Annotated in this window: 55 protein-coding genes and 2 pseudogenes (1 of these 57 running past the window's edge); 32 read left to right on the forward strand and 25 right to left on the reverse strand. The window is 61.5% G+C overall.

The window, feature by feature from the left end; all coding sequences use genetic code 11:
- Positions 1-77 (reverse strand): annotated as a pseudogene (locus Q7T10_RS08660) (RNA pyrophosphohydrolase); the annotation flags it as partial.
- 92 nt (positions 78-169) lie between these two features.
- On the opposite strand from Q7T10_RS08660, the gene Q7T10_RS08665 reads away from it, so the two are divergent.
- Positions 170-1,915 carry a proline--tRNA ligase gene (locus Q7T10_RS08665; RefSeq protein ID WP_304747496.1) on the forward strand — a complete coding sequence of 582 codons (1,746 nt, stop codon included), beginning with the start codon at positions 170-172 and terminating at the stop codon, positions 1,913-1,915.
- Positions 1,912-2,556, forward strand: a complete 645-nt coding sequence (locus Q7T10_RS08670; RefSeq protein ID WP_304747497.1) for a lytic transglycosylase domain-containing protein — start codon at positions 1,912-1,914, stop codon at positions 2,554-2,556. Before Q7T10_RS08665 ends, Q7T10_RS08670 begins: the two co-directional genes overlap by 4 nt.
- A gap of 30 nt (positions 2,557-2,586) precedes the next feature.
- Here the strand turns inward: Q7T10_RS08670 and Q7T10_RS08675 are convergent.
- A pseudogene (locus Q7T10_RS08675) lies at positions 2,587-3,582 on the reverse strand (AAA family ATPase).
- Between the two features lie 196 nt (positions 3,583-3,778).
- Positions 3,779-4,102, reverse strand: a complete 324-nt coding sequence (grxD, locus tag Q7T10_RS08680) for a Grx4 family monothiol glutaredoxin (RefSeq protein WP_304747498.1) — start codon at positions 4,100-4,102, stop codon at positions 3,779-3,781.
- 255 nt (positions 4,103-4,357) lie between these two features.
- Here grxD and Q7T10_RS08685 point away from each other — a divergent pair, with 255 nt between their 5' ends.
- Positions 4,358-4,834 carry a peptidylprolyl isomerase gene (locus Q7T10_RS08685; protein ID WP_304747499.1) on the forward strand — a complete coding sequence of 159 codons (477 nt, stop codon included), beginning with the start codon at positions 4,358-4,360 and terminating at the stop codon, positions 4,832-4,834.
- A gap of 114 nt (positions 4,835-4,948) precedes the next feature.
- Positions 4,949-5,368 carry a DUF2267 domain-containing protein gene (locus tag Q7T10_RS08690; protein WP_304747500.1) on the forward strand — a complete coding sequence of 140 codons (420 nt, stop codon included), beginning with the start codon at positions 4,949-4,951 and terminating at the stop codon, positions 5,366-5,368.
- 437 nt (positions 5,369-5,805) lie between these two features.
- Here the strand turns inward: Q7T10_RS08690 and Q7T10_RS08695 are convergent, their stop codons facing one another.
- The 6 genes from Q7T10_RS08695 to hemA all read right to left on the reverse strand — a co-directional run bounded on the left by Q7T10_RS08695 (position 5,806) and on the right by hemA (position 13,893).
- A complete protein-coding gene (locus tag Q7T10_RS08695; RefSeq protein ID WP_304747501.1) occupies positions 5,806-8,340 on the reverse strand; it encodes a hypothetical protein in 2,535 nt (844 codons plus the stop codon).
- A gap of 925 nt (positions 8,341-9,265) precedes the next feature.
- A complete protein-coding gene (gene map, locus Q7T10_RS08700) occupies positions 9,266-10,057 on the reverse strand; it encodes a type I methionyl aminopeptidase (RefSeq protein ID WP_304747502.1) in 792 nt (263 codons plus the stop codon).
- Positions 10,057-10,311 carry a ParD-like family protein gene (locus Q7T10_RS08705; RefSeq protein ID WP_304747503.1) on the reverse strand — a complete coding sequence of 85 codons (255 nt, stop codon included), beginning with the start codon at positions 10,309-10,311 and terminating at the stop codon, positions 10,057-10,059. The genes map and Q7T10_RS08705 overlap by 1 nt, the downstream gene beginning before the upstream one ends.
- A gap of 243 nt (positions 10,312-10,554) precedes the next feature.
- Entirely contained in the window at positions 10,555-11,433 is an 879-nt protein-coding gene (gene prmC / locus Q7T10_RS08710) for a peptide chain release factor N(5)-glutamine methyltransferase (protein WP_304747504.1), read from the reverse strand.
- The gene (gene prfA / locus Q7T10_RS08715) at positions 11,384-12,484 is read right to left on the reverse strand and encodes a peptide chain release factor 1 (RefSeq protein ID WP_304747505.1); all 1,101 of its coding nucleotides are present in this window, start codon (positions 12,482-12,484) and stop codon (positions 11,384-11,386) included. Before prfA ends, prmC begins: the two co-directional genes overlap by 50 nt.
- A 149-nt stretch (positions 12,485-12,633) precedes the next feature.
- A complete protein-coding gene (gene hemA / locus Q7T10_RS08720) occupies positions 12,634-13,893 on the reverse strand; it encodes a glutamyl-tRNA reductase (RefSeq protein ID WP_304747506.1) in 1,260 nt (419 codons plus the stop codon).
- 71 nt (positions 13,894-13,964) lie between these two features.
- Here hemA and Q7T10_RS08725 point away from each other — a divergent pair, with 71 nt between their 5' ends.
- Positions 13,965-14,243, forward strand: coding sequence for a hypothetical protein (locus Q7T10_RS08725; RefSeq protein WP_304747507.1), 279 nt, complete (start codon positions 13,965-13,967; stop codon positions 14,241-14,243).
- A gap of 50 nt (positions 14,244-14,293) precedes the next feature.
- Here Q7T10_RS08725 and Q7T10_RS08730 read toward each other — a convergent pair whose 3' ends face one another.
- Genes Q7T10_RS08730 through ugpB form a run of 6 tightly spaced genes read right to left on the reverse strand, consistent with a single transcriptional unit; the run spans position 14,294 to position 20,312 of the window.
- Complete coding sequence (locus tag Q7T10_RS08730) at positions 14,294-15,403, reverse strand: polyamine ABC transporter substrate-binding protein (protein ID WP_304747508.1); 1,110 nt, start codon at positions 15,401-15,403, stop codon at positions 14,294-14,296.
- 54 nt (positions 15,404-15,457) lie between these two features.
- The gene (ugpQ, locus tag Q7T10_RS08735; protein WP_304747509.1) at positions 15,458-16,231 is read right to left on the reverse strand and encodes a glycerophosphodiester phosphodiesterase; all 774 of its coding nucleotides are present in this window, start codon (positions 16,229-16,231) and stop codon (positions 15,458-15,460) included.
- Complete coding sequence (locus tag Q7T10_RS08740) at positions 16,212-17,255, reverse strand: sn-glycerol-3-phosphate import ATP-binding protein UgpC (protein ID WP_304747510.1); 1,044 nt, start codon at positions 17,253-17,255, stop codon at positions 16,212-16,214. The genes ugpQ and Q7T10_RS08740 overlap by 20 nt, the downstream gene beginning before the upstream one ends.
- Positions 17,255-18,106: a sn-glycerol-3-phosphate ABC transporter permease UgpE gene (gene ugpE, locus Q7T10_RS08745; protein ID WP_304747511.1), complete on the reverse strand. Its 852-nt coding sequence runs from the start codon at positions 18,104-18,106 to the stop codon at positions 17,255-17,257. Before ugpE ends, Q7T10_RS08740 begins: the two co-directional genes overlap by 1 nt.
- Position 18,107: 1 nt before the next feature.
- Complete coding sequence (gene ugpA / locus Q7T10_RS08750; protein WP_304747512.1) at positions 18,108-18,989, reverse strand: sn-glycerol-3-phosphate ABC transporter permease UgpA; 882 nt, start codon at positions 18,987-18,989, stop codon at positions 18,108-18,110.
- Positions 18,990-19,004: 15 nt separating this feature from the next.
- Entirely contained in the window at positions 19,005-20,312 is a 1,308-nt protein-coding gene (ugpB, locus tag Q7T10_RS08755; protein ID WP_304747513.1) for a sn-glycerol-3-phosphate ABC transporter substrate-binding protein UgpB, read from the reverse strand.
- Positions 20,313-20,552: 240 nt separating this feature from the next.
- Between ugpB and Q7T10_RS08760 the strand changes: the two genes are divergently transcribed.
- The 16 genes from Q7T10_RS08760 to Q7T10_RS08835 all read left to right on the forward strand — a co-directional run bounded on the left by Q7T10_RS08760 (position 20,553) and on the right by Q7T10_RS08835 (position 37,067).
- The gene (locus Q7T10_RS08760; protein WP_304747514.1) at positions 20,553-24,443 is read left to right on the forward strand and encodes an FAD/FMN-binding oxidoreductase; all 3,891 of its coding nucleotides are present in this window, start codon (positions 20,553-20,555) and stop codon (positions 24,441-24,443) included.
- Positions 24,444-24,446: 3 nt separating this feature from the next.
- On the forward strand, positions 24,447-24,890 hold the full coding sequence (locus Q7T10_RS08765; protein WP_304747515.1) for an HIT family protein: 444 nt from the start codon (positions 24,447-24,449) through the stop codon (positions 24,888-24,890).
- A 42-nt stretch (positions 24,891-24,932) separates the two neighbouring features.
- Positions 24,933-25,346, forward strand: coding sequence for a DUF971 domain-containing protein (locus tag Q7T10_RS08770; protein ID WP_304747516.1), 414 nt, complete (start codon positions 24,933-24,935; stop codon positions 25,344-25,346).
- Positions 25,347-25,491: 145 nt separating this feature from the next.
- Positions 25,492-26,223: a bifunctional demethylmenaquinone methyltransferase/2-methoxy-6-polyprenyl-1,4-benzoquinol methylase UbiE gene (ubiE, locus tag Q7T10_RS08775; RefSeq protein ID WP_304747517.1), complete on the forward strand. Its 732-nt coding sequence runs from the start codon at positions 25,492-25,494 to the stop codon at positions 26,221-26,223.
- A gap of 64 nt (positions 26,224-26,287) precedes the next feature.
- A complete protein-coding gene (locus Q7T10_RS08780; RefSeq protein WP_304747518.1) occupies positions 26,288-27,256 on the forward strand; it encodes a Tim44 domain-containing protein in 969 nt (322 codons plus the stop codon).
- A 78-nt stretch (positions 27,257-27,334) separates the two neighbouring features.
- Positions 27,335-27,886, forward strand: coding sequence for a hypothetical protein (locus tag Q7T10_RS08785; RefSeq protein WP_304747519.1), 552 nt, complete (start codon positions 27,335-27,337; stop codon positions 27,884-27,886).
- Positions 27,883-29,448 carry a ubiquinone biosynthesis regulatory protein kinase UbiB gene (gene ubiB, locus Q7T10_RS08790; protein ID WP_304747520.1) on the forward strand — a complete coding sequence of 522 codons (1,566 nt, stop codon included), beginning with the start codon at positions 27,883-27,885 and terminating at the stop codon, positions 29,446-29,448. The genes Q7T10_RS08785 and ubiB overlap by 4 nt, the downstream gene beginning before the upstream one ends.
- A gap of 83 nt (positions 29,449-29,531) precedes the next feature.
- Complete coding sequence (locus tag Q7T10_RS08795; protein ID WP_304747521.1) at positions 29,532-29,864, forward strand: FmdB family zinc ribbon protein; 333 nt, start codon at positions 29,532-29,534, stop codon at positions 29,862-29,864.
- A 35-nt stretch (positions 29,865-29,899) separates the two neighbouring features.
- A complete protein-coding gene (locus Q7T10_RS08800) occupies positions 29,900-30,535 on the forward strand; it encodes a DUF502 domain-containing protein (RefSeq protein WP_304747554.1) in 636 nt (211 codons plus the stop codon).
- A gap of 65 nt (positions 30,536-30,600) precedes the next feature.
- The gene (gene aspS, locus Q7T10_RS08805; RefSeq protein ID WP_304747522.1) at positions 30,601-32,415 is read left to right on the forward strand and encodes an aspartate--tRNA ligase; all 1,815 of its coding nucleotides are present in this window, start codon (positions 30,601-30,603) and stop codon (positions 32,413-32,415) included.
- 59 nt (positions 32,416-32,474) lie between these two features.
- Complete coding sequence (gene nudB / locus Q7T10_RS08810; RefSeq protein ID WP_304747523.1) at positions 32,475-32,954, forward strand: dihydroneopterin triphosphate diphosphatase; 480 nt, start codon at positions 32,475-32,477, stop codon at positions 32,952-32,954.
- Positions 32,951-33,685: an endonuclease/exonuclease/phosphatase family protein gene (locus Q7T10_RS08815; RefSeq protein ID WP_304747524.1), complete on the forward strand. Its 735-nt coding sequence runs from the start codon at positions 32,951-32,953 to the stop codon at positions 33,683-33,685. Before nudB ends, Q7T10_RS08815 begins: the two co-directional genes overlap by 4 nt.
- Before the next feature lie 10 nt (positions 33,686-33,695).
- The gene (gene clsB / locus Q7T10_RS08820) at positions 33,696-34,931 is read left to right on the forward strand and encodes a cardiolipin synthase ClsB (RefSeq protein ID WP_304747525.1); all 1,236 of its coding nucleotides are present in this window, start codon (positions 33,696-33,698) and stop codon (positions 34,929-34,931) included.
- 102 nt (positions 34,932-35,033) lie between these two features.
- Entirely contained in the window at positions 35,034-35,735 is a 702-nt protein-coding gene (folE, locus tag Q7T10_RS08825) for a GTP cyclohydrolase I (RefSeq protein ID WP_304747526.1), read from the forward strand.
- 2 nt (positions 35,736-35,737) lie between these two features.
- On the forward strand, positions 35,738-36,160 hold the full coding sequence (locus Q7T10_RS08830) for a BLUF domain-containing protein (protein WP_304747527.1): 423 nt from the start codon (positions 35,738-35,740) through the stop codon (positions 36,158-36,160).
- Positions 36,161-36,164: 4 nt separating this feature from the next.
- Positions 36,165-37,067, forward strand: coding sequence for a DUF429 domain-containing protein (locus Q7T10_RS08835; protein ID WP_304747528.1), 903 nt, complete (start codon positions 36,165-36,167; stop codon positions 37,065-37,067).
- Between the two features lie 11 nt (positions 37,068-37,078).
- Here the strand turns inward: Q7T10_RS08835 and Q7T10_RS08840 are convergent, their stop codons facing one another.
- Together Q7T10_RS08840 and Q7T10_RS08845 are read right to left on the reverse strand one after the other, a co-directional pair.
- Complete coding sequence (locus Q7T10_RS08840; RefSeq protein WP_304747529.1) at positions 37,079-37,915, reverse strand: MinD/ParA family protein; 837 nt, start codon at positions 37,913-37,915, stop codon at positions 37,079-37,081.
- 2 nt (positions 37,916-37,917) lie between these two features.
- Positions 37,918-38,688, reverse strand: coding sequence for a GGDEF domain-containing protein (locus Q7T10_RS08845; RefSeq protein ID WP_304747555.1), 771 nt, complete (start codon positions 38,686-38,688; stop codon positions 37,918-37,920).
- Positions 38,689-38,902: 214 nt separating this feature from the next.
- On the opposite strand from Q7T10_RS08845, the gene Q7T10_RS08850 reads away from it, so the two are divergent.
- Positions 38,903-39,397 carry a thermonuclease family protein gene (locus tag Q7T10_RS08850; RefSeq protein WP_304747530.1) on the forward strand — a complete coding sequence of 165 codons (495 nt, stop codon included), beginning with the start codon at positions 38,903-38,905 and terminating at the stop codon, positions 39,395-39,397.
- A gap of 13 nt (positions 39,398-39,410) precedes the next feature.
- Here the strand turns inward: Q7T10_RS08850 and Q7T10_RS08855 are convergent, their stop codons facing one another.
- The 3 genes from Q7T10_RS08855 to gpmA form a co-directional block, all read right to left on the reverse strand.
- Complete coding sequence (locus Q7T10_RS08855; RefSeq protein WP_304747531.1) at positions 39,411-40,163, reverse strand: HesA/MoeB/ThiF family protein; 753 nt, start codon at positions 40,161-40,163, stop codon at positions 39,411-39,413.
- Positions 40,164-40,171: 8 nt separating this feature from the next.
- Entirely contained in the window at positions 40,172-41,644 is a 1,473-nt protein-coding gene (locus Q7T10_RS08860) for a S41 family peptidase (protein ID WP_304747532.1), read from the reverse strand.
- A 67-nt stretch (positions 41,645-41,711) separates the two neighbouring features.
- Positions 41,712-42,455, reverse strand: a complete 744-nt coding sequence (gene gpmA, locus Q7T10_RS08865; RefSeq protein WP_304747533.1) for a 2,3-diphosphoglycerate-dependent phosphoglycerate mutase — start codon at positions 42,453-42,455, stop codon at positions 41,712-41,714.
- Between the two features lie 137 nt (positions 42,456-42,592).
- Here gpmA and Q7T10_RS08870 point away from each other — a divergent pair, with 137 nt between their 5' ends.
- From Q7T10_RS08870 to nadA, 6 genes are all read left to right on the forward strand, one after another.
- Positions 42,593-43,000: a rhodanese-like domain-containing protein gene (locus tag Q7T10_RS08870; RefSeq protein ID WP_304747534.1), complete on the forward strand. Its 408-nt coding sequence runs from the start codon at positions 42,593-42,595 to the stop codon at positions 42,998-43,000.
- A gap of 19 nt (positions 43,001-43,019) precedes the next feature.
- A complete protein-coding gene (grxC, locus tag Q7T10_RS08875) occupies positions 43,020-43,280 on the forward strand; it encodes a glutaredoxin 3 (protein ID WP_304747535.1) in 261 nt (86 codons plus the stop codon).
- Positions 43,281-43,411: 131 nt separating this feature from the next.
- Positions 43,412-43,885, forward strand: a complete 474-nt coding sequence (gene secB / locus Q7T10_RS08880; RefSeq protein ID WP_304747536.1) for a protein-export chaperone SecB — start codon at positions 43,412-43,414, stop codon at positions 43,883-43,885.
- A gap of 52 nt (positions 43,886-43,937) precedes the next feature.
- Positions 43,938-44,957, forward strand: coding sequence for an NAD(P)H-dependent glycerol-3-phosphate dehydrogenase (locus tag Q7T10_RS08885; protein WP_304747537.1), 1,020 nt, complete (start codon positions 43,938-43,940; stop codon positions 44,955-44,957).
- Positions 44,958-44,991: 34 nt separating this feature from the next.
- Entirely contained in the window at positions 44,992-45,882 is an 891-nt protein-coding gene (gene nadC / locus Q7T10_RS08890) for a carboxylating nicotinate-nucleotide diphosphorylase (protein ID WP_304747538.1), read from the forward strand.
- Positions 45,882-47,018, forward strand: coding sequence for a quinolinate synthase NadA (gene nadA, locus Q7T10_RS08895; RefSeq protein WP_304747539.1), 1,137 nt, complete (start codon positions 45,882-45,884; stop codon positions 47,016-47,018). Before nadC ends, nadA begins: the two co-directional genes overlap by 1 nt.
- Positions 47,019-47,174: 156 nt before the next feature.
- Here the strand turns inward: nadA and panC are convergent, their stop codons facing one another.
- The 5 genes from panC to Q7T10_RS08920 all read right to left on the reverse strand — a co-directional run bounded on the left by panC (position 47,175) and on the right by Q7T10_RS08920 (position 51,702).
- Complete coding sequence (gene panC, locus Q7T10_RS08900) at positions 47,175-47,999, reverse strand: pantoate--beta-alanine ligase (RefSeq protein WP_304747540.1); 825 nt, start codon at positions 47,997-47,999, stop codon at positions 47,175-47,177.
- Positions 48,000-48,009: 10 nt separating this feature from the next.
- Positions 48,010-48,894: a 3-methyl-2-oxobutanoate hydroxymethyltransferase gene (panB, locus tag Q7T10_RS08905; RefSeq protein ID WP_304747541.1), complete on the reverse strand. Its 885-nt coding sequence runs from the start codon at positions 48,892-48,894 to the stop codon at positions 48,010-48,012.
- Positions 48,895-48,952: 58 nt separating this feature from the next.
- Positions 48,953-50,542 (reverse strand): L-aspartate oxidase, encoded by a 1,590-nt coding sequence (gene nadB, locus Q7T10_RS08910; RefSeq protein WP_304747556.1) that lies wholly within the window; start codon positions 50,540-50,542, stop codon positions 48,953-48,955.
- Between the two features lie 30 nt (positions 50,543-50,572).
- Positions 50,573-51,430: a ScpA family protein gene (locus tag Q7T10_RS08915; RefSeq protein ID WP_304747542.1), complete on the reverse strand. Its 858-nt coding sequence runs from the start codon at positions 51,428-51,430 to the stop codon at positions 50,573-50,575.
- A 65-nt stretch (positions 51,431-51,495) separates the two neighbouring features.
- A complete protein-coding gene (locus Q7T10_RS08920; RefSeq protein ID WP_304747543.1) occupies positions 51,496-51,702 on the reverse strand; it encodes a DUF3460 family protein in 207 nt (68 codons plus the stop codon).
- A 113-nt stretch (positions 51,703-51,815) separates the two neighbouring features.
- On the opposite strand from Q7T10_RS08920, the gene hyfB reads away from it, so the two are divergent.
- The 4 genes in view from hyfB to Q7T10_RS08940 are tightly spaced (at most 2 nt apart) and all read left to right on the forward strand, a layout consistent with a single transcriptional unit that may run on beyond the window.
- Positions 51,816-53,840: a hydrogenase 4 subunit B gene (gene hyfB / locus Q7T10_RS08925; protein WP_304747544.1), complete on the forward strand. Its 2,025-nt coding sequence runs from the start codon at positions 51,816-51,818 to the stop codon at positions 53,838-53,840.
- Positions 53,837-54,787 carry a respiratory chain complex I subunit 1 family protein gene (locus Q7T10_RS08930; protein WP_304747545.1) on the forward strand — a complete coding sequence of 317 codons (951 nt, stop codon included), beginning with the start codon at positions 53,837-53,839 and terminating at the stop codon, positions 54,785-54,787. Before hyfB ends, Q7T10_RS08930 begins: the two co-directional genes overlap by 4 nt.
- Entirely contained in the window at positions 54,784-55,443 is a 660-nt protein-coding gene (locus tag Q7T10_RS08935) for a formate hydrogenlyase (protein ID WP_304747546.1), read from the forward strand. The genes Q7T10_RS08930 and Q7T10_RS08935 overlap by 4 nt, the downstream gene beginning before the upstream one ends.
- A gap of 2 nt (positions 55,444-55,445) precedes the next feature.
- Positions 55,446-55,835, forward strand: partial view of a hydrogenase 4 subunit F gene (locus Q7T10_RS08940; protein ID WP_304747547.1) — the beginning only. 1,065 nt of this gene lie beyond the right edge of the window; 390 of the gene's 1,455 nt are visible here — the first part of the coding sequence; it begins with the start codon at positions 55,446-55,448; its stop codon lies off the right edge, out of view.

Raw genomic sequence — 55,835 nt, forward strand, 5'->3', positions numbered from 1 at the left:
TTGCCCCAGAACACCTGATTTTTCTGGTTGAGCAGGACGATGCCGACGTTGGGCCTAAAGCCGTCCCGGTCAAGCATAATCAAACCCCAATTTTTAAACTTCGTCCATTATGCACAGCAAGCGCTGCGCATCAAGGGGCGCCGCCCTTAGTTACTCCCGGATTCCCGCCATGAAAGCCTCCCAATTCTTCATTTCCACCCTCAAAGAAGCGCCTGCGGACGCGGAGGTGGTGAGTCACAAGCTCATGATGCGCGCCGGCATGATCAAAAAGCTCGGTGCCGGCATCTACAGCCTGATGCCCATGGGGCTGCGGGTCGTGCGCAAGGTGGAGGCGATCGTGCGCGAAGAAATGAACCGTGCTGGTGCGGTGGAGCTGAGCATGCCCGTGGTGCAGCCCGCCGAGCTCTGGCAGGAGACCGGCCGCTTCACCAAGATGGGCCCCGAATTGCTGCGCATCAAGGACCGTCACGATCGTGACTTCGTGGTGCAGCCAACCAGCGAGGAAGTGGTAACGGACATCGCGCGTCAGGAAATCAAGAGCTACAAACAGCTGCCCAAGAACTTCTACCAGATCCAGACCAAATTCCGCGATGAGCGCCGTCCCCGCTTTGGCCTGATGCGCGGGCGTGAATTCATCATGAAAGACGCGTACAGCTTTGACCGTGACCAGACGTCCGCCAAGGCCAGCTACCAGGTGATGGCGCAGGCGTACCGCCGGATTTTTGACCGGTTTGGGCTCACCTACCGTGCCGTTGCGGCCGACAGTGGTGCCATCGGTGGTGATTTGAGCGAGGAATTCCAGGTCATTGCCGCTACCGGTGAAGACGCGATCGTCTATTGCCCCACCAGCGACTACGCGGCGAACATGGAAAAGGCCGAAGCCTTGCCGCCCCAGAGCCCGCGCAAGGCTCCGGCGCAGGCGATGACCAAGACGGCAACCCCTGGCAAGAGCACCTGCGCCGATGTGGCCGAGTACCTGAAAGTGCCGCTGCAACTGACCGTCAAGTCCCTGGTGCTGGCGACTGACGAACTCAATGACTATGAAGAAGTCGTCAAGACGCAGATCTGGCAGCTGCTGCTGCGCGGCGATCACGACATGAATGAGGTCAAGGCCAACAAGGTTCCCGGCATGGAAGGCGGCTTCCGCTTTGCCACGCAGGAAGAGATTGAAGAGCACTTCGGCTGCAAACCCGGTTACCTGGGTCTGATCAACATGAAGAAGCCGGTCAAGGTCGTCGCCGACCGTGAAGTGGCGGTGATGAGCGACTGGATTTGCGGCGCCAACGAGGTGGATTTCCACATCACCGGCGTCAACTGGGTGCGTGATCTGCCCGAACCCGATCTGGTGGCCGACATCCGCAACGTCGTCGCCGGTGATGCCTCGCCCGATGGCCAGGGCGTGCTGGCGATTGAACGCGGCATCGAGGTGGGCCATGTGTTTTACCTTGGCACCAAATACAGCCAGGCCATGAATGCCACCTTCCTGGACGTCAACGGTAAGCCCCAGTTCATGGAAATGGGCTGCTACGGCATTGGCATTACCCGTTTGCCTGCTGCCGCCATTGAGCAAAACCACGACGAACGCGGCATTATCTGGCCGGACGCGCTGGCCCCCTTTACCGTGGTGCTGTGCCCCATCAGCCCGGACCGTTTTCCCGACGTCAAAGCCGCCGCCGACAAGCTCTATGGTGACCTGCTGGCCGCGGGGGTGGACGTGATCCTGGATGACCGGGGTGAGCGTCCCGGCGCGATGTTCGCCGACTGGGAACTGATTGGTGTGCCGCACCGCGTCACTCTCGGTGACCGTGGCCTGAAAGAGGGGCAGGTTGAATACCAGCATCGCCGTGATGTGGCAGCGACGGCGGTGAGCGTCACTGAAATTCTGGGCTTGATCCAGTCCAGACTGGCGGCGTGACCTTGCCTGTGGTGACAGCGGGCGTATCGCGGCGGGCCAGCCTCTTGTCGCTGGCATCGGGGCTTGGATGGCTGTCCATCCATGAGCCGGCGGAAGCGGGCCGCCAGATGGAGGAGCCGCTGGTCGATTCAGTGCGCTCGGCTTTGAGCTCGGCCATCGCCAATCACGCCCCGCCGATTCCGGAGTTTCCCGATACCGAGTCCCGCCTCAAGTACCTGCGCTGGCTGGGAGGCGTGAGCGAACGCCTGAAGAAGAAAAAACCGGACTGGCAGGTCCGCAAGGAATTCCTTCAAACCATCTGGTACGAAAGCCGGCGTGCCGGCCTGGATACCTCCCTGGTTTTGGGCCTGGTCCAGGTGGAAAGCAATTTCCGCAAATTCGCCGTCTCCAGCGTGGGCGCACGCGGCTACATGCAGGTCATGCCGTTCTGGACGCGAGTGCTGGGCGATGGTGACGCAGGCAAGCTGTTTCACATGCAAACCAACCTGCGTTTTGGCTGCGTGATCTTGCGCCACTACCTGGACCGCGAAAAGGGCGATCTGTTCCTGGCGCTGGGCCGCTACAACGGCTCACGGGGCAAGGCGCCCTATCCGAACGCCGTGCTGGGCGCCAAAAGGCTGTGGGAATTTGGATCCCCTTGAGTCATGGCCCGTCGTTTTCCATGAAGGGGCTCACTGCAGGAAACCGATCTGCCCCTTTTTGAGACCCGCCTTGGGCAGGTCGGCCGCGCTGATTTCTTCGCGTTTGTCCAGCTTGGCGTTGCCAAACCCGGTCATCAGGGCGCGGCGCATTTCCCGCGGTGCCAGTTCACACAGCTGATCCAGCACATCGTCCTGTGGCTCGGGGGCAAAATGCTCGCCCCAGCCATGCTCACTGCGAATGGTCTGGTACAGGTTGCGGGCAATCTGGCGGGCAGCCTCCAGGGAAGGTGCCTCGACCGTGAACACGTTCATGCGGTTCAATATCGGCTCGGGGATGGCGCGCTCGTCGTTGGCCGTCGTGATCCAGATCACCTGGCTGGCGTCGATGGCCACTTCGGCAAACTCGTCAGTGAAGCTCTGCGCCGTGTCGTGCTCCAGCAGGCTGTACAGCGCCCCAAGCGGATCGTACTGCGCGTCGCCGCTGGCCTTGTCAATCTCGTCCACCACGATGACGGGGTTGGCATATTCGCCGTCCACCAGCGCCTCGAACACTTTGCCCGGTTTGGCGCCTTTCCATTGCGATGACGAGCCCGACAGCAGTCAGCCGGCCGTCATGGAGCTCATGGGCACCAGGCTCATGCCGGTGCCCAGCAGGTCAGCCAGCTTCTTGGCGAAATGGGTCTTGCCAATGCCGGGTGGTCCGAGCAGCAGGATGGGGGTGACCTCCAAGCCGTCGCGGCTGTGCTCGGCCAGGGCGACATGGCGTTTGACGTCGTCGAGCACATCGGTGAAATTGGGTAGCGCCTGGTAAAGGCTGGCCATGTCCGGCACGCCTGAGGGCTTGACCTGAAAGCGTTGCGGCCCGCGTTCCAGCATGCGCCGGTACGTGGCACGCAGGCTGTCGTGCTCGTGCTCCTGCAGCTTGGCCAGCTTGCGCTCGACCTCATCTGGGTGGAACACACGGCGCATTTGCGCCACCGGCAAGTGGAAGGGAGAAGACTGCGGAACAAGACTGCGAGATTCCATCACGGCCTCCTGGGCAACAATTTCGAACCAAGAACCACAAGCTCATTCAAGCATAAGTTGTGCCCGCACTTAACGGAATAAAGGCACGGTTTGGTGACACTGTTGGAAAGATACAAAAAAGCCACCGCAAGGTGGCTCGTTTTGGTGCAGGCAGCATCTGCGCCTGTCTGCGCGCCGGGTACGGCGCAACTGGGTGTCAGGCCTTTGCCGCCAGCGCCTGTTGCAGCTCGCCGTTCTCATACATCTCCATCATGATGTCCGAGCCGCCAATGAACTCGCCCTTGACGTAGAGCTGCGGAATGGTCGGCCAGTTGCTGTAATCCTTGATGCCGGCACGAATTTCGTCGTCTTCCAGCACGTTCACCGTTTTCACGTCTTTCGGATCGACACCACAGGCCTTCAAAACCTGAATGGCGCGGCCGGAGAAGCCGCACTGGGGAAAGCTGGCGGTACCCTTCATGAAGAGGACGACCTCGTTGGATTTGACCAGTTCGTCGATGCGTTGTTGCGTGTTGCTCATGTCCATAGTCCCAGTAGATAGATGGCGTAATTATTTCACCTTCGCCGGCACCGTGCCGCAGGTAACCCTGCACCTGGAAGGGGTTGTTTCATTTGCTATTAAAACAATAGCTGTTGACGCATATACCACGGGGGCTACATGCCAATTTGATGCAAAATCAGGAAACCCGGCAGCCGATCGCACACCATTGCGATGCCGCCTGCGAACGCGCGAAAATGGCTCGCTGATAATCACACTACCAACTCAAGCACACTTATGAAAATCGAAAAAGACACAGCCGTCACCTTGCGCTACAAGGTGGCCGATACAAATGGCAAACTTCTGGAGGAAAGCAGTGAGCCCATGGTCTACCTGCACGGGGGCTACGGCAACACCTTCCCCAAGATCGAAGAGGCCCTGGAGGGCAAGACGGCGGGCCATCAGGTGACGCTTGACTTGCAGCCGCAGGATGCCTTCGGCCTGCGCGACGAGAGTCTGGTGCAAACCATCCCCAAGACCCAGTTCCCGCCGGGCGTGAAGGTGGGCGGGCAGCTGGAAGGCCGGGGCGAAGACGGGCACGCGCACGTGTTCACCGTCATGAAGATCAAGGGCGACAAGGTCATGCTGGACGGCAACCATCCGCTGGCGGGCAAGGCGCTGCGCTTTGCCGTCACGGTGATGGAGGTTCGCGCCGCCACCGAAGAGGAGATTGCTCATAAGCACGTGCATGGCGAGCATGGGCACCGCCACTGACGGTTGGGGTGCCGTGCAGACATGAAATGAAGGGCTGCCCCCGACCAGGAGCAGTCATCGAGTCGGCAGCACCCGCACGTAGTGCCCACAGCTGCGAGAAAGGCGCCCCATCACATGACACTGCCTTCTGAATACCAGCGTGCTTCGCAAGAGTTTGAAAAATTCATGGTCGACGCACGCGACATATCGGGTTTAGCCACCACCAACATGGCCTACACCATGGTGCAAGGTGTCCTGCAGGCATTTCGTCGTCGCCTCAGCGTCAGGGACGCCGCGCTATTCGCCAACGTGCTTCCTGCCGTCGTCCGTGCCATCTTTGCAGCGGATTGGAACACCGACGAACCTCGGCGAGCATTTGAAGACCGGGCAGCCATGACCAAAGAAGTTCAGGCCCTGCGCTCAGCGCACAACTTTGCGCCGGATACAGCCATTCAAGATGTCGCGACAGCCTTGCGGAGAAACATCGACGAGACCGCACTGGACAGAGTCCTCGCAAAGCTCCCCGAGGAAGCGGCCCAGTTCTGGCGAGCGTGATGCGAGCTTCCATGCGCTTCGGCTCACGGGATGAAGTGACTCAGATTGAATTCTGAATGGCCGCTACGGGCACGGTTCGGACTGGCGATTTCGACCGGGAGCTGACGTTCAGCCGCGGAATCCGACGGGCTCAAAAAGACTGGCAAGCGACATTCAGCTTTCCGCGGCCATCTGCCGGACCCGACCCTGAGACGACATCCGCTGCCCTGAAATCGGCGCCCCATAGCGGTCGGTCGGACCTGCATCGTCGAGGGGGGCACCAGTTGGAGCGGGAACGGGCCACTTGCGCGCCGGCCAGGGAGCACTTGCCTGAGCGCCCACGGTCTGCGTCAATCACCCGTCGTGCGCACCCGACATCCAGGTGCGGAGTCGCACCGCCGTTCAGGCCTTCACTTCGACCACCTGCTCGAAGCCGCCAAAGATCATGCGCGTGTCCGCTACCCACCCGGAATCTTCTTGCCGAAATACCGGCTGGCGAAGTCAATTAACACCTCGGGCTGGCGTTGCTTCGCGAGCACCAGGAATCGTTCGATGCCCGCCGAAGTCCCTAGCTCGACCGGATCGATCTCGTCGAAGATCTTCTCGCCGGGTTCGGGTGTCAGGAAGGTGGCGAACTCGTTGAAGAACAACTCGCGCTCGACATGGATCTTTCCTTCTTCGTCAAACAACGACTGGGGCACGTACGTGAGCTGCCCGGTGATCGGGACCTTAAAGGCGGTGTGCAGCACCTTGGGCGCCTGTTCGTCAGACTCGACACTGCCGAACTTTTCCTCGACGACCAGCCAGGCCACATAGTTGCGGTCCTCCGGCCGGTTGTCGATCACGACCCGGAGATGCCCGTCTTGCCACGTTGCGTCCACCTCCATCAGCACGGGCCTCTGATCGGCCTCGCGGTGGAACCCGGTCCACGGCGGCGCATCTTTCGCGTCCTCGAGCCCGATGATGATCGGCGGTTTCTCTGCCACCACCTGGTCGAAGTGCCGCTCGATGGCCAGTCCGGCATGGATGGGCGTACCCGGGCTGGCGGGAACCGGGGCAGGCTGCACCCCCGCATCGATAAGCCGGTTGTGCACGACTGCGTCGATCGTGTCTAGCGGGTTGAAGCGCCGCAGCGGCTGGGTAGGAATCCACCAGTCAAAGGTGTGTGCCACCGTCTGCACCGTTCTCTTCACCTGGCGCTTCTCGGTCGTGGTGGTGCCCTCGAACAGCAGTTCCTGGCCCAGCACGGCCGATGCCGCCGTATGGAGGTAAAGCCGGTCGAAGCCCGGATGCAATGGGTCCGGGCGGTATTCGGTATGCTGCACCGACTCGTAGTCGGGCTCGTTCCAGACGGAGGCCGCACCGCGCGGCTTCAATGTGCGCAAGAACACGCGGTAGTGAATCAGGGTGGTACGCGGCAGGGGCTGCGTCATGCAAAGCATGACGGCCTTGGTGGCATGCGGCACCCGCCAGGCCTGCGCCACGATGTCCCGATCGCGATCGGGCCGCGGCGGGTACGTGAAGGCGGGCTTGCTATGCACGGTGACTTCCGCGCCCGCCTGTGCGGTGCGCCTGACGAACACGTCGCCGCGCACCGTGTCGCTGACGATCGGCTGCGTCGTGGCGTGGCGCAACTGGGACGCCAAGTGCGTCAGCGTCATGTAGCCGCTCGAGATCAGCAGGCTCGCATAGTCGGCCGCAGACTGGTCGTTGGCCACATCGGCGCATTCCTGCGCGTTGGTGATCCGATACTGGCGAATCGGCGTTCCATCGTCGTGCACCACCCCGAGCGCGTCCCTCGTACGCGCCAGCTTGGCCGGCGGCATCCAGCGGAAGTCCAGGCTACCGCGTCGGGTGGGCCCGGGCTGCGGCACGGCGGCAGGTGCCCACGCGTCCGTGAAGAACGCATCAGTCTGGTTGCACAGGTCGATGGCGCCGATGACGCGGAAATAGTCCGGCTTCAAAGTCGGTGTGGTCAGGCCCGGCAACGGGTCAACAACGTAGAAGTCAGTGACAAGGTCGGAGAAATCAGCGGCGGTGAACATCGTGCGCGCGAGCGTAACGTTCTTGATACTCGCGGCCAACTCCGTCAGCTTCTGCGCGGCATTGCGCAGCTGCGGGCGAAAGTCGCCGGTCGTTCGGTAGTCGGGGAACAGGCTGACGACCAGGCTGAGAAAGGTCTGAGCCGCCTGGGCGCCCAGGGGAACGGCCAAGCGGCTGTCGAAGATCGGCGCATTGACGGGGGGGAACCGGACCCACTCGGGCGCCGCGCCCTCGGGCAACCGAAACAAGTTGCGCGTGATCCACGGGTAAACCTTCTTATGCTCGTCCGGATCGAAGAAGCCGACGTAAGTGCTGGAGTCCAGCAAGTTCAGCACCTCGGTGCTCGAGACCAGTTGGAGCAAGTTCGTAAGGTTCTGCAGCCGCGCTTCCGCGGCGGCCACCACCATCGTTCCGCTGTCACGCTGCGAGACAAAGCTCTCCACGGCCGCCCGCGCACTCATCATCGCGTTGCGCTGACTGCGCAGGTCGCGCGAACTGATCTGGGTCTGCAGCGAACGAATCTCCCGGTCGAGCGCCTCGAAGCGCGCGGTGATCAGCGTTTCGAGCGGATCCGGGCCGTCTCCGAACAGGCCGAGCATCTTTGCCGCCGCGACCGCTACGCCGAGCACGACGAATGCGGTTCCCACTGCGCCGGCGATCTTTCCGATCACGCCCAGGACCTTCACCAAGTCCTCGGAGTTTTTGCCGCCCAGCTTCATCATGGCGTCCTGGAACTTCTTGAACTTGGCGGCGTCGTCCTTGTTAGGAATGGCGTCGCCAATCTCCTTGAAGACCTTCGCGAGCTTGTCGATGGTGTTCTTGTCGGTCAACGGGCCACCGGGCATCTCGTACTTCGGCGCTTTCGCTGGCGGCAGGCCCTGGTGCAGGACGCCGTCGCTGTCCAGATACAGGCCCTGGCCCAGTTTGGTGATGAATGCGGGATCACTCATGTTTGGCTCCTTGTGGTGCGCCGGCAGGATCAGACGCAGCGTTCCATGGAGAACCGATGCGATCGCGAAGGCGCGGTGCAGCGTGGTGCCGTGCTTCGACTGCTGCCGATGTCTTCACCTGGGCGTTGTCGCCATCGATCACCAGCACGATTCATTAAAGCACAGATGCACCTCGACGGGGAGCCTCGACGTGGCTGCAAGCGGCTACGTTCTAGGGGGCGGACCGCGTCTTCCGCAGCACATCCACGGGGTGACGGCTTGCTGAGCCGGCCCGAGGCGGCGGATGTCGGCGATGGTTCCGAGCGCTGTACCGCGGGAAACGACGGCACGGGATCGACCTGTGGGCGCCATAGCCAATGCGAGTTGGACCAGAGTCGGGATGCGACTTGAGACTCTGCGCCAAACTGGCCTGACCCAACGAAGAGCGGCCCTGCCTGCGTGCCCGTGTCCGTCAGAAGCGGAGCATTGCAGTTCATTCGTCTGGGCTGTGCCTTGCCTGGGTCGAGGGTCGAGGGCCGAGTGCCCTCCGTTTCTGCACAGGCAGGTGTTCTTCATCGACATACAGACGTGCCCCAAAGCGCGGTGGCGAGGATTCGCGAATCACCGCGCGAGTCCCCACGTTGGGTAGCCACGGAGGAGTCCACTCGACACGATGACTTGACCGAGAGCGGCCATCGACGACGGGCCGCTTCTGGCCCAGTCCTGACCCATAGCCGCAAACCGTGACCGACGGCTACCGCTGCGTACTTGACTTCCAGGAGCCTCTCGTGAATGACCGGAAAGGGCTCGGGCGTGTCAGGCACGTCTCGACCAGAAACAGACCTTCGACAGCGGCTCCCACATGACCAATGCAAGACCTGAAACCATGAGCTACCTGTCTGCATTGACGCAATTGCCCAGAGCCAAGCCTCGCCCAAGTTGAGTGTCAAACCGGCGCGTAAGCACCTGTGCCTCCTCGCCAAGGCGTAAGCACCTCATATCCCTCGGGCGTTACAGCCACCATGTGCTCCCACTGGGCGGACAGAGACCTGTCCTTTGTCACCACTGTCCACCCGTCGGGCAATTGCCTGGTTTCGCGTTTGCCTGCGTTGAGCATCGGTTCGATGGTGAAAACCATCCCCGGTTCCAGCTTAAGCCCTTCACCGCGCCGCCCATAGTGCAGCACTTGCGGTTCATCGTGGTAGACCTGTCCAATGCCGTGTCCGCAGTATTCGCGCACAACGCTGAAATTCTCTCGGTGAGCGACCGACTGGATGGCGTGACCGACATCGCCCAGAGTCGCGCCGGGCTTGACCTGCCGTATTCCGGCCAGCAAAGCCTCGTACGTCGTCTCCACCAGGCGCCGAGCCATCGTACTGGGGGCTCCGACGAAGTACATGCGACTGGTGTCGCCGAACCAGCCATCCTTGATGACGGCGACATCGATGTTGATGATGTCGCCCTTCTTCAAAATCTTGTCGTGCGAGGGGATGCCGTGACAAACCACCTGATTGACGGAGGTGAGGATGGTCTTGGGATACCCGAGATACCCCACGTTGGCTGGAATGGCGCCCTGGACATTCACGATGTGGTCGTGGCAGATTCGGTCGAGCGTCTCCGTGCTCACCCCCGGCACCACGTGTGCCTCAACCATGCTGAGAACCTCTGCGGCAAGCCGGCCGGCCCGCCGCGTCATCTCGAGTTCCTCGGCGGACTTGATGGGAACGCCGTGAGCCATCAGTGTTTTTCAGCCGAGGATGCCCTGGGCTTTCCAAGTTGGCCTGTGACAGCCCCGGCGATATCCAGCCCCCCCGCGAGTTCAGCCCGTATCAACAGTTGGCAGATTTCTCGGTGGTCCAACTCTGGGTGCATCTCGGTCAGCATGCCGACTCGCATCCAGTGCTCTGCCTGCGCATTGATAGACCTGCTAAGGGCGTTCCCCGCCACTCGTAGGTTCTCATGCATCAGGTCTGAAATTTTTACAATACCCATCAGTGACCTCGTATATGAAATGTATATGAAGTATATACGCTTCATATGGCCCGGCGTCATTCGGGTAGATGAGCTCGATGTGGCCCTAAAGACCGCTTTGGACACATAGACGTCAGAACCTTGCCAAAGAAACGGTCGTGTTGGGCACCCCGGTGAGTCTTGCATTTTGCTATTAACTTGATAGCTGTCTGCGCATATTCCACGAGGGCCAGAGCCCTAAAGTATCATTAAACTGGTTTGAAATCAGGCTGCTGGCGCGCGTCCACCGCTGCAGCGCTCAATGCCATTCAAGTCCTGCCGCGACTGCACGTTCTCAAAGCCGGCGTCCAAAAGCAGCGCACGCACGGCGGCCGCCTGGTCGTAGCCATGTTCCAGCAACAGCCAGCCGCCGGGAGACAGGTGCGCTTGCGCCTGCGAGACGATCTGGCGAATGTCGTCCAGGCCATCGTCGCCACTGGCGAGCGCCTGCAGCGGCTCATGCGTGAGCGCGTCCAGGTGAGGGTCTGCGGCGGCGACATAGGGCGGATTGGACACGATGGCGTGGTAGCGGCCGCTCACATCGGTCAACCAGGAACCTTGCATGAACTCCACCGGCAGCTGCAACCGGCGGGCGTTGGCCTGGGCCACCTGCAGCGCGTCGGCGCTGGCGTCCACGGCGGTGAGCTGCAGGTCAGGGCGAGTGGTTTTCAGCGCCAGGGCGATGGCGCCGCTACCGGTGCCCAGGTCGATGACCGCTGCACCCGGCAGCTCTGCCAGCACTTCCAGCGCCCATTCCACCAGCGTCTCAGTGTCCGGCCGGGGCACCAGCACCCGGGCGTCGACTTGCAGGTCCAGGCCAAAGAACTCTTTGTGGCCGGTGATGTAGGGCAGCGGAACACCCGCCGCGCGGCGCTGCACACAGACATCCATGGCGGCTTGCCCGGCAGGTGGCAGCGCATCGGTGTCATGGGCGAGCAGCCAGGCGCGGTCATGCGCTGGCTTGCCGAGCACGTGCAGCAGCAGCAACTGCGCGTCCAGCCGGTCGACGCCGCGGGACTGGGCTGTGGCAAGTGCCTGTGCGACGGTGGACACCTTAGCCGCCTCCACCCAACTCCAGCGCGGCCAGTTGCTGAGCCGCTTCATAGGCTTGCAGCGCCTGCACCACGTCGTCCAGGTCGCCCTCCCTGATGTAGAGCAGCTTGTACAACGTGAGGTTGATGCGGTGGTCGGTCAGGCGCCCCTGCGGAAAGTTGTAGGTGCGGATGCGGTCGCTGCGGTCGCCGCTGCCCACCAGGCTCTTGCGCTCGGCAGCGTCCTTGGCGGCGCGTTCGCTGCGGTCTTTCTCATGGATGCGGGCGGTGAGCACTTTCAGTGCCTGCGCCTTGTTGCTGTGCTGGCTGCGCCCGTCCTGGCATTCGGCCACGATGCCGGTGGGGAGGTGGGTGATGCGCACCGCCGAGTCGGTCTTGTTGATGTGCTGGCCGCCGGCGCCGCTGGCGCGGTAGGTGTCAATGCGCAGATCGGACGGGTTGATCTTGATGGCCTCGGCCTCGTCCTGCTCGGCCAGTACCGCCACGGTACAGGCGCTGGTGTGGATGCGGCCCTGCGTTTCGGTGGCGGGTACGCGCTGCACGCGGTGCCCGCCCGATTCGAACTTGAGGGCGCCGTACACATTCTCGCCCTCGATCCGTACCACCACCTCCTTGTAGCCGCCCAGCTCACTGGGCGATTCGCTGACGATCTCGGTCTTCCAGCCACAGCGGTCGCCGTAGCGGGTGTACATGCGCAGCAGGTCGCCGGCGAACAGGGCCGACTCGTCGCCGCCGGTACCGGCGCGGATCTCGACGAAGGCGGGGCGCGCGTCGTCCGGGTCCTTGGGCAGCAGCATGCGCTGCAACTCGCCTTCCAGCTGCTGCAGCTCGGCCGTGGCGTCATCCATCTCTTCCTGCGCCATGGCTGCCATGTCGGCGTCGGCGGCAGAACCAGCCAGCATCTCCTGCCCGGCGGCCAGGTCAGCTTCGCGCTGCTGGTAGCGCGCCCAGCGGCTGGCGACGGCGGACACCTCGGTGTGCTCGCGCGACAACGCCAGAAACTGTTTCATGTCCTTCATGATGTCTTCGCGTGACAGCAGAAATTCAAGCTCTCCCAGGCGGTCGGCGTAGCGTGCGAGTTGTTGGCGGAGGAAGGGTTTCATGGGGGGATAAGGGCGCAAAGATAAGTGTGGCGTCTACAGGCTGGATCAAAACGGTGCGGACACATAGGGGGAAAGGTCACCACCGGCCTGGCCTGCCCCAAGTCCGTCAAGGGGCGTCGGCGGCGCGGGGGGCCGCAAAGTCAGCGTCGCTAACGTTCTTTGCGCAAAAAGAAATGCTGGATGGCCGCGCTGGCGCGCTCGCGGGCACTGGCGTCGCCGGCATGCAGCTCGGCCATGGCGCCATGCAGCATTTTCTGCGTCAGCCCCTTGGACAGGGCTTCGAGCACGGCATCCACGTCTTCGCCTTTGGCCAGCAGTTTGCGGGCGCGGTTGATTTCTGCCGCGCGCCATTCGTCTGCCTGGGCGTTGAGCTGCTGAATCAGGGGAACCGAGCCGCGCTGGTCCACCCAGTGCAGGAAGCTCTGCACACCCGCATCCACAATGGCTTCGGCCTGGGCCACCGCCGCCTGGCGGCTGGCCTGCGCTGTCTGCACGACGCCGGCCAGGTCGTCCACGGTGTACAGGTACACGTCTTCCAGCGCCTTGACTTCCACCTCGATGTCGCGCGGCACCGCCAGATCGACCATGAACATGGGACGGTGCTTGCGACGCTTCAGGGCACGTTCTACTGCGCCCAAGCCAATGATGGGCAGCGTGCTGGCGGTGCAGCTGATGACGGCGTCAAACTCGTGCAGCCGGTCGGGCAGATCGGCCAGGCGCATGACCTCGCCACCAAAACGGGTGGCGAGCTTCTCACCGCGTTCCAGCGTGCGGTTGGCAATGGCGATGCCTTTGGGAGTCTTTGCGGCGAAGTGCGTGGCGCAGAGTTCAATCATCTCGCCGGCGCCCACGAACAGAATCTTCACCTCGCCCAGGTCTTCAAACAATTGCCCGGCCAGGCGCACGGCGGCAGCGGCCATGCTGATGGAATGCGCGCCAATTTCGGTCGAGGTGCGCACTTCCTTGGCTACGGCAAACGAGCGCTGGAACAGCTGGCTCAGCGTGGTGCCCAGGGCGCCTGCCGCCTCGGCGGCGCGTACGGCGTCCTTGAGCTGTCCCAGGATTTGCGGCTCGCCCAGCACCATCGAGTCCAGGCCACTTGCCACCCGGAACGCGTGGCGCGCCGCGAAGCCGTCTTCCAGCGTGTAGGAATGGGCGCGCAGCAGGGCGGGGGACACACCGCCGGAGTGGGCCAGCCAGTCCAGCGTGTGGTCCAGCTCGGGCTTGTCGCCGGCACAGTAGATCTCGGTGCGGTTGCAGGTGGAGATGAGGGCGGCCTCCGGCTGGCGCGAGAGGGACTGGCGCAAACCCCGCAAAGTCGGCTCGATCTGGTCGATGGCGAACGCAAAACGGCCGCGCAGATCGAGCGGCGCGGTCGTGTGATTGATGCCCAAAGCCCAGACTGCCATATCGTGATTATAAAATCAGACCGCGCTGCCAAGACTTGAGTGCTTTTCCATTGCCAGAGAGACCGCCACTGATGGGCCCCCTTGACCTCCTGAATCATCTGCTGAATTTCGTTGCCCCGGCTTTTTTTGTGGCCGTGCTGGTGACGCTGTCCGCCCGGATATTTATGAGAAAAAGCCCTGCAGCCCACGCGCTATGGGCGCAGTCAGCTATTAATTTTATAGTATGTGTGGCAATGCTGGCGCTGGGTCTGTGGTTCTTTGGCCGTGACGGCAAGATGCTCACCTACCTGGGCATGGCGCTGCTTTGCGCCACCAGCCAGTGGGTCATGCTGCGCGGCTGGAAAGCATAGCAACCCGCGCTTTTTGCTCCCCCGCTCTGCGCTGCGGCAGCTGCCTCCCCCTACCTGCCCGCCTTGAAATTGCTGAAGGTGCGGGTCTGCACCCGGCGCAGATCCTGCGGCAAGGCGTCCGGCGCAATCATGGTTTTGGTGGCGGCGGCGTCCAGGAGGATGGACTTGTTCTCCGCCACGTCTTTCTTCACAAACTTGATTGATGCGGCGTTCGGGTTGGCGTAGAACACCTTGTTGGTGAGCGACGCGTGCACTTCCGGACGCAGGATGTAGTTGATGAACAGGTGGGCGTTGGCGACGTTCGGTGCATCCTTGGGGATCGCCATGGTGTCAAAGAACAGGGTGGCGCCGGTTTTGGGTACCAGCGCTTCAATCACCACCGGCGGCTTGGCCTTGGCCTCCAGGGCGCGGCTGCGGGCGATGTTGATATCGCCTGAGAAACCCATCACCAGGCAAGTGGCGCCGCTGGCCATTTCTTCGATGTAGCCGGAGGAGGAAAAACGGGTCACGTAGGGGCGAATGCTGGTGAGCAGCCTGGCCGCCTCCGCATAATCGGCCGCGTTGCGGCTGTAGGCCGGCTTGCCAATGTAATGCAGGGCTGCGGGCAGCACTTCAGAGGCAGAGTCCAGCACGCTGACGCCGCAGCTCTTGAGTTTGCTGACGTACTTCGGGTCAAACAGCAGGCTCCAGGCGTTCTCCGGCATGGGCATGTCACCCAGCGCCGCCTTGACCTTGTTGACGTTGATGCCTACGGTGACGTAGCCCCACATCCAGTCCACCAGGTAGGCGTTGCCCGGATCGAGTTTGGCCAGTTGTTCCAGCAGGCCTTTGTCGAGGTTGCCCCAGTTGGTGAGCTTGCTGCGGTCCAGCTTTTGCAGCAAGCCGCCTTCAATCTGGATTTTGGCGAAGTGGGAGCCGGGCACGACGATGTCATAGCCGGTCTTGCCTGCCACCAGCTTGGCGTGAAGGATTTCGTTGTTGTCGTAGGTGTCGTAGCGAACCTTGATGCCGGTTTCTTTTTCGAAGTTCCTGATCGTGTCTTCGGCAATGTAGTCAGACCAGTTGTAGATGTTCAGGACCTTGGGGTCTGCCGCATGGGCCGCCCCGGCAAACAGCATGGCGCTCGCGGCCAACGCCAAACCAACTTGTTTCAAGTTCATAGCCATGTCAATTGATCCCCTTTGGTGAGGGCAAAATCATAGCAAAGGCCAGCGTCACGCAGGCGAAAACAGGTCCACCCGGTCGGTGATGATGCCGTCCGTGCCGAGGGCGATCAGGCGCTGTGCCGCCCATTCGTCGTTCACGGTGTAGCTCAGCGTGCGGAACTCCGCGCTTTTGGCCTGGGTGACGCTGGAGGTATCCCACAGGGCGTGATTGCAGACGACTGCCGCACAATCCAGCGTGAGGGCGGTTTCCAGCCAGCCTGTCCACAGCGAATCCAGCAGCAGGCCCCGTGGCAGTTGGGGCTGTGCGTCACGCGCTGCCTGCAGCGCTTCGGGGTGGAACGAGGTGAGCAGCGGCGGCACAGCCGCACCCTGCCACAGCCGCGCGGCATGGTGAGCGACCACTTCGCCCGTCTGTCGTTCCAGGCCGGGCGTGGGCTTGATTTCAATGTTCAGGAAAAAACCATTGCGCAGGCAGAAGTGGGCGATGTGGTCAAGAGTGGGCAGGGGTTCACCGGCAAAGTGGCGGGAATGCCAGCTGCCCGCATCGAGTTGGGACAGTGCGCCCCAGGCATGGTCGCCGCCGACGGCACTGTTTCCGGCGCCGAGTTGCGCAACCGCATTGGTGGTGCGTTGCAGGGTGGCGTCGTGCATCAGGAAGGGGATCCCATCAGCACTCAGTTTGACGTCGCACTCGAACATGCGGTAACCATGGCTGGCACCCACACGAAACGCGGCCAGCGTGTTCTCAGGGGCCAGTCGGCCAGCGCCCCGGTGGGCGACCCAGCGTGGGTAAGGCCAGTTGTCAGCGGTGACCTGCAGCATCAGGGGCTTCCTTGCGTTTGCCGCTGTTGGCGTCAAACCAGTGCAACTTGTCGGCGCGGGGCGTGACATGGATCGTGTTGCCAAGGCCGGGCACTGCGTGCGATTCTTCAGTGCGGATGATGACCATCTCGTCGCCGCTGCCGTGCGCCCAGCGGCCGTAGACCAGGCGTTCCGCGCCCAGCATTTCCACGGCTTCCACGCGCAAGGCCCAGCCGGTGGGGGTGATGTCCAGGTGCTCGGGGCGGACACCGGTGATGGTGCCCGCTCTGGCGTCAGGTGCGTTCTTGAGCAGGTTCATGGGGGGTGAGCCCATGAAGCTGGCCACAAACGTGGTGGCGGGCCGCGTGTAGACCTCTTCCGGCGTGCCAAACTGCTCGACCACGCCGCCGTTCATGACGATCATGCGTTGTGCCAGCGTCATGGCCTCGACCTGATCATGGGTGACAAAGAGGGAGGTGATGCCCAGTTCGCGGTGCAGTTTCTGTATTTCCAGCCGGGTTTGCGCGCGCAACTTGGCGTCCAGGTTGCTGAGCGGCTCGTCAAACAAAAATACCTGGGGCTGGCGCACGATGGCGCGACCCATCGCCACGCGCTGGCGCTGGCCGCCGGAGAGTTCGCGCGGCTTGCGCTGCAGAAACGGGCCTATTTCGAGGATCTTCGCCGCCTTGTCGACCCGGGTCCTGATTTCGTCCGCCGGCACCTTGGCGATCTTGAGACCGTAGGCCATGTTGTCGAATACGCTCATGTGCGGATACAGCGCGTAGTTCTGGAACACCATGGCAATGTCGCGTTCGGACGGCTCCAGGTGGTTGACCACGCGCGGGCCGATCGAGATTTCACCGCCGCTGACCTCTTCCAGTCCGGCGACCATGCGCAACAGGGTTGACTTGCCGCAACCGGACGGGCCGACGATCACGACGAATTCGCCGTCAAGAATCTCGGCATTCACGCCATGGATGACCTGGTTCGCCGACTTGCCGCTGCCGTAGCTCTTGACGATGTTTTTTAGAGTGATTGAGGCCATTATTTTTCGGTATCCACCAGCCCTTTGACAAACCATTTTTGCATCAGTATCACCACCAGCGCCGGCGGGATCATGGCCAGCACGGCGGTGGCCATGACCACATTCCACTGCATCTCGGAGTCGCCGCCCGAGATCATGCGCTTGATGCCAATGACCACCGGGTACATGTTCTCGTTGGTGGTCACCAGCAGCGGCCAGAGGTACTGGTTCCAGCCGTAAATGAACTGGATCACGAACAGGGCCGCAATCGACGTGCTGGACAGCGGCAGCAGCACGTCCTTGAAGAACCGCATGGGCCCGGCGCCGTCCATGCGCGCCGCCTCCACCAGTTCCTCCGGCACGGTCAGGAAAAACTGCCGGAACAAAAAGGTGGCGGTGGCCGAGGCGATCAGGGGCACCGTCAGACCGGCGTAGCTGTTGAGCATGCCCAGATCGGCCACCACCTTGTAGGTCGGGCCGATGCGCACCTCCACCGGCAGCATCAAGGTGACGAAGATGGCCCAGAAGAAGAACATGCGAAACGGAAAACGAAAATACACGATCGCAAAAGCAGACAGCAGTGAAATGGATATCTTGCCGAACGCAATGACCAATGCCGAGATCAGGCTCACCATCATCATTTGCCCCACCGGCGCCTTGGAGCCCGAACCGCCGCCGGTGCCGTTCCAGGCCGCCGTGTAGTTCTCGATGAGGTGGCTGCCGGGCAGCAGGGGCATGGGGGCTTGCACAATGGCCTGGGACGTCTGCGTGGAGGCGACAAACGTCAGGTACAGCGGAAAAGCCACCACCAGCACGCCCAGGATCAGGACGACGTGCGACAGCAGAGTCAGCAGGGGGCGGCGCTCAACCATGTCAGTAATTTACTTTCTTCTCGACAAACCGGAACTGCACCACCGTCAGCAAGACCACGATCGCCATCAGCACCACCGACTGCGCGGCAGAGCCGCCAAGGTCCATGGCTTTGAATCCGTCGTAATAGACCTTGTAGACCAGAATCGCCGTGTCCTTGCCGGGGCCGCCCTGGGTGGCAGCATCAATGATGGCAAAGGTGTCGAAGAAGGCATAGACGATGTTGATCACCAGCAGGAAAAAGGTGGTGGGTGACAGCAGCGGGAACACGATGGTCCAGAAGCGCCGCCACGGGCGGGCGCCGTCAATGGCGGCGGCCTCGATCAATGACTTGGGAATGCTTTGCAAACCCGCCAGAAAGAACAGGAAGTTGTAGGAGATCTGTTTCCAGACCGCCGCCATCACCACCAGGGTCATGGCGTGGGTGCCGTTGAGCAGATGGTTCCAGTCAATGCCGATGGCCTGCAGGGCATACGACACCACCCCCACGCCGGGCGCAAACATGAAGAGCCACAGGACGCCGGCCACCGCGGGGGCCACGGCGTAGGGCCAGATCAGCAGGGTTTTGTAGACCAGCGCGCCCTTGACAATGCGGTCCGCAAACACCGCCAGCATCAGGGAAAGGCTGATGCCCGCCACCGCCACCGCGGTAGAAAAAATGGCCGTGGTGTAGAACGACGCCAGATAGGTGTCGTCGTTCCACAGGTTGCGGAAGTTCTCCAGTCCAACCCATTCGATCGAGGTACCGAATGCATCAGACTGTTGCACCGATTGCAGCAGGGCCTGGACCGCAGGCCAGAAGAAAAACACCGCAATGACGAGCACCTGGGGCGCAATCAGCACCCAAGGCAGCCAACCGGAGCGGAAAACGACGCGCTTTTCCACTGGAATTCCCTGTCCTCAGCCCTTCTTGTTGGCCTTCTCGAACCGCTCCAGCAGTTCGTCGCCACGTTTCACGATGGAATCCAGCGCTTCCTTCGGCGTTTTCTTGCCGCCCCAGACCTGCTCGAGTTCTTCGTCCTCGATGGTACGGATTTGCACGTAATTGCCCAGGCGAATGCCGCGCGACTTGTCGGTGGTCTTGCGGATCATTTGTGTAGGCGCCACATCGGTTCCGGGGTTCTGCTTGTAATAGCCGGATTTTTCGGTGAGCTGGAATGCCGCCATGGTGATGGGCAGGTAGCCCGTGCGCTTGTGGCTGGCCGACTGCACTTCCGGGCTGGAGATGTAGGTGAAGAACTCGGCAATACCTTTGTATTCCTCCGGCTTCTTGCCTGCCATGACCCACAGGCTGGCGCCGCCAATGACCGTGTTCTGGGGGGCGCCGGGAACATCCGGGTAGTAGGGCAGGGGCGACAGACCAAAGGCGAACTTGGCATTCTTTTTGGCATCGCCGTAGAAGCCGGACGAGGTGGTGATCATGGCGCATTCGCCGGAAACAAAGCTGGTTTGGGGCACGTTGGCCCGGCCCTTGTACACAAACAGGCCTTGTTTGGCCATATTGGACAGATTCTCAATGTGACGCACGTGCAGGGGCGAGTTGACCTTCATGCGTGCATCCATGCCGCCCAGGCCATTGCCTTTGGTGGCAAATTCCACGTTGTGCCAGGCCGAGAAGCTCTCCAGCTGGGTCCAGCCCTGCCAGGCAAGCGTGATAGGGCACTTGTGGCCGCTGGCTTTGAGCTTGGCGGCCGCCAGCGCCACCTCGGGCCAGCTGCTGGGGGCCTTTTCGGGGTCCAGACCAGCGGCTTTGAAAGCATCCTTGTTGTAATAGAAAACGGTGGTGGAGCTATTGAACGGGAAGCTCAGCATCTGGCCATTGGGTGCCGTGTAGTAGCCTGCCACGGCCGGAATGTAGGACGAGGGGTCGAACTTCTGGCCGGCATCCTTCATCATCTGGCCAACCGGCACGATGGCCTGTTTGCTGGCCATCATGGTGGCGGTGCCCACTTCAAACACCTGCAGAATGTGCGGCGCATTGCCGGCGCGGAATGCGGCCACGGCAGCCGTCATCGACTCGTCGTACTGGCCCTTGTACGTGGGCATGATTTTGTATTTGGTCTGGCTGGCATTGAAGTCCTTGGCCAGGTCATTGACCCATTCGCCATTGACCGCGGTCATCGAGTGCCACCACTGGATTTCGGTTTGCGCCTGCGCCGACAGGGAAAAAGCCGCTGCAATGGCAATGGCGGTAAATTTCAATTTCATGGGAACTCCTGGAATAAGAGGGCTCAGCATAATCATGGACTGTGACAGTCGCGAGTCAGAAATATGTCAAAACCTGACCGTTTGATTAAACACCTGTTTATCCGGAGGTCTTATTCGGGTTTCCATCAGGGGTGCCCATCTGCAGGGTAGGTGAATGTTGCGCTGCGGTAATATCCAAGACCAGCCGGGTTAACCCCCACGTCGCCCCGCGTCACGTTCTGGCTGCAACTAGAAAAACCGATGAACGCCCCCATTCAGCTCACCCATCTTGTGTCCGCGCCTGCGCATGTGCCGCACGAACACGCCCGCATTCGCGAAATTCCGTACAACTACACCTCGTTTTCTGATCGCGAAATCGTGATCCGGTTGCTGGGTGCGCCGGCTTGGGAATTGCTCAACCGCCTGCGCGACGAGCGCCGTACCGGTCGGTCGGCCCGCATGTTGTACGAGGTGCTGGGGGATGTCTGGGTGGTGCAGCGCAATCCCTATTTGCAGGATGATCTGCTGGACAACCCCAAGCGGCGCGTGCTGCTGGTCGAAGCCCTGCACCATCGTCTGGATGAGGTGCAGAAGCGCCGTACCCCTGAGACGGACCCCGAGCGCGATGCCCTGGTCGGCGAATTGCTCAAGGCGGCGGGCCAGGCCGTGCAGGCCTTTGACGCCGCTTTTGTGGAAACCGCAACCTTGCGGCGCAAGACCCAGCGCGCACTGGCCAAACTGACCGCCAAAGACAACATCAAGTTCGATGGTCTCTCAAGGGTGAGCCATGTGACCGACGCCACCGACTGGCGTGTGGAGTACCCCTTTGTGGTGCTGACGCCTGACACGGAAGAAGAGATGGCCGGTCTGGTCAAGGGCTGCATCGACCTGGGGCTGACCATCATCCCCCGGGGCGGCGGCACGGGTTACACCGGTGGTGCGATTCCCCTGACCTGGAAAAGCGTGGTCATCAACACCGAGAAGCTGGAGGCCATGACGGAAGTCGAGATGGTGACGCTGCCGGGCCTGTCCCAGCCTGTGGCCACGGTCTGGACCGAAGCTGGTGTCGTGACCCAGCGCGTGGCCGATGCGGCTGAGCGCGGCGGGTTTGTCTTTGCGGTGGACCCCACTTCCGCGGAAGCTTCCTGCATTGGCGGCAACATCGCCATGAATGCGGGTGGCAAAAAGGCGGTGTTGTGGGGCACGGCGCTGGACAACCTGGCATCGTGGCGGATGGTGACACCGCAAGCCGAATGGCTGGAAGTGACGCGCGTCAATCACAACCTGGGCAAGATTCACGATGCGGAAGTTGCCAGTTTTGAGCTGAAGTATTTCAAGGCCGATGGCAAGTCGCTGTTGCGCACCGAGCGGCTGGACATTCCGGGCAAGACCTTTCGCAAGGAGGGCCTGGGCAAGGACGTCACCGACAAATTCCTGAGCGGCCTGCCGGGCATCCAGAAAGAAGGCTGTGACGGTCTGATCACCAGCGCCCGCTGGGTGGTGCACCGCATGCCGGTGCATACGCGCACCGTCTGCCTGGAATTCTTTGGCAATGCACGCGACGCCGTGCCCAGCATTGTCGAAATCAAGGATTTCATGTTTGCAGAGCAGAAACGCTCGGGCGTGTTGCTGGCGGGGCTGGAGCATCTGGACGACCGCTACCTGAAAGCGGTGGGTTACGCCACCAAATCCAAACGCGGTGGGTTACCCAAGATGGTGCTGTTTGGTGACATTGCCGGCGACGACGCCGATGCCGTGGCACGCGCCACCTCCGAAGTGGTGCGTATCGCCAACTCGCGCAGTGGCGAAGGTTTCATTGCCATCAGTCCCGAGGCGCGCAAGAAATTCTGGCTGGACCGCAAGCGTACGGCGGCCATCTCGAAGCACACCAACGCGTTCAAGATCAACGAAGACGTGGTAATTCCCCTGCCGCGCATGGCGGAATACACCGATGGTATTGAGCGCATCAACATCGAACTGAGCCTGCGCAACAAGATTGCCTTGTGCGATGAGCTTGAGGACTTCTTTGCCAAGGGTGATTTGCCCCTGGGCAAGCACGATGATGCGGATGAAATCCCGTCTGCCGAATTGCTGGAAGACCGCGTGGCACAGGCGCTGGCCCTGATTGGCGACGTGCGCACGCAGTGGCAGGGCTGGCTGCGGGATGTAGACAGCCTGTTCCCCCAATTGCAGGACCACACCCTGCGCGCCAGCTGGAAGACGCAAATCCGCGCGCCACTGCAGAACATCTTTACCGGTGGCGCATTTGAGCCCATTTTGCGTGAATGCAATGCCATCCACCAGCGCGTGCTCAAGGGCCGGGTCTGGGCGGCGCTGCACATGCACGCCGGCGACGGCAACGTGCACACCAACCTGCCGGTGAACAGCGACGATTACGAGATGCTGCAGGCGGCGCACGGCGCGGTCAAACGCATCATGGCGCTGGCGCGCTCATTGAACGGCGTGATCTCGGGCGAACACGGCATTGGCATCACCAAGCTGGAATTCCTGAGCGATGAAGAGCTGCGCCCGTTCACCGAATACAAGGCCAGGGTGGACCCGGAAGGGCGTTTCAACAAAGGCAAGTTGCTACGAAATTCAGAGCTACTAACGCAGGCGGAACGTGGGCTACAGGCCGATTTGACCAATGCCTATACCCCCAGCTTCGGCCTGATGGGGCACGAGTCGCTCATCATGCAGCAAAGCGACATTGGCGCCATTGCCGACAGCGTGAAAGACTGCCTGCGCTGCGGCAAGTGCAAGCCGGTGTGCTCCACCCACGTGCCGCGGGCCAACCTGTTGTACAGCCCGCGCAACAAGATTCTGGCCACCTCCCTGCTGGTGGAGGCTTTTCTGTACGAAGAGCAGACGCGCCGGGGCATCTCGATCCGCCACTGGCAGGAGTTCGAAGATGTGGCCGACCATTGCACGGTGTGCCACAAATGCCTGTCGCCGTGTCCGGTGGACATCGACTTTGGCGATGTCAGCATGAACATGCGCAACCTGTTGCGCAAGATGGGCCAGAAGAGTTTCCGCCCGGCGGGGGCGGCAGCCATGTTCATGCTCAACGCGACCAACCCCGAGACCATCAAGTTCGCGCGTTCGGCCATGGTCAATGTGGCCATGAAGGCGCAGCGCATGGCGCATGACGTCATGAAGGTGATTGCGCGCAAGCAGACCAAGGCGCCGCCCGCGACGGTGGGTACCGCGCCGATCAAGGAACAGATCATCCACTTCGTGAACAAGAAGCTGCCCGGTGGTTTGCCCAAGAAGACTGCCCGCGCCTTGCTCGATATCGAAGACAAGGACTACGTGCCCATCATCCGCGACCCCAAAGCCACGACGGCCGAGACCGAGGCGGTGTTTTACTTCCCCGGCTGCGGCTCGGAGCGTCTCTTCAGCCAGGTGGGGCTGGCGACGCAGGCCATGCTGTGGCACGCCGGCGTGCAAACCGTGTTGCCACCGGGTTACTTGTGCTGTGGCTACCCGCAGCGCGGCTCGGGCCAGTTTGACAAGGCCGAGAAGATGATCACGGACAACCGGGTGTTGTTTCACCGGGTTGCCAACACGCTGAACTACCTGGACATCAAGACCGTGGTGGTGAGCTGCGGCACCTGCTACGACCAGTTGCAGGGTTATGAATTCGAGAAAATCTTCCCCGGCAGCCGCATCATCGATATTCATGAATACCTGCTGGAGAAGGGCATCACGCTGCAGAACGCCGGCTCCTTCCTGTTTCATGATCCCTGCCACAGCCCGATGAAGCTGCAGGAGCCGATCAAGACGGTCAAGGCCCTGCTGGGGGACAACGTGATCCAGTCCGACCGTTGCTGCGGTGAGTCTGGCACGCTGGCGCTGAACCGGCCGGACATCTCGACGCAAGTGCGTTTCCGCAAAGAAGAGGAGATTCGCAAAAACGAAGCTCAGCTACGCGAAAAGGGCGGCTTGGCGCCGAAGGAAAACATCAAGATGTTGACCTCGTGCCCGGCCTGTCTGCAGGGGCTGAGCCGTTTTGGCGACGATCTGAAAAACGGCCTGATGGAAGCGGATTACATCGTCGTCGAGATGGCAAACCAGATTCTGGGCGACCAGTGGATGCCCGATTACGTGAAAAAAGCCAACGCGGGCGGCATCGAGCGTGTGCTGGTGTAAGGCATGACGCAGCCACCTTGCCCCTTGTGCGCATCCCCAGGCGGTGTTGTGGTGTTTCAGGGTGAGAAATTCCGCGTGATCCGGGCGCAAGAGGCCGGTTTCCCGGCCTTCTACCGCGTGGTCTGGACAGCGCATGTCGCCGAGTTTTCGGACCTCAGTGTGGCGGACCGAAGCCTGTGCATGGCGGCGGTGAACGTGCTTGAATTGGCGTTGCGCGCGCATCTGCAACCCACCAAGATCAACCTGGCGGCCCTGGGCAATGTGGTGCCGCATCTGCACTGGCATGTGATTGCCCGGTTCGACTGGGACAGCCATTACCCGTCGCCCGTGTGGTGCCCAGCGCAACGGCCGGTCGATTCAGCCGCGCTGGCCGTGATTCAGGGACGCCTGGAGGCCGTGGATATGGTCATCAAAAGCGAGCTGTCTGCGCTGTGCCCGGCTTTGTGATACTTTCGATTCTCTAATACGTGCTCTAAAAAGGTGGTCAATATGGCAGGTTTGCAATCAGGCGCTCCGACGCCGCAGTCCATCACGGTGCACAGCCAGTCCAGAGTGCTGGAGATCAGTTTTACTGATGGCGCCGAATTTCGCATTCCGTTCGAGCTGATGCGCGTCTACTCGCCCTCTGCCGAGGTCCAGGGCCATGGGCCGGGTCAGGAAGTGTTGCAGACCGGCAAGCGGGAAGTGGGCCTGACGGGACTGGAGCCGGTGGGCAACTACGCGGTGCAGCCCTCGTTTTCTGATGGGCATGACACCGGCATTTTTTCCTGGGACTACCTGTACTTTCTGGGCTCCCAGCAGGACAAGCTGTGGGCTGACTACACGGCCCGCTTGGCCGCGGCCGGTGTGGAGCGGGATGCCCCCATGGCCGAGAAGGCCGGGCACGGCTGCGCCAGCCACTGAGTGTTCATTTGCTATTGAATCAGTAGCGCCTTGCGCAATAGCTGCGGGGGCTGAGCCCCGCTTTTCATCATAATCACGACAGACTTCCCGCGGATGCGTGGGTTTGTCAATTTAGCGTGGGTCTTTCACGGCTAGGATAGCAGTCATGAGCACAACACATTTTGGTTATCAATCGGTTGAAGAAACCGAAAAAGCAAAGCACGTGCGTGGCGTGTTTGATTCGGTCGCACCGAAATATGACCTGATGAACGACCTGATGTCGATGGGGCTGCACCGTGCCTGGAAGGCGTTCACGGTGATGGTGGCCAACCTCCATGAGGGCTATCGGGTGCTCGACATCGCGGGCGGTACCGGCGACCTGGCATTGGCTTTCTCCAAGAAAGTTGGGAAAAGCGGGCAGGTGGTGCACACCGACATCAACGAAGCCATGTTGCGCACCGGGCGCGACCGCCTGCTCGATGCCGGCGTTTCATTGCCGACCCTGGTTTGCGATGCCGAAAAATTGCCCTTTCCCGACAATCACTTTGACGTGGTGAGCGTGGCCTTTGGCCTGCGCAACATGACGCACAAGGACGTCGCACTGGCCGAGATGAACCGGGTGCTCAAGCCGGCCGGCAAGTTGCTGGTGCTCGAGTTTTCCAAGGTGGCGCCGCCGCTGGAGAAGGTTTACGACTGGTATTCCTTCAAGGTTTTACCCAAGCTGGGCAAGCTGGTGGCGGGCGACGACGCGAGCTACCGTTACCTGGCGGAGTCCATTCGCATGCACCCGGGGCAGGAAGAGCTCAAAACCCTCATGAAAAATAATGGCTTTGGGCATGTGGATTACCACAACCTGACCGGCGGGCTGGTAGCCTTGCATGTCGGGATCAAGTGTTGAGAAGTGCTGAAACTTGCGATTTCGCGAATAATCCCGATCTAGTAAAGAATCCTTTGGAGTCATCATGAAATTCTGGTCTTTGGTATTGGCGGTATTTTTGGTATTGGCGGGCGTCAATGCCGAGGCGGCGAAACGCATGGGCGGTGGCAAATCCTTTGGCCAGCAATCAGGCAACGTCACACAACGGCAGGCGGCGCCTGCGCAAAGCGCGACCAAACCCGCAGCGCCGGCGACCGCAGCACCTGCCGCCGCCCCCAAGCGGCCTTGGGGAGCGATGCTGGGTGGTCTGGCCGCTGGTCTGGGCTTGGCCTGGCTGGCAAGTTCCCTGGGGATGGGAGAGGGCATGGCTCAATTCATGATGTTTGCCCTGCTGGCGCTGGTGATCATGATGGCCGTGGGCTGGTTCATGCGTTCCCGCAAAGCGGCGCAATCACAGAACGCGGGGAACTCACCGTTCGCATTTCAGGGCGCATCGCCTGCAAGCACCGCACAGGTTCCTGCCAGCTATCGGCCGGAAAACGTCGGCAACGACGCCTCTGCCCGCCCATGGGAGCGCAGCAGCATGGCGTTTGACAGTTCGAAGGCGGCAACTGCGGCCTCCGGTTCGATGATCGGCTCCGGCTTGGGTGGTTCGCAAAGCTGGGGCATTCCGGCTGGTTTTGACACTGAGGGTTTTCTCAAGTCGGCCAAGGCGAATTTCGTCTCACTGCAGGCGGCTTGGGACAAGTCAGACATCAATGCCTTGCGCGTCATGATGACGGACACCATGCTCAAGGAAATCCAGGCGCAACTCGCTGAGCGTGAAGTTCACACAGGTGGACCGGTCAATCTCACCGATGTTGTCATGATCGAGGCGCAGCTTCTGGGTATTGAAGATCTGGGTGACGCCTACATGGCCAGTGTCGAGTTTTCCGGCATGATTCGGGAAGAGCTTTCCGCAGGCCCGAGCCCGTTCCGGGAAGTATGGAACATGACCAAGTCAAAAAGCGGCAACAGCGGCTGGCTGGTGGCCGGAGTGCAGGCACTGCAATAGGCTGCCGGTCAGATTTCCCCGAACGCCCAGGGCGTATCCGGGGAATAAACAGGGAATAAACAGGGAATAATGGGGGCTATGGCAACACAGTCCCCTTTTTCATTGCTGGAAGGCTTTCTTCAAAGCCTTCCCCTTCCGAATATTCAGCCTCCGGCTTGGGCCGTTGATGAGACGCAGCGCCGCATCGTCCTCCTGTTGAATCACATCCTGATCCAGGAGAAGGAAGCGACCAGTCGCCTTGCAAGGCAAAAAGGGCGTGTCGTCCACATGCAGTGGCGTCTCTTTGCCATGACCTTGATTGCAACACCGGCCGGCCTGCTGGATCGGGCGCCGGCCGAGGCGAAGCCGGACCTCACTCTGGCGGTCACCGAGGAGTCGCCATTGGCACTGGCACAGGCCATGCTGCGCGGCGACAAACCCGCTGTGCGGATTGAGGGCGACGTGCAGTTGGCCGCCGAGGTGAACTGGCTGGTCGATCATGTGCGCTGGGATTTGGAAGAAGATCTTTCCCGCGTGATAGGTGATGCGCCGGCCCATGCGCTGGGGCAGGGCGCACGGAGCATGGCGAGTGCGCTGCGTCAGTTCCTGGGAGCGAGCGCGGCGAACGGACCGGCCAAGGCCCAGACATGACGCGTCTGTTTCGCGGTGTCTTCATTGTCTGGGTGGTATTGCGTTTCGGTCTGGATGAGCTATTCCTGACAAGTTTTCAGAAGCCCTGGCTGCGTGTCATCGCGCGTATCGTGTCGATTGGGCGCAACCTTGACGCGCCCCGCGGTCAGCGGATTCGGGAGGCGCTGGAGCGCCTGGGCCCCATCTTTGTGAAGTTCGGCCAGGTGTTGTCGACGCGGCGCGACTTGATGCCGCTGGATATTGCGGACGAACTGGCCCGCCTGCAGGATCGGGTGCCGCCGTTCAGCAGCGACGTGGCCATCGCCACCATCGAACGTGCGTTCCAGAAGAAAGTCGACGACATCTTCGTCTCGTTTGATCGCGAGCCGATTGCCAGTGCCTCGATTGCGCAGGTGCATTTCGCCGTGCTGAAAGACCGGACGGGCGATGCCAGGGAGGTTGCCGTCAAGGTGTTGCGCCCCGGCATGCTGTCGGCCATCGAAAAAGACCTGAGCCTGATGCGCATGATGGCTGGCTGGGTCGAGGGCCTGTCCAACGACGGCAAGCGTCTGAAGCCGCGCGAAGTGGTGGCTGAGTTCGACAAGTACCTGCATGACGAGCTTGATCTGGTGCGTGAGGCGTCGAGCGCGGCGCAACTGCGTCGGAACATGGCCGGGCTTGATCTGGTGCTGATTCCCGAGATGTTCTGGGACTATTGCGCGACGGAAGTCATTGTGATGGAGCGTATGAAGGGCGTCCCCATCAGCCAGGTGGATCGCCTGCGGGAGGCGGGGGTGGATATCCCGAAGCTGGCGCGGGACTGTGTCACCATCTTGTTCACCCAGGTGTTTCGCGATGGTTTTTTCCACGCCGACATGCACCCGGGCAATATTCAGGTCAGCATCGCGCCCGACACGTTTGGCCGTTATATCTCGCTGGATTTCGGTATCGTTGGCACCCTGACCGAGTCAGACAAGGAATATCTGGCCCAGAATTTCACGGCCTTCTTCCGGCGCGACTACAAACGGGTGGCCGAGTTGCACATCGAGTCGGGCTGGGTGCCTGCGGTAACGCGGGTCGATGAGCTTGAGTCGGCGATCCGCTCGGTGTGCGAACCCTACTTTGATCGGCCGCTCAAGGAAATTTCGCTGGGTCTGGTGCTCATGCGCCTGTTTCAGACCTCCCGGCGTTTCTCGGTCGAAATCCAGCCGCAACTGGTGCTGTTGCAGAAGACACTGCTCAACATCGAAGGCCTGGGACGGCAACTGGACCCGGACCTGGACCTCTGGGCGACGGCCAAACCCTTTCTTGAGACCTGGATGATCGATCAGCTGGGTCCCAAAAAGCTCATGGACCAGTTGCGCAACGAGGCGCCACGGTATGCCAAGCTCCTGCCCGAATTGCCGCGGCTTCTGGTGGACTTTCTCCAAAGCAGCAAGTCTCAGTCTGGCCGCGGACTCGATGAGCTTCTGGCTGAACAAAAGCGCACCAACCGTCTGTTGCAGGCGATCATGTATGGCGGCGTCGGATTTGTGCTGGGCCTGGTGGTGATGCAGCTGATTGTCCGTGTCCGGGTTTTTTAGCAGCGTTTCCTGACGGAACCCGCCGGGGTGGCCAACGCTTTATAATGAAAAGCTTTGCTACTTGAAATCCGAGCCTTATTGCCATGCCAATTTACGCCTACAAATGCGAGTCCTGCGGGTTTGCCAAGGACGTGTTGCAGAAAATGTCGGATTCACCGCTGACCGACTGTCCCGCCTGTGGCGCGGCCGCCTTCAAGAAACAGCTCACAGCCGCGGGCTTTCAGCTCAAAGGCTCCGGCTGGTACGCGACCGATTTCAAGGGCGGTGCGACGTCGACCTCCGCTACAGCCCCCAGTTCGGACACCGCGTCGACAAATGCCAGTGACGCCAAGCCGAGTGAGAGCTCGGCTGCAAAACCGGACTCGACCCCTCCATCTGCCTCGGGCGGCTGCGGCGGTTCTTGCGCCTGCCACTGACCCGTCGTCCACGAAACCCTGGAATCCTCGTGCCAATTAAAAAGTACCTGCTCACCGGCCTGCTGGCCTGGCTGCCCCTGGCCCTCACCATCTGGGTGTTGTTGTGGCTGGTAGGGCTGCTTGATGCCATTTTTGGCGGCATTCTGACGGGCCTTTCTGCGTTGACGCCAGGTTCGACCGGCGTCCAGATAGAGCAACTGCGTCTTATTCCTGGGCTGGGTGTGGTTCTGGTTTTTTCAGTACTGCTGGTAACGGGTGCGCTGGTCTCCAATGTGGCGGGGCGCTGGTGGCTCAGCCAGTGGGGCAAGCTGTTCACCAGAATTCCGGTTTTCAAATCCATCTACAACAGCGTGAAGAAAGTGTCCGATACGCTTTTTTCCAGCAATGGCAATGCGTTTCGCACCGCGATGCTGGTCCAGTACCCACGTGCGGGCGTCTGGACCATCGCATTCCAGACCGGCACACCCGGCGGTGAGGTGGCGGGGCATCTGGGACCGGATTTCGTGAGTGTCTATGTGCCCACCACGCCCAATCCGACCAGTGGGTTCTTCCTGATGCTGCCACGTGCTGAAGTCATCGAATTGAAAATGAGCGTGGATGAAGCGCTGACCTATGTGATATCCATGGGATCGGTGGCCCCTTCACCTGCAGTTGGCTTGCCCACCAAATAAGTTTCCCCGAATAATCCCTGTTGATAACCTGTGCCGCCTTCTCAGGCGGGCTTTGAAAGCTGTCTATGGCCATGCGCTCCCACTATTGCGGTCTTGTGACCGAGGCCCTGCTGGGCCAAACCGTCACCCTGTGTGGCTGGGTGAACCGTCGTCGCGACCACGGCGGTGTGATTTTTGTTGATGTGCGTGACCGCGAAGGTTATGTGCAGGTGGTGTGCGACCCGGACCGAGCTGATATGTTCAAGACGGCCGAAGGTATTCGCAACGAGTTCTGCATTCAGGTCAAGGGCCTGGTGCGTGCGCGCCCGGAAGGCACGACCAACGACAGCCTCAAAAGCGGCAAGATCGAGGTGCTGTGCCACGAGTTGACGGTGCTCAACCCGTCGGTCACCCCACCGTTCCAGTTGGACGACGAGAATCTGAGCGAGACCACGCGCCTGACGCACCGGGTGCTGGATCTGCGCCGTCCCTATATGCAGAACAATCTGATGCTGCGCTACCGCGTGTCCATGGAAGTGCGCAAGTTTCTGGATGCCAACGGTTTCATCGACATCGAAACCCCGATGCTGGGCAAGTCCACGCCAGAAGGCGCCCGCGATTATCTGGTGCCCAGCCGCGTCCACGAGGGTCATTTCTTTGCCCTGCCGCAAAGCCCCCAGTTGTTCAAGCAGCTGTTGATGGTGGCCGGTTATGACCGCTACTACCAGATCACCAAGTGTTTCCGCGACGAAGACCTGCGCGCTGATCGCCAGCCCGAATTCACGCAGATTGATATTGAGACTTCGTTCCTGAGTGAGCAGGATATCCGTGACATGTTCCAGGGCATGATCACCACCGTATTCAAGAACACCTTGAACGTTGACCTGGGCGAGTTCCCGGTCATGGCCTACAGCGAAGCCATGCACCGCTACGGCTCCGACAAGCCCGACCTGCGCGTCAACCTTGAGTTCGCTGAACTAACCGACGTCATGACAGATGTGGACTTCAAGGTGTTCGCCGGTGCGGCCACCATGAAGGGTGGCCGTGTGGTTGGCCTGCGCATCCCCGGCGGGGCACGGGAAGCCGGTGGCCTGAGCCGCGGCGAGATTGACGCCTACACCGAGTTCGTCAAGATCTACGGTGCCAAGGGCCTGGCCTACATCAAGGTCAACGAGCTGGCCAAGGGCCGCGACGGTCTGCAAAGCCCGATCGTCAAGAACATCCACGACAAGGCCCTGGCCGAAGTGCTGGCCCGCACGGGCGCGCAGGATGGTGACCTGATCTTCTTTGGCGCCGACAAGGGCAAGGTGGTCAACGATGCGATCGGTGCCTTGCGCATCAAAATTGGACACAGCGAGTTTGGCAAGAAGAACGGCCTGTTCGAGAAAGCCTGGCGTCCGATGTGGGTGGTCGACTTCCCGATGTTCGAGTTTGACGAGGAAGCGCAGCGTTACACCGCGGTGCACCACCCCTTCACCGCGCCCAAGGAAGGCCACGAAGACTGGATGGCCACGGCGCCCGAGAAATGCATTTCCCAGGGCTACGACATGGTGCTCAACGGCTGGGAGATGGGTGGCGGCTCGGTGCGTATCCACCGTGCGGATGTGCAGCAAAAAGTGTTTGACGCCCTGAAAATCACACCGGAAGAAGCGCAGGACAAATTCGGCTTCTTGCTCGATGCCCTGCAGTATGGCGCGCCGCCCCACGGTGGTCTGGCCTTTGGCCTGGACCGCATCGTCACTCTGATGACCGGTGCCGAGTCGATCCGTGACGTGATCGCCTTCCCCAAGACCCAGCGCGCCCAATGTCTGCTGACGAAGGCACCTTCCACCGTAGACGAAAAGCAGTTGCGTGAACTGCACATCAGGTTGCGTCCTGCCGAGCTGACAAAAGCGGTTTGATCAAGTCCTGACCGGGGCTTCAGGCAGAATGAAAGGGCGCTCAAACGGCGCCCTTTTTTATGTCCATGCGTTACAAAATTCCCCAATCCGTACTGGTGGTGATTTACACCCCGGTGCTGGACGTGCTGCTGATCAGGCGGGCCGACGCCACCGACTTCTGGCAATCTGTCACCGGCAGCAAGGATGCGCTGGATGAACCCTTCCATGAAACGGCTGTGCGCGAAGTTCGCGAGGAAACCGGGATTGACTGCGCGACCGGCACACCGCTGCAACAAGGCCTGCTCGACTGGCAGCTTGAAAACGTCTATGACATTTATCCGCGCTGGCAGCACCGCTATGCGCCGGGTGTGACGCGCAACACCGAGCATTTGTTTGGTTTAATGGTGCCGGCCGGGACGCCCGTGTGTTTGAGTCCACGCGAACATACCGCCTACCAGTGGCTGCCTTACCGGCAGGCGGCACTGACCTGTTTCTCACCTTCCAATGCGGAGGCCATATTAATGTTGCCACGACTGGCAACCTCGAAAGTCCAAACATGAATATCGTTCGTGTCGCCACTTACAACATTCACAAGGGCGTGCAAGGTGTTGGGCCGCAGCGTCGGCTGGAAATCCACAACCTCGGTCATGCAGTCGAACAGCTCGATGCCGACATTGTTTGCCTGCAGGAGGTGCGCAAGGTGCACCGGCGCGAGGAGAAGTATTTCACCCAATGGCCAGAGCTGCCTCAGGCCGACTTCCTGGCTCCGGAAGGTTACGAGGCCGTGTATCGCACCAACGCGTTCACCCGGCATGGAGAGCATGGCAATGCCCTGTTGTCGCGCTGGCCAGTGGTGACCCATCAGCATGAAGACATTTCGGACCATCGGTTTGAGCAGCGGGGGTTGCTGCATGTCGAGGTGATGGTGCATGGACAGGCCGTGCACGTGGTGGTCGTTCACCTGGGGTTGATCCGCGCCAGCCGCGCCCGCCAGGTGGCGCAGCTGCAGCGTTTCATCGAGCGCGAAGTGCCGCCAGCGGCGCCGCTGCTCGTGGCGGGAGACTTCAATGACTGGGGTGACCTGGTGCAACGTACGCTGGATGCCACAAAACTGAGCGCATTCAATGGCGGCCGCCATGCCACTTTCCCGGCCCGCATGCCGCTGGTGCAACTGGACTATGTGTACGCCAGAGGCCTGACGCCACTGGGCGTGCATGTTCCGCGTGGTCGCATCTGGTGGCGCATGTCGGACCATTTGCCCATGATTGCCGAGTTCGGCCTCCCGGACTAGACGCGCACCCATGGCGCAACCCCGGCCCGGTCATCAGGTCCAGCTGTTGCAGGGTGGACAGGCGTTCTTCCCGGCGCTGGTGCAAGCCATTGAGCGCAGCGTGCACGAAGTCCGGCTGGAGACCTATATCTTCAGTGTTGCGGCTTCCGGTGAGAGCGTGGCGGTGGCGCTGGAACGCGCCGCTCAGCGCGGGGTGGCGGTGTATCTGGTGATGGATGGTGTCGGCACGCCCAGTCTTCCGCCGGAGTGGGTGACCCGCTTCGATGCGGCCGGTGTCCAGTGGCGGATTTTTCTGCCGCTGGGCCGGATCGGGGTTCTGATTCCCAATCGCTGGCGGCGATTGCACCGAAAACTGTGTGTGGTCGATGGCACGGTGGCATTCTGTGGCGGCATCAACGTGCTGGATGATCTCTATGATCCCAATCACGGCGCTCTGGATGCCCCCCGATTTGACTTCGCCGTGCGCGTGACCGGCCCGCTGGTACAGGCGGTGCATGAGGCGACAGCGCAGTTCTGGTGGCGCTTGCAGGCGGCCAGTACCGCGCGCCAGAGCGATTTTCAGGCCGCCTGGCGCGCCCTGCAGGAAGCCGTCGCGCTGGCGCGGCAAGCCCGCTCGGACGCGGAGACCGACAAGGAAGCAAGGGCTCCAGTCCCCGGCGCCACGGGTCATAACATCAACGCCGATCTGGTACTGCGCGACAACGTGCGCAACCGTTCCCGGATTGAGCGTAGCTACCGCAAAGCCATAGGCGAGGCACAAACCGAGATCATCATTGCCAACGCTTATTTTGTCCCAGGCCGAAAATTGCGCAAAGGGCTGATTCATGCGGCGCAACGGGGCGTGCGGGTGCGATTGCTGCTGCAGGGCCGGTACGAGTATTTCATGCAGTACCACGCGGCCAGGCCTGTGTATGGCGCCCTGCTGGCGGCCGGCGTGGAGATTCATGAGTATGCCGTCAGTTTTCTCCATGCCAAGGTCGCGGTGATCGATGGCCATTGGGCCACGGTGGGTTCCTCCAATCTTGAGCCTTTGAGCTTGCTGCTGGCGCGCGAGGCCAACGTCATCGTCAAGGATTCTCCTTTTGCTCAGGATCTGCGCGCGCGGCTTGAGCACGCCATGGCCCACGGTGGTGTTCGCGTGGACCCTGCCATCTATGCCAACCGGCCGTGGCGCCAGCGCTTTCTGGATCGTGTCGCGTTTGGCGTGATGCGGATCCTGGTGTTCCTGAATGGAAAACGCTATTGATTTAGTAGCTATAAACGCATGATTGACGCGGGCTAATGCCCAAAAACCCTAAAAGTGAAACGCTGGTACCATCGTTCCATGTTAATGAAAAGTCAGAGCACCATGAATCCATCTGATGCCGATGAGGGCACCCCCGTATCCGTGAAAATCCGGGAACGCCTGATGGCGGCGCGCAAGCGCTTCAACGCCAATGACAACATCGCTGACTTTATTGAGCCAGGGGAGTTGGAGAAGCTGCTAGATGAGGTGGAAGACAAGATGAAGGGCGTGCTCAGCAGTCTGGTGATTGACACCGAGCGCGACCACAACACCGACAAGACGGCGCGTCGGGTCGCCAAGATGTATCTCAACGAGGTGTTCCGCGGCCGCTACGTCAGCGGGCCCACCATCACCGAGTTCCCCAACGCCGAACACCTCAATGAGTTGATGATCGTCGGCCCCATCACGGTTCGCAGCGCCTGCAGCCATCATCTGTGTCCGGTCATCGGCCAGATCTGGATCGGTGTGCTGCCCAATGAGCATACGAACGTGATTGGTTTGTCCAAATACGCACGCCTGGCAGAGTGGGTCATGGGCCGACCGCAGATCCAGGAGGAAGCGGTGGTCCAGCTGGCCGACCTGATTCAGCAAAAAACCCAGCCGGACGGCCTGGCCATCGTGATGGAGGCGACTCATTTCTGCATGGGCTGGCGCGGCGTCAAGGACATGGACAGCAAGATGATCAATTCGGTCATGCGCGGCAGCTTCCTCAAGGATCCCAATCTGCGCCGTGAATTCCTGTCGCTTATTCCGAAGAAAGGCTGATCATGTTGGTACGTTTGCTTTATGCCAGCCGTGCAATCGACACCAGTCCCGAGGCCATCGAGGCGATCCTGGCCCAGTCCCGCGAGCACAACCCGGAGTGCGGCATCACCGGCATTCTCTGTTATGGCGGCGGGATTTTCCTGCAGGCCATTGAAGGCGGACGCATGCCGGTGAGCGAACTGTATGGCCATATCCAGCGGGATCCCCGCCACAAGGATGTGGTGCTGCTGCACTACGAAGAAGTACCCGAGCGCCGATTTGGTGGCTGGACCATGGGGCAGGTCAACATGTCCAAGATCAATACCTCCATCTTGCTCAAGTACGCCGAAAAGCCGGAGCTCGACCCCTACTCGGTGTCGGGCAGCGTGTCCCTGGCGTTGCTGGAAGAGCTGATGGCAACGGCGTGCATCATCGGCCGCGCCTGAGCGCTTGACGGCTTCCCCGATCCAGCGCGATCCGTGGCGTGGCGACCCTGCGGTTGCCCCGGCACTGGTAGGTTGTGACTTCTCAAGCAGTCCCTCGCGCAAAAAACCGATTGTTCTGGCGCTGGGCTTCTCCCAAGGCGGGCGTGTGCAGCTGTCGAAGCTGGAGCGACTCGAATCGCTGGACGCATTCTCCCAGTGGTTGCAGCAACCACTGCACTGGGTGGGCGGTTTTGACCTCCCGTTCGGCCTGCCCCGTGAACTGGTCGAGACACTGGGCTGGCCGGGGCAATGGGAAGCCTGTATCCGTCATTACGCGACGCTGAGCCGCGAACAGATCCGCGCTACGTTTGCCGCGTTCTGCGATGCCCGACCGGTGGGCGGCAAATTTGCCCACCGGGCGACCGACCTTCCCGCCGGGTCCAGCCCCTCGATGAAATGGGTCAACCCACCCGTGGCGTACATGCTGCATGCCGGCGTGCCACGGTTGCTGGCGGCGGGGGTGCAACTGCCTGGCCTGCATGCAGGCGATCCGCACGATGTGGATGGAACGACAGGTCACGCGCGCCGGGTTGCCTTGGAAGCCTATCCGGGTTTACTGGCGCGGGAACTGCTGGGCAAACGCAGCTACAAGAGCGATGACTCGGCCCGGCAGACGCCGGAGCGCCTGATTGCCCGCAAAGACCTGATCACGGCGCTGGAGCACGGGCAGACCCGTCTGGGTCTGCGGCTCAAGCTGACGCATGCGCAGCGGGACGTATTGGCGGACGATGCCAGCGGTGATTCACTGGACGCGGTGCTGTGTCTGGTCCAGGCGGCCTGGGCCCAAGCCCGGCAGGCGCAAGGCGCTGTCCGCTATGGGTTACCCGCAGACATGGACCCGCTGGAAGGCTGGATCATCACCGCGTGATCGGATCGGCCTTATGCCGTCTGTTTGATGACCGTGTCTTCCAGTTTGACGGCCAACTGGGAGATTGCCAGGGCGGCCGGACAACCGGGGGTCGATTGAATCAATAACTGGCGCCGCATGATCGCCTGACGTACCGAGGGGTCGGACGGAATGTCGCCCATATGGATCAGGCGAATTGGCCGTCCCGGTTCAGTGGTCACAAAGCGGTCCAGCACCTGCTGCAATTGCGTCGTAATGGCCCGACCATCGCCCAATCGGGCCGTCTGGTTGATCACCATGCGAATATTTTGCCGCTTTTGCTGGCCCACCAGCACCTTGATGGTGGCGTAGGCATCGGTCAGCGAAGTGGGTTCGGGGGTGGCAACCACCAAGACCTCAGAGGCAAGGGAGACCGCAAAGAGGACGACGTCAGAAATGCCGGCGCCTGTGTCCAGCAAAACGATGTCGTAATGCGGCATCAGTCCACTGATGATGCGAAGGAAGTCATCGCGAACTTCGGGCGTCAGGCGTGAATACTCCACCATGCCGGAGCCTGCCAGCAAGACCGAAAAACCGCCCGGAGCCCGAACGATGGCTTCTTCGAGTTTGGCTTTCCCGGTGAACACATCATGCAGGGTGATCTTGGGGTACAGGTTGAGCACCACATCCAGGTTGGCCAGTCCCAGGTCGGCGTCCAGCACCAGAACACGATGCCCGCGTTTGGCCAGAGCTGCTGCCAGATTGGCCGAGACGAAGGTCTTGCCGACACCACCTTTGCCACTGGTGACCGCGAGCACTTTGCCAAGCGGTTTGAGGGGCACCGCGGTGGTGGCCACATTGTCTTGTGGCGGATTCAGGACATCGCTCATTCTCAGTTCACCCTATTCATTGCGCCGCCTGCTGTAACACCCGATGCGTCATTGGGAACACTTGTGATCCACGCTGGATCACCCATTGAGAGATGGCCGAACAACAGACTTTTTTCTTCTGCACTCACGGACAGCACCGGCGGCCGGTCGATGCATACCCGGTTGCGTCCCTCGGCCTTGGCCCGATAGAGTTCGATATCAGCCCGATCAGTCCACAACGCGGTCGTAGAACGGATCCATTCGGGGGCATAGGCGCCGCCAATACTGACGGTCACCTGGATGCTGACCAGCGGTGCGACGGAAATGGAGAGATTGCCCACCGCTTCGCGGATTCGTTCTGCCACGATCTTCCCGTATGAAGCCGGGCAGTTTGGCAGTATCGCGGCGAATTCCTCGCCACCGTAGCGTGCCACGGTATCCATCGGGCGCACACAGCTCGCCAGGCACCTGGCAACAGCCTGAAGCACATGATCTCCGGCCAAGTGGCCGTAAGTGTCATTGACCTTCTTGAAATGATCGATGTCCAGCATCAGCAGCAACGCGGACTCACCCGAACGGGCCACCACGTCAATTTCGCGGCTCAACACGTTGCGAAAATGGCGCCGATTGGCCAGGCCTGTCAGCGGGTCTTTCAGGGACAGTTCGCACAGGTTGTCAATGACGCTTTGCAGGTAGGCGACGGGAGATTCTTCTGGATCCGGGAGGCTGCTTGCGGGGTCATGCTCCAGCAGCGCACGTGCATCGTCCAAGCGCAAATCACTCAGATTGATCATGGAGGAGACAGTCTCGGAAGTCACAGAATATGGAATATTGGACAATTTGAGTCTAACAGGAACGTTTTTGGTCTGCGATGGGAAATCCATGGTTTTCCCCGTACTCATCAGCGTCACATAAGCTTCTACGGCACAAACGGCTTGTGCATCGGTGCGGCCGGTTGTGCGCTGGCAGCGATATGCTTCCTCCAACGATTTTCGGAGCACGACCCCCATGATTCTCAGATTCTTTTTGCTTGCTGGATTTCTGGTCGCAGGCAATGGCCACGCGAAAGGGCCGTTTGCCGGAGAAGTCTCCTTTGTTTCGGATGGCGACACACTCTGGGTGCAGCCGGAGGCTGGTGGACCGCCGCGCAAGCTGCGCATTGATGGTATTGACGCCCCCGAGATCTGCCAGACCGGTGGCGTAGCGTCGCGCGAGGTGCTGGCGCAGCATGCGTTGCACAAGCGTGTATCGGTGTCCGTGCGGCGCTACGACAGCTATGGCCGGGGACTGGCGCGCATCCAGCTCGAGGATGACGATCTGGGCGCGCGGATGGTACGGGCAGGGCAGGCTTGGTCGTATCGCTGGCGCCGCAATCCCGGCCCCTACGCTGCAGAAGAGGCCGTTGCGCGCCAAAGCCGGCGCGGGTTGTTCGCGACCAACGACCCGCCTGAGTTGCCGCGCAGTTTTCGCCAACGTCACGGCCCGTGCCATGCGGTGAGGTGATGATGGCGACGCGTCAGTGCGACACGCCGCAGACGGTACACCCGGCCTGGCGCCCGATACGCATCTCGGTGAATTCCATGGCGCGGCCATCGAGCATCAGCAGCCGGCCCGTCAGTGGGCGACCGGCACCACTGAGCAGCTTGAGCGCCTCAGCTGCCTGCATGGAGCCGATGATGCCGACCAGTGGCGCGAAGACGCCCATCGTGGCGCAGCGGGTTTCTTCGAAGGTGGTGTCGGCCGGAAACACGCAGGCGTAACAAGGGGAAAGCGCATCGCGTGGGTCAAAAACACAGACCTGGGCATCAAAGCGAATGGCGGCGCCAGAGACCAGCGGTTTGCGGTGTTTCACGCAGGCTGCGTTGATCGCATGGCGCGTGGCGAAGTTGTCGCAACAGTCCAGTACCACATCCGCCTGCGCCACCAGCGTGTCGAGCAGCGCAGCGTCGGCACGTGCCACGATGGGCGTGACCTGCACTTCCGGATTGATGGCACCAATGGCCGTTTGTGCTGACTCAACCTTGGGTCGACCGACACGGCCCATGGTGTGGGCAATTTGCCTCTGCAAATTGGTCATGTCCACGGTGTCGTGGTCGATGACGGTGATGTGGCCGACGCCCGAAGACCCCAAGTACAGCGCGACGGGCGACCCTAGACCACCAGCGCCCACAATCAGGGCATGGCTGCCCAAGATGCGCTCTTGGCCTTCAATCCCGATTTCATTGAGCAGGATATGGCGCGAATAGCGCAGAAGCTGGTCGTCCGTCATGTCGGCTTCTAGTCTTCTTTCTTCTCTTCCTTGCGTTCAACCGTGGTCTTGCTGGCGATGACGGTACGGCCTTTGAGCTGGTTGAGGGCCTGATTCAACTGGAAGTCCTTCTCGGACCCATACTCCGGGATCTTGCGCTCTGCCTGTGGCTTCTTGAGCTCTTCCTCCAGCTTCTTGAGGGCCTCTTCCCGAGCCTTTTCAGCAACAGGATCTTTCTTTTCAGCGCCCTGGCCATTGCTCAGGTGCTTTTCCAGATCGGCCTCGCGGGTGCGCAGTGCGGCAAACAAATTGCCTTCCTCACTCTCATCCACCATCACATCGGGCACGATCCCCTTGGCCTGGATGGACTTGCCGCTTGGCGTGTAGTAACGACTGGTGGTGAGCTTCAGGGCCGCGGTTGGGCAATTGTCCATGCGGAATGAAGGATCCAGGCAAACCGCGGTCTGCACCGAGCCCTTGCCAAAAGTCTGATTGCCCAGAACCGTGGCGCGCTTGTGGTCTTGCAGCGCGCCCGCCACGATTTCGCTGGCTGAGGCAGAACCTTCGTTGACCAGTACCACCAGGGGCACGGTCTTCAGCGCGCCTTTGGTCACTTCGTGTAGCCGCTTCAGGGGATCGGCACCACCGCGGCGCTGGTAGAACTCGGGGGCCGCCTTGTAGGTGAACTTGCTTTCGGGCAACTGGCCGTTGGCCGACACCACGGTGACGTTCTCCGGCAAAAATGCCGCCGATACCGCCACGGCGGCGTCCAGGTAGCCACCGGGATCGTTGCGCAGGTCCAGCACCAGCCCCTTGACTTGGGGTTCCTGCTTGTAGATGTCTTCGACTTTGCGCGCGAAGTCTTCCACCGTGCGTTCCTGGAACTGACTCAGGCGAATCCAGGCGTAGCCCGGCTCAATCACCTTGCTCCGCACAGACTGGGTGCGGATCTCTTCGCGTGTGATTGTGACCGGGAAGGTTCGGTTCTCGGACTTGCGCAAGATGGTGAGAATCACCTTCGTATTGGGTTCGCCACGCATGCGCTTGACGCCTTCACTGAGTGCCAAGCCCTTCACTGGGGTGTCGCCGATCTTGATGATCAAGTCGTTGGGCTTGATGCCGGCCCGAAAAGCGGGCGAGCCCTCGATTGGCGATACGACCTTGATCAGACCCTCTTCCTGGGAAATTTCGATGCCGACGCCGACAAATTTGCCGGTCGTGCCTTCGTTGAATTCCTTCAGTGCTTTTTTATCGAGGTACTGCGAATGCGGGTCAAGACTGGACACCATGCCGACGATGGCGTCGGTAATGAGTTTCTTGTCGTCGACCGGCTCGACATAGTTGCTCTTGACCATGCCAAACACCGCAGCCAACTGCTGCAGCTCCTCCAGCGGCAACGGCGCCAGCGTGCCACGCGCCACCGTCTGCAGTGAAACAGTGGTCAACGCGCCAGCGACGATGCCTAACGAAATCCAGCCTGTAATTTTCAGTTTTTGACCCATAAATATTCCTGTTCCAACTCAATATACACGGTTGGAGGCTGATCAGATGGGGTGGTTCCCCATTTACTCAAGCTTTACCCTGAGATGCCACCGCAGCCGCCGCTTTGGCAGCTGCCTCGGCGTCGCCCAGGTAGTAATGGCGGATTGGTTTGAGCTCGTCGTCCAGCTCGTACACCAGCGGAATGCCGTTGGGGATGTTCAAGCCCACGATGTCGTCGTCCGAAATGTTGTCCAGGTATTTCACCAGCGCCCGGATGGAGTTGCCGTGCGCCGCCACCACCACCCGTTTGCCGGCCTTGAGCGCCGGCGCCAGGGCCTCGTTCCAGAACGGCATGACCCGCGCCACCGTGTCTTTCAGGCATTCGGTCAGCGGGACCTGTTCCGGCTGCAGCCTGGCATAACGCAAATCGCCACGTTCGCAGCGCGGGTCGGTCGGCTCCAGTGCGGGCGGCGGGATGTCATAGCTGCGTCGCCATGCCAGCACCTGCGCGTCGCCATATTTCTTGGCCGTCTCCGCTTTGTTGAGGCCCTGCAAGGCGCCATAGTGGCGCTCGTTTAGCCGCCAGCTGTTGACCACCGGCAGCCAGGTGCGGTCCATCTCGTCCAGCACGTGCCACAGGGTGCGGGTGGCGCGTTTGAGAACGCTGGTGTAAGCCACATCAAATTCGTAGTTTTCCGCCTTGAGCAGGCGCCCGGCGTTTTTGGCCTGCTCAATGCCGGTGGGCGTCAGGTCGACGTCGGTCCAGCCGGTAAAACGGTTGTCAAGGTTCCAAGTGGATTCGCCGTGGCGGATGAGAACTAGTTTGTGCATTGTGTTTTTCAGGGTCAAAAGCCATCGCGATGGCAATAACAGAGGTCGGGGTCGGGGTAAAACCGCCAATCGAATGCGCGGAGAACCCCCGCATTCTAAAATGAGCGGTTTACCGTCGGTTACTTACAAGGAACAAAGTGAAATTTATTCTCGACAACTGGATGATCATGTCCGTCGCGCTGGCCTCTGGTGCCATGCTGCTGTGGCCGGTGCTCAAGGGCGCCGCCGGAGGCTCGCTGACCGCGGCCGGTGCGGTTCAGCTCATCAACCACGAAAAGGCGGTGGTCATTGACGTGTGCGAAACCAGCGAGTTCGCGGCGGGCCACGTGGGCGGCGCCAAACACATTCCCTTGAATCAGCTTGAAGAGAAACTGCCTGGCGTTGTGAAGAACAAGGCGCTGCCGCTCATTCTGGTCTGCCAGTCAGGCGCACGTTCGAACCGCGCCGTGGCGATTGCAAAAAAACTGGGATACGAGCAGGCCCAGTCTCTGGGTGGTGGCCTGAGCGCCTGGAAAGCGGCCAACCTGCCGGTCGAAAAAGCCTGATTGTCCAAGGAAAGCACCCATGCAAGCCGTCAAGATGTACACCACCGCAGTCTGCCCTTACTGCGTTCGCGCCAAGCAGATTCTCAAGGCCAGGGGCGTTGAGCAAATTGAAGAAATCCGCATCGACACCGATCCGGACCTGCGCCACAAAATGATCGAGATCACGGGTCGGCGCACCGTGCCGCAGATTTTCATTGGCCAGACGCATGTCGGTGGCTGCGATGATCTGGTGGCGCTGGACGGGCAGGGGGGGTTGACGCCTCTGCTGAATGCCGCCTGATGGGTCTTGAAAGAGGCCCTGACGGCGGTCCACTGATTTTCACCTGAGATAATCTCGCTCGATCCTGATCGTGTGCCCGCTCAATCTATTCCAGACCAGAGCGGGCTTTGTTTTGACTAGAAAGAAAAGCCATGTCCGACCAACAAGCCCCCGTTTTCCAGATTCAGCGCGTCTACCTCAAGGAGGCGTCGCTGGAGCAGCCCAATTCACCCGCGATCCTGCTGGAGCAGGAATCTCCCACGGTGGATATCCAGCTGGGCGTGAATGCCTCGCCGGTGGCAGACGGCATTTTTGAGGTGAGTGTCACCGCGACCGTCCAGACCAAAATCAAGGACAAAACCGTGTTTCTGGTGGAAGCCACGCAAGCCGGCATCTTTGAAATCCGTCATTTGCCGCAAGAGCAGATGAATCAGATCATGGGCATTGCCTGCCCGCAAATCGTGTACCCCTATCTGCGCGGCAACGTGGCAGACCTGATCCAGCGTGGTGGCTTTCCACCCGTGCATTTGTCGGAAATCAACTTCCAGGCCATGTTCGAGCAGCAGCAGCTGCAAGTGCAACAGCAGGCCGCCGGTGAGGACGCTCCCCGTATCGTCACTCAGTAAGGGTTTGGAAGGTTTTGACCCTCTAGCCCCCGAATCCAGGGCTTGACGTGCTATGAAAATAGTAGTTCTCGGGGCCGGTGCCTGGGGTACCGCGCTGGCGGTCAGCGCCGGCAGCAACCCGCTGGCCCAACACGCGGTGACGCTGTGGGCGCGCGATGTCGGGCAGGCCTCAGCCATGCAGGCGCAGCGCGAGAATGCCCGCTACCTGGGTGGCGTCGCGCTCCCGCCGACGCTGAGTGTCAGTTCAGTCAGTCCGGATCAGTTCGGCAGCCTCGTGTCCGACGCCGACCTGGTCATTGTCGCCACGCCGATGGCCGGCCTGCGCGCCATGCTGTTCCATCTGCAGGCCTGCCGCGTGCCGGTGGCCTGGTTGTGCAAGGGCTTCGAAGCGGCCCAGTCTTCAGAGTCTTTTGGGCTGCTAGCCCACGAGGTACAAGCGCAGATTGCTCCTGATTTGATAGCGGGTGTGCTCAGTGGCCCCAGCTTCGCGCAGGAGGTTGCGCGCGGCCAGCCGACGGCCCTGGTGGCAGCCAGCGTTCATGCGTCGGTGCGCCAGGCGCTGGTGGATGCGTTTCACAGTCCCACCCTGCGGGTCTATGCCAATGACGATATCGTGGGCGTGGAAGTCGGCGGTGCGGTGAAGAATGTGCTGGCCATTGCCACTGGCCTGTGCGACGGCCTGAATCTGGGCCTGAATGCCCGGGCGGCGCTGATTACCCGGGGACTGTCCGAGATGATGCGTCTGGGCGTGAGCCTGGGCGCACGGGCTGAAACGTTCATGGGCTTGAGTGGCCTGGGCGACCTGGTGCTCACCGCCACGGGCGACCTGTCGCGCAATCGGCAGGTCGGACTGGCGCTGGCCCGGGGCCAGACCCTGCAACAGGCGGTTGAATCACTGGGCCATGTGGCGGAGGGTGTTTATTGCGCCCGCACCGTGCTGCAGCGCGCGGCCGGTCTTGGCGTCGAGATGCCGATTGCGCAGGCCGTGGTGGCTTTGCTGGATGGCCAGATTCAACCGGTTGAGGCAGTGGCGCTGCTGATGGGACGTGAGCCGACGGCAGAATTGCTGTGAACAAGCCCTGATGTGAGACTCCTCGGAGACCCTGATGACCCCCTATTTCGATTTTTCCCCTGATGCCGTGGCCGCTTTGGCCCGCGCCGATGCGGCGCGGGCTCTGCAGGAAGACGTGGGCGAAGGCGACCTCACGGCCGGTTTGATCGACCCGACTCGCCGGGCCCGTGCGCATGTGCTGGCGCGTGAAGCGGCTGTCATCTGCGGTGCCCCGTGGGCGCAGGCGGCACTGCAGCAACTCGATCCAGACGTGCGCCTCAACTGGTTGGTGGGCGAGGGCCAGCGTTGCGCGCCCGATCAGGTGGTGCTCGAGATGGAAGGCTCGGCCCGCGCGCTGCTGACGGCGGAGCGCACGGCGCTCAACTTTCTGCAGTTGCTCAGTGCCGTGGCCACCAAAACCGCCAGCTATGTGCAGGCAGTGCAGGGTGTGCCGGCTGTTCCGGGTATTGGGGCCAAGCGTGCGCAAATCGTGGACACGCGCAAGACGCTGCCCGGTTTGCGCCTGGCGCAGAAATATGCGGTGCGCACCGGTGGCGGCACCAATCACCGCATCGGTTTGTACGACGCCGTGCTGATCAAGGAAAACCACATTGCCGCAGCCGGTGGTGTGACGGCTGTGCTGCAGCGTGCGGCGCAATTGGCGCCGACCGCCAGGTTCATTGAAATCGAGGTGGAAACCCTGGCCCAGCTGGCAGAGGCCCTGAACGCCGGTGCGAGCATGGTCCTGCTCGACAACATGGACCTGGCGATGTTGCGTGAAGCCGTGCAGATCAATGCCGGGCGGGCGATACTGGAAGTGTCGGGCGGCGTGAACCTGTCCACCGTGCGCGACATTGCTGCCACCGGTGTCGACCGCATCTCGATCGGTGCGTTGACCAAAGACGTCCAGGCCACTGATTTTTCCATGCGTTTCAAGGATCTGTGATGAGCACCATTTCCAATGCCATGAGGGATGTCGAATACGAGCAGCCGCAGCAGGATGCGATGCACAACGCTGGCGTTTGTGCGACCCGGCATGCCTGGGCGCGTGTGCCGGTAGAGCCCAGCCCAACCGAGCGCGCGGCGCTGAAAGACAAGATCCGCCGGCTGCTGAAGGAACGCAATGCGGTGATGGTGTCGCACTATTATGTGCATCCGGATTTGCAGGACTTGGCCGAAGAGACCGGCGGATTGGTGAGTGATTCGCTCGAAATGGCCCGCTTTGGCCGCGACCATCCCGCCACCACGCTGGTGGTGTCGGGCGTGCGCTTCATGGGCGAGACCTCCAAAATTCTGTCGCCGGAAAAGCGCGTCCTCATGCCGGACCTGGACGCCACCTGTTCGCTCGATCTGGGTTGCCCCATTGACGAATTCAGTGCCTTCTGCGATGCCCACCCGGACCGCACCGTGGTGGTCTACGCTAACACCAGCGCGGCGGTGAAGGCGCGTTCCGACTGGCTGGTGACGTCGAGCTGTGCGCTGGACATCGTGCGGGCGCTTAAAGACAAAGGGCACAAGATCCTGTGGGCGCCGGACCGCCATCTGGGCGGTTACATCCAGCGCGAAACCGGCGCCGACATGGTGATGTGGGGCGGCTCCTGCATCGTGCACGATGAGTTCAAGGCCTTTGAATTGCAGGCCTTGATGAAGGAGCATCCTGGTGCCAAGGTGCTGGTGCATCCCGAGTCACCGGCCGATGTGATCGCGCTGGCCGATGCGGTGGGCTCCACCTCGGGCATTCTCAAGGCAGCCCATGAGATGGACGCCAAAGAGTTCATTGTGGCCACCGACAACGGCATGATGCACAAGCTGCGCACCCTAAACCCGGGCAAGGTTTTCCTGGAGGCGCCAACGGCCGGCAACAGCGCCACCTGCAAGAGCTGCGCCCATTGCCCCTGGATGGCCATGAACAGTCTGGCCGGCGTGGCGCAGGTGCTCGAAACCGGGGCCAACGAGATTCATGTGGACGCCGCCCTGGGTTTGCGCGCCCGGCTGCCGATTGACCGCATGCTGGCATTCACTGCCGCGCTGAAGGGCGGTCAGGATGCGGGTAGCCTGGTACCCCATATTGGGGCTGCTTAGACTGCTACTGAATTCGTAGCGTCTTTTCCCCGCTCACTCCCCCAGCCCCTCTCTCGCCCCGCCGGGCGAAAGAGGGGAGTCTCATTTTGCTTTTGGTGACTGATCAGGCTTCTACGACGCGTGAGAGTGCGGGGGACCTGGCGGGCCTGACCTGGCTCAAACTTCCAGGTTGTCGATCAGGCGTGTGGCACCCAACTTCGCCGCGCCCAGTACCACCAGCGCGTCGCCCGGTTGTGGGGCCTGCAAATCGCTGCGGCGGCGTGCCACCATGTAGTCAGGGTGCCAGCCGCGTGCGGTGAGGGTTCGCATGGCCTGGTCTTCCAGCGCACCGATGTCGTGGGTGCCCGCTTTCAAGGCGGTGGCCATGGCTTTGAGTGCCAGCGACAGCTGCACCGCCTCGGTGCGTTCGCCCTCACTGAGGTAACCATTGCGCGACGACAGCGCCAATCCGTCTGGCGCACGCGTGGTTTCTCCGCCCACGATCTCGATCGGCAGGGCAAATTGCTGCACCATGCGCCGGATGACCATCAGTTGCTGGTAGTCCTTCTTGCCGAAGACGGCGACGCGCGGCTGCACGCAGGCAAACAGCTTCATCACGACCGTGCAGACGCCGACAAAAAATCCGGGGCGAAAGTAGCCCTCCAGGATGTCGGCCAGTTCGGCGGGGGGGTGCATCTTGAAGGTTTGCGGCTCGGGATACAGCTCTTTCTCGTTGGGCGCAAACAGCAGGTCGCAGCCGGCCGCCTGCAGCTTCTCGCAATCCGAGTCCCAGGTCCGGGGATAGGTGTCAAAGTCCTCATGCGGCAGGAACTGCAGGCGGTTGACGAAGATGCTGGCCACCGTGACATCGCCCAGTGGTCTGGCCTGGCCGATGAGCGTGAGATGGCCCTCGTGCAGGTTGCCCATGGTCGGTACGAACGCAGCGCGCTTGAACTGTTCCAGGTGACTGCGCAACTCGGCGATGGTGTGAACGATGTGCATAGGGGCTTGCCTACCAGGCATGTTGGGTGTTGTCGGGAAATGAGCCATTCTTGACGGCGGCGACATAGGCCTGCATGGCCTCCTTGACGCCGGGCGCGCCGGTCATGAAGTTGCGCACGAACCTGGGCATCTTGCCCAGGTTCAGCCCCAGCATGTCGTGCAGCACCAGCACCTGGCCGGCCGTGCCGGTGCCGGCGCCAATGCCGATGGTGGGGCAATGCAGCAGTTCAGCCGTGAGCTCGGCGGACAGGGCGGCCGGCACCATCTCCAGCACCAGCAGCGTGGCACCGGCGTCCTGCAGGGCGTGCGCCTGGCGCTTCAGCGTGGCGGCCGACTCCTGGGTTTTGCCTTGCACCCGGTAGCCGCCCAGGGCGTGTACGGTCTGCGGCGTCAGGCCCAGATGCGCGCACACCGGGATGCCGCGCTCCACCAGAAACCGCACGGTATCTGCTGTCCAGCCGCCACCCTCCAGCTTGACCATGTGGGCACCGGCCTGCATCAGCACGGCGGCGCTGCGCAGCGCCTGTTCCTTCGATTCATGGTAGGTGCCAAACGGCAAGTCGCCTATCAGCCAGGCGGTGGCTTGCGAGCGCCGCAGGCCACGCGCGACACTCTCGACGTGGTAACGCATGGTCTCCAGCGAAACGCCCACGGTGCTGCTCAAGCCCTGGCACACCATGCCGAGCGAGTCGCCCACCAGAATGCACTCGACACCGGCGGCGTCGGCCACCGCGGCAAAGGTGGCGTCATAGGCGGTGAGCATGGTGATTTTTTCGCCGCGCGCATGCATTTCCAGCAGGCGCGGCAGGCTGACCGGTTTGCGCAGGGCGGGGGCCGCGCTGGGTGGCAGGGTGCCGTAGGGCGTCGCGCTGGTGGGGTTGATCGGTGTGCTCATACGGCCTCCTCGGGATCAATGGGGGTGGGACAAGACGGCGCCGGGTGGCGCGCCGGGCTCAGGGCGTGAGCACCGTGCTGACCGCCTGCGGCAAAAGTTGCGGATAGTCGCGGCTGAAATGCAGGCCGCGGCTCTCATGCCGGGCCTGGGCGCTGCGCACGATCAGGTCAGCCACCAGCACCAGGTTGCGCAACTCCAGCAGGTCGCGCGTGACGTGAAACCGGGCGTAGAACTCCTGGATTTCATCCTGCAGCATCGCAATGCGGTGGGCCGCGCGCTCCAGCCGTTTGTTGGTGCGCACAATGCCGACATAGTCCCACATGAAGCGGCGCAGTTCGTCCCAGTTGTGCGAGATCACCACCACTTCGTCGGGGTCGGTCACGCGGCTGTCGTCCCAGGCGGGCAGCGGTGGGCAGGGCTGCGGTGTTTCCTGCACGATGGCCTGGGCCGCGGCGCGGGCAAACACCATGCATTCCACCAGGGAGTTGCTGGCGAGCCGGTTGGCGCCATGCAGGCCGGTGCAGGCGGTCTCGCCAATGGCGTACAGGCCGGGCAGGTCGGTATGGCCGGCCAGGTCGGTGCGCACGCCGCCGCAGGTGTAGTGGGCGGCCGGCACGACGGGAATGGGCTGTTTCGCCATGTCGATGCCGAGTTCCAGACAGCGGGCATAGATGTTGGGAAAGTGCTCCTGCAGGAAGGCCAGCGGCTGGTGCGAGATGTCAAGGTAGACGCAATCCAGGCCGCGTTTTTTCATCTCGAAATCAATGGCGCGCGCCACCACGTCGCGCGGTGCCAGCTCGGCGCGTGCATCGTGCGCCGGCATGAAGCGCGTGCCGTCAGGCAGCAGCAGACGCCCGCCCTCACCGCGCACCGCCTCGCTGATGAGAAACGACTTGGCGTGCGGGTGGTACAGGCAGGTCGGGTGAAACTGGATGAACTCCATGTTTTCCACCCGGCAACCGGCGCGCCAGGCGGCGGCAATGCCATCGCCGGTGGCGGTGTCCGGGTTGGTGGTGTAGAGGTAGACCTTGCCGGCGCCGCCGGTGGCCAGGATGGTGCGTGGCGCGCTGAAGGTGAGGACCTGGTCGGTCGCTTCATCCAGTGCGTACAGGCCCAGGCAATGGTTGGTTTCGCCGGGCTGGTGGGATGCGGCCCGTTCCAGCTTGGCGCTGGTGATCAGGTCCACCAGTGTGTGGTGCTCGAACAGGGTGATGTTGGGCGAGAGTCGCACCCGGGCCATCAGCGTGTCCTGCACGGCCGCGCCCGTGGCATCGGTCACGTGCACGATGCGGCGTTCGCTGTGGCCGCCTTCGCGGGTCAGGTGCAGGTGACCTTCTTCCTGCGAGAAGGGTACGCCCAGTTGCTGCAGCCAGCGGATACTTTCTGGCGCATGTTCCACCACGAAGCGGGTGGCGTCCAGGTCGCACAGGCCGGCGCCGGCCACCAGCGTGTCCTGCACATGGGACTCAAGGGTGTCGCCCTCTCCCATGACGGCGGCGATGCCACCCTGGGCATAGCGGCTGGAGCCGTCGTTGAGGTCGCGCTTGGTCAGGATCGCCACGCGGTGGGTCGGGGCCAGATGCAGGGCCGCGCTCAGGCCGGCGAGGCCGCTGCCGACGATCAGGACGTCGAAATGATGGGATGACAGGGTCACGGGGCGCAGACTCGCAGAGGGCGTTCAGAGTGGCGAATAAGCCAGCCTGACGTAAATGGGGGCAAACACTTCAGCCTGGGTAATTTCGATCAGGGTTTCCTTGGCGAGCTCGAGCAGGGCGATGAAGGTGACGACCAGTACCGGCGTGCCCTTGGCCGCGTCAAACAGCTCCTCAAATTCGACAAAGCGGCGGCCCTGCAGTTTTTTCAGCACCATGCTCATGTGCTCGCGCACAGACAGCTCTTCCCGCGTGATCCTGTGGTGCTGCACCAGCTTGGCCCGTTTCAGGATGTCGCGCCAGGCTTCCTGCAGATCGACGACATTCACATCCGGAAAACGCGGTTGCAGTGACTGCTCGATGAAGACCTGGGCCTTGAGGAAGTCGCGGCCAAACTGGGGCACCGCGTTGAGCTTGGCACCGGCCAGCTTCATCTGCTCGTATTCCAGCAGACGGCGCACCAGCTCGGCGCGGGGGTCTTCGGCTTCCTGCCCCTCTGCCACTTTCTTGGGTGGCAGCAACATGCGTGACTTGATCTCAATCAGCATGGCGGCCATCAGCAGGTATTCGGCGGCCAGCTCCAGATTGCGGCCGCGAATTTCCTCGACATACACCAGGTACTGGCGGGTCACCCCCGCCATCGGAATGTCCAGAATGTTGAAATTCTGCTTGCGGATCAGGTACAGCAGCAGGTCCAGCGGACCTTCAAAGGCTTCCAGGAAGACTTCCAGCGCATCCGGCGGAATGTACAAATCGCGCGGCATGGCAAACAGGGGCTCGCCGTACAGGCGGGCGACGGCGACGTGGTCGACCACGTCCGGCATGCCCGGTGAATCGGACGATCTGCGGACGCTCAACTCGGCGCTGGCAATGGTGTCAGACATGCATCTGCTACAAAATATATAGCTGCTAGCGCTTTGTTTTCGAGGGCTGGATGCGTATTTTGCTGTTAGCTGGCGTCGGTCTGGTAGACGTACGGTTTCTGGTCAACCTCGGCCTCCCGGTATTCGCTCCAGGCGCTGCGGTCAACCGGCTTGTCCCACAGCAGGTCACGGCCCTGGCGCTGCTTGGCCTCCAGCGCAGGGTCTTTGGCTTTCAGCTGCTCGATGAACTGGGTCACGTCAGACTGGTACTTGGGGCGGTAAAAAATATTCATGGACTAAACCTCTTTGGCGCATTTTACCGGGGCCGGCGTTGCGGTTGGCACCGTACGACAGCGAGTACCATTAGTTACATGTGCATCCGAACCTGTTTTTTTGCTGACGCTGAATGAACGGTTTGTCCCACCCCGCAACATGGGTTCATCTGGACTGGGTCCTGGTGGTGGTCGTCGCCTGGCTGATCACAGGGGTGACCGGGGTGTTTGCACTGCGACGTTTCAGGCTGGTAGCCACCGTGCTGTTTCCGGTGAGTGCCTGCTTCTCCCTCGTGCTGCTGGGACTGGCCTTGAGCGCTGTGGGCAGCAGGCCGGAGGTGGCGGTACTGCCCATCGGGTTGCCCCAACTGCCGTTTCATCTGCGCCTGGACAGTCTCTCGGCCTTCTTTCTGATGGTGATTGGCGGTGTGTCGGCCGGCGTGTCGGCCTTCGCCGCCGGTTATTTCCGCAAGGGTGAAGGAACACCGCCCGGCTTGATCTGTTTTGAATACCATGTCTTTCTGGCCAGTATTGTCATGGTCGTGATCGCCGACGATGCCTACGCCTTCATGGTGGCCTGGGAGACGATGGCGTTTTCGTCATTCTTCCTTGTCATGGCCAACCACCGCAGTGCCGAAATCCGCAATGCGGGCTATCTCTACATGCTGGTGGCGCATATTGGTGCCTTGGGCATCCTGCTGTGTTTCGGTGTGTTGCAGGCGAACACGGGCGACTACACCTTTGCCAATATGCGGGCTCAGCACTTGTCGCCGTTCTGGGGTTCGGTCGCGTTTGTTCTGGCGGTGTTTGGCTTTGGCGCCAAGGCGGGCATCCTGCCCCTGCACGCCTGGTTGCCCGAGGCGCATCCGGCGGCGCCGTCCCCTTTTTCCGCCTTGATGAGCGGCGTCATGCTGAAGATCGCGCTGTACGGCATTCTGCGGGTGTCGTTTGACCTGCTGCAAACGCGTATCTGGTGGTGGGGGGTGTTGCTGATGGCGATTGGACTGGCCACGGCGCTGTTTGGCGTCATCTTCTCCACGGTGCAGGTGGAGATGAAGCGTTTGCTGGCCTATTCCTCCATTGAGAACGTGGGCTTGATGTGCGCCGGTTTCGGCTTGTCCCTGCTGTTCTCGGCCTATGGCATGAGCGCGTTGGCCGCCCTGGCCCTGACGGCCGCCCTGTACCACCTGGTGAGTCACGCCTTCTTCAAGAGCCTGCTGTTTTGCAGCACCGGTGCGGTGCTGCATGCCACCGGGGAGCGCAGCCTGGGCAAGCTGGGTGGCCTGATTCGCTACATGCCCTGGGTGGCCTGGCCGTCCCTGATCGGTGCGCTGGCCTGTGCCGGACTGCCGCCCCTGGGGGGATTCGTGGCGGAATGGCTGTTGTTGCAGAGTTTTCTTTTTACCACCGGCTTGCCCAGTTCATTTCTCAACATGCTGGTGCCCGTCGTGGCCGCGCTGATTGCCTTGATTTCAGCCCTGTCCGGCTACACCATGGTCAAATTCTTCGGCGTTATTTTCCTGGGCCAGCCACGGGAAGAAAAACTCGTTCATGCGCATGACGCAGGCCCTTGGGAGCGCGCGGGCATGCTCTGGCTGGCGCTTGGCTGTGTCGTGCTGGGGCTGTTGCCGAATCAGGTGATCACGCTGATGCACCCCGTCACGCAACTGATGGTATCCGCCGGTCTGGCGCAGACTGTGGCGGCCAGCGGCTGGTTGCTGGTGCCGGTGGACATCCAGCGTGCAAGCTACGCACCGGCGATCTTCCTGCTGGGCGTGATGGCCAGCTTTGCGCTGGCGTACCTGATCGTTCGCAAGTTCTTCAAAGGCGGTACGCGGCGTGCACCACCCTGGGACTGTGGCTACCCCTGGCAAAACGCCCGCATGCAGGACACGGCGGAAGGGTTCGGGCAACCGATCCGGCAGATCTTCGAGCCCATGTTCCGGATGAAGCGGGACCTGCCCACGCCATTCGACGAGCAACCACGCTATGGGGTGACCGTGGAGGACCCGATGTGGCACTGGTTGTACCTGCCGGTGGCAGCCATCGTCGAGCGCTGCTCGAAACTGATCGGTCTGCTGCAGCAAGGGCGCATCGCCGTTTATCTGATCTACAGTTTTGTGACCCTGATCGTGGTGCTGCTGGTGGTGAAGCAATGAGCCTGTTGGGTCTGATCTCCCAGCTGCTGGCGATTGTGGTCGCGCTGGCGCTGGCGCCGCTGCTCTCGGGCTGGGTGAACCAGTGGCGCGCCCGGCTACAGAACAAGTCAGCCCCGGGCTTGCTGCAGCCCTACCGCGTCCTGCACAAGCTGTTCAACAAGGAGTCCGTGCTGGCCGAGCACGCCTCGCCGCTGTTTCGCATGGTTCCCTACATCGTGTTTGGCTGCATGGTTCTGGCCAGCGCCATCGTTCCGACGCTGTCGACGGACCTGCCCTTGTCACCCGCCGCAGACGCCATCGCCCTGGTCGGTTTGTTTGCCCTGGCGCGTGTTTTCATTTCCCTGGCGGCGATGGATGTGGGCACGGCATTTGGCACGCTCGGCGCCCGGCGCGAAATGCTGGTTGGCTTCCTGGCCGAACCGGCGCTGCTGATGGTGCTTTTTTGTGCCTCCATGATTTCCCGTTCGACCTCACTCACCACCATCGTCGAAACGCTGGCGCATCGGGAACTGGCGATCTACCCCAGCCTGCTGGTGGCGGGTGTGGCTTTCACCATGGTGTCGCTGGCCGAGAACGCCCGCGTGCCGGTGGACAACCCAGAAACCCACCTGGAACTCACCATGATTCACGAGGCCCTGATCCTCGAATACTCGGGGCGCCACCTGGCGCTACTGGAATGGGCGGCCAGTCTGAAGCTGTTTGCCTATTCCTGCGTCGGGCTGGCGCTGTTTTTCCCCTGGGGTGTGGCGCAAGCCGATGCGCCGCTGGCGCTGCTGCTGGCGTTGCCGGTCCTCATCATCAAGCTGGCGGTGGGCGGCGTCTTGCTGGCTTGCATCGAGGCGCTCAGCGCGAAGATGCGCATCTTCCGGGTGCCTGAATTCCTGGCCACCGCCTTTTTGCTGGCGGTGATCGGCCTGCTGGTCAACATCTTGCTGGGGGTCGCATGATCCAATTCGTGCCCCAGTTGATCAACCTGTTCGCGACCCTGATCCTGATGCTGTCGTTTGCCATGATTTCACAGCGCCGCATCGTTTCCCTGATCAATCTGTTCACGTTGCAGGGTGCCGCCCTGGTGGCAGCGTCCATCCTGCTCGGCTACGCGACAAATCAGCCGGATCTCTATGTGTCAGCGGGCCTGACCCTGGTGCTGAAAGTCATTTTGATCCCCTGGCTGTTGCACCGGGTCATCCGGCGCCTGAACGTGCGCTGGGACGTGGAAACGCTGATCAACATCCCCACCACGATGCTGGTCGGCATTGTGCTGGTGATTTTTTCCTTCAGTCTGGCCCTGCCGATTTCGCGTCTGTCGTCCTCCATGGCCGGTGGCTCGCTCGGCATTGCGCTGGCCTGCGTGCTGCTCTCCTTCATGATGATGATCACCCGCTCCAAGGCGGTGCCGCAGGTGATCGGGTTTCTCTCGATGGAAAACGGCCTGATTTTTGCGGCCACCACGGTCACCAGTGGCATGCCCATGATCGTCGAGTTCGGCATTGCGCTGGACGTGCTGGTAGGTGTGCTGATTCTGGGTGTGTTCATGTTCCAGATACGTGAAAAATTCGACAGCCTGGACATCCACCATCTCGAAGCGCTCAAGGAAGACTGACCGTGCCCGCCCTGTTTTTTGTTCTGGGGTTCCCGCTGCTTGGAGGTGCGGTCCTGGCTGTGACCGGCCATCGTGATTTCGCCCGCAACGTCAATGTCGCCTTCAGCCTGGCGACCTTTGTTGCGGCCTGTGTGCTGACGGCGCAGGTCGTTGCCGATGGACCGATGTTTGTCTGGGACAAACAGTTCTTCATTGATCCGCTGAATGTGTTTCTGGTCGCCCTGACCACCTTTGTCGGGCTCACCACCGCCATCTTCTCCCGACCCTACATGCGGGTGGAACAAGACCGCGGCAAGATGACACCGCCGCGCATGCGCCTGTACCACGGCATGTACCAGTTGTTCAGCTTCACCATGCTGCTGGCGCTGACCACCAACAACCTGGGCATTCTG

The organism is Rhodoferax sp., from assembly GCF_030646845.1.
GTDB lineage: Bacteria > Pseudomonadota > Gammaproteobacteria > Burkholderiales > Burkholderiaceae_C > Rhodoferax.

Excerpts from the sequence above, each read along its gene's own strand:
- gpmA (WP_304747533.1), bottom strand. The coding sequence starts at position 42,455 with ATGCACAAACTAGTTCTCATCCGCCACGGCGAATCCACTTGGAACCTT.
- Q7T10_RS08695 (WP_304747501.1), bottom strand. The coding sequence starts at position 8,340 with ATGAGTGATCCCGCATTCATCACCAAACTGGGCCAGGGCCTGTATCTG.
- folE (WP_304747526.1), top strand. The coding sequence starts at position 35,034 with ATGAATCCATCTGATGCCGATGAGGGCACCCCCGTATCCGTGAAAATC.
- panB (WP_304747541.1), bottom strand. The coding sequence starts at position 48,894 with ATGAGCACACCGATCAACCCCACCAGCGCGACGCCCTACGGCACCCTG.
- ugpE (WP_304747511.1), bottom strand. The coding sequence starts at position 18,106 with ATGGTTGAGCGCCGCCCCCTGCTGACTCTGCTGTCGCACGTCGTCCTG.
- grxD (WP_304747498.1), bottom strand. The coding sequence starts at position 4,102 with ATGAGCAACACGCAACAACGCATCGACGAACTGGTCAAATCCAACGAG.
- Q7T10_RS08685 (WP_304747499.1), top strand. The coding sequence starts at position 4,358 with ATGAAAATCGAAAAAGACACAGCCGTCACCTTGCGCTACAAGGTGGCC.
- nadC (WP_304747538.1), top strand. The coding sequence starts at position 44,992 with ATGACCCCCTATTTCGATTTTTCCCCTGATGCCGTGGCCGCTTTGGCC.
- Q7T10_RS08845 (WP_304747555.1), bottom strand. The coding sequence starts at position 38,688 with ATGATCAATCTGAGTGATTTGCGCTTGGACGATGCACGTGCGCTGCTG.
- map (WP_304747502.1), bottom strand. The coding sequence starts at position 10,057 with ATGGCTCACGGCGTTCCCATCAAGTCCGCCGAGGAACTCGAGATGACG.
- ubiE (WP_304747517.1), top strand. The coding sequence starts at position 25,492 with ATGAGCACAACACATTTTGGTTATCAATCGGTTGAAGAAACCGAAAAA.
- Q7T10_RS08915 (WP_304747542.1), bottom strand. The coding sequence starts at position 51,430 with ATGTCTGACACCATTGCCAGCGCCGAGTTGAGCGTCCGCAGATCGTCC.
- aspS (WP_304747522.1), top strand. The coding sequence starts at position 30,601 with ATGGCCATGCGCTCCCACTATTGCGGTCTTGTGACCGAGGCCCTGCTG.
- Q7T10_RS08780 (WP_304747518.1), top strand. The coding sequence starts at position 26,288 with ATGAAATTCTGGTCTTTGGTATTGGCGGTATTTTTGGTATTGGCGGGC.
- prmC (WP_304747504.1), bottom strand. The coding sequence starts at position 11,433 with ATGAAGCGGCTCAGCAACTGGCCGCGCTGGAGTTGGGTGGAGGCGGCT.
- Q7T10_RS08815 (WP_304747524.1), top strand. The coding sequence starts at position 32,951 with ATGAATATCGTTCGTGTCGCCACTTACAACATTCACAAGGGCGTGCAA.
- panC (WP_304747540.1), bottom strand. The coding sequence starts at position 47,999 with ATGCACATCGTTCACACCATCGCCGAGTTGCGCAGTCACCTGGAACAG.
- Q7T10_RS08730 (WP_304747508.1), bottom strand. The coding sequence starts at position 15,403 with ATGAACTTGAAACAAGTTGGTTTGGCGTTGGCCGCGAGCGCCATGCTG.
- Q7T10_RS08920 (WP_304747543.1), bottom strand. The coding sequence starts at position 51,702 with ATGAATATTTTTTACCGCCCCAAGTACCAGTCTGACGTGACCCAGTTC.
- Q7T10_RS08765 (WP_304747515.1), top strand. The coding sequence starts at position 24,447 with ATGACGCAGCCACCTTGCCCCTTGTGCGCATCCCCAGGCGGTGTTGTG.
- Q7T10_RS08690 (WP_304747500.1), top strand. The coding sequence starts at position 4,949 with ATGACACTGCCTTCTGAATACCAGCGTGCTTCGCAAGAGTTTGAAAAA.
- Q7T10_RS08725 (WP_304747507.1), top strand. The coding sequence starts at position 13,965 with ATGGGCCCCCTTGACCTCCTGAATCATCTGCTGAATTTCGTTGCCCCG.
- Q7T10_RS08935 (WP_304747546.1), top strand. The coding sequence starts at position 54,784 with ATGATCCAATTCGTGCCCCAGTTGATCAACCTGTTCGCGACCCTGATC.
- secB (WP_304747536.1), top strand. The coding sequence starts at position 43,412 with ATGTCCGACCAACAAGCCCCCGTTTTCCAGATTCAGCGCGTCTACCTC.
- hyfB (WP_304747544.1), top strand. The coding sequence starts at position 51,816 with ATGAACGGTTTGTCCCACCCCGCAACATGGGTTCATCTGGACTGGGTC.
- Q7T10_RS08850 (WP_304747530.1), top strand. The coding sequence starts at position 38,903 with ATGATTCTCAGATTCTTTTTGCTTGCTGGATTTCTGGTCGCAGGCAAT.
- Q7T10_RS08665 (WP_304747496.1), top strand. The coding sequence starts at position 170 with ATGAAAGCCTCCCAATTCTTCATTTCCACCCTCAAAGAAGCGCCTGCG.
- Q7T10_RS08740 (WP_304747510.1), bottom strand. The coding sequence starts at position 17,255 with ATGGCCTCAATCACTCTAAAAAACATCGTCAAGAGCTACGGCAGCGGC.
- ugpQ (WP_304747509.1), bottom strand. The coding sequence starts at position 16,231 with ATGCTGCAGGTCACCGCTGACAACTGGCCTTACCCACGCTGGGTCGCC.
- Q7T10_RS08840 (WP_304747529.1), bottom strand. The coding sequence starts at position 37,915 with ATGAGCGATGTCCTGAATCCGCCACAAGACAATGTGGCCACCACCGCG.
- Q7T10_RS08705 (WP_304747503.1), bottom strand. The coding sequence starts at position 10,311 with ATGGGTATTGTAAAAATTTCAGACCTGATGCATGAGAACCTACGAGTG.
- clsB (WP_304747525.1), top strand. The coding sequence starts at position 33,696 with ATGGCGCAACCCCGGCCCGGTCATCAGGTCCAGCTGTTGCAGGGTGGA.
- nudB (WP_304747523.1), top strand. The coding sequence starts at position 32,475 with ATGTCCATGCGTTACAAAATTCCCCAATCCGTACTGGTGGTGATTTAC.
- grxC (WP_304747535.1), top strand. The coding sequence starts at position 43,020 with ATGCAAGCCGTCAAGATGTACACCACCGCAGTCTGCCCTTACTGCGTT.
- ubiB (WP_304747520.1), top strand. The coding sequence starts at position 27,883 with ATGACGCGTCTGTTTCGCGGTGTCTTCATTGTCTGGGTGGTATTGCGT.
- hemA (WP_304747506.1), bottom strand. The coding sequence starts at position 13,893 with ATGGCAGTCTGGGCTTTGGGCATCAATCACACGACCGCGCCGCTCGAT.
- Q7T10_RS08795 (WP_304747521.1), top strand. The coding sequence starts at position 29,532 with ATGCCAATTTACGCCTACAAATGCGAGTCCTGCGGGTTTGCCAAGGAC.
- Q7T10_RS08760 (WP_304747514.1), top strand. The coding sequence starts at position 20,553 with ATGAACGCCCCCATTCAGCTCACCCATCTTGTGTCCGCGCCTGCGCAT.
- Q7T10_RS08855 (WP_304747531.1), bottom strand. The coding sequence starts at position 40,163 with ATGACGGACGACCAGCTTCTGCGCTATTCGCGCCATATCCTGCTCAAT.
- Q7T10_RS08860 (WP_304747532.1), bottom strand. The coding sequence starts at position 41,644 with ATGGGTCAAAAACTGAAAATTACAGGCTGGATTTCGTTAGGCATCGTC.
- Q7T10_RS08770 (WP_304747516.1), top strand. The coding sequence starts at position 24,933 with ATGGCAGGTTTGCAATCAGGCGCTCCGACGCCGCAGTCCATCACGGTG.
- prfA (WP_304747505.1), bottom strand. The coding sequence starts at position 12,484 with ATGAAACCCTTCCTCCGCCAACAACTCGCACGCTACGCCGACCGCCTG.
- Q7T10_RS08785 (WP_304747519.1), top strand. The coding sequence starts at position 27,335 with ATGGCAACACAGTCCCCTTTTTCATTGCTGGAAGGCTTTCTTCAAAGC.
- Q7T10_RS08830 (WP_304747527.1), top strand. The coding sequence starts at position 35,738 with ATGTTGGTACGTTTGCTTTATGCCAGCCGTGCAATCGACACCAGTCCC.
- Q7T10_RS08930 (WP_304747545.1), top strand. The coding sequence starts at position 53,837 with ATGAGCCTGTTGGGTCTGATCTCCCAGCTGCTGGCGATTGTGGTCGCG.
- nadA (WP_304747539.1), top strand. The coding sequence starts at position 45,882 with ATGAGCACCATTTCCAATGCCATGAGGGATGTCGAATACGAGCAGCCG.
- ugpB (WP_304747513.1), bottom strand. The coding sequence starts at position 20,312 with ATGAAATTGAAATTTACCGCCATTGCCATTGCAGCGGCTTTTTCCCTG.
- Q7T10_RS08885 (WP_304747537.1), top strand. The coding sequence starts at position 43,938 with ATGAAAATAGTAGTTCTCGGGGCCGGTGCCTGGGGTACCGCGCTGGCG.